The organism is Kribbella sp. NPDC026596, assembly GCF_040638415.1.
Taxonomy (GTDB): Bacteria; Actinomycetota; Actinomycetes; order Propionibacteriales; family Kribbellaceae; genus Kribbella.
Map to the genome: position 1 here is coordinate 113,730 of NZ_JBEZYF010000008.1, position 54,965 is coordinate 168,694.

Annotated in this window: 60 protein-coding genes and 1 pseudogene (2 of these 61 cut by a window edge); 28 read left to right on the forward strand and 33 right to left on the reverse strand. The window is 68.1% G+C overall.

Translation table 11 applies throughout. The annotated features are described in order from the left end of the window. Positions 1 to 247, reverse strand: the beginning of a protein-coding gene (locus AB0E63_RS09175; RefSeq protein ID WP_360363464.1) for a hypothetical protein. Its footprint begins 425 nt before the window's first position; only the first 247 of its 672 coding nucleotides appear in the window; the start codon lies at positions 245 to 247; its stop codon lies beyond the left edge, outside the window. A gap of 29 nt (positions 248 to 276) precedes the next feature. Then, positions 277 to 810 carry a DUF488 domain-containing protein gene (locus tag AB0E63_RS09180; RefSeq protein ID WP_360363614.1) on the reverse strand — a complete coding sequence of 178 codons (534 nt, stop codon included), beginning with the start codon at positions 808 to 810 and terminating at the stop codon, positions 277 to 279. Positions 811 to 936: 126 nt separating this feature from the next. Here AB0E63_RS09180 and AB0E63_RS09185 point away from each other — a divergent pair, with 126 nt between their 5' ends. Beyond that, entirely contained in the window at positions 937 to 1,416 is a 480-nt protein-coding gene (locus tag AB0E63_RS09185) for an SRPBCC domain-containing protein (RefSeq protein WP_360363466.1), read from the forward strand. 86 nt (positions 1,417 to 1,502) lie between these two features. Here the strand turns inward: AB0E63_RS09185 and AB0E63_RS09190 are convergent, their stop codons facing one another. Continuing rightward, a complete protein-coding gene (locus AB0E63_RS09190; RefSeq protein WP_360363468.1) occupies positions 1,503 to 1,874 on the reverse strand; it encodes a hypothetical protein in 372 nt (123 codons plus the stop codon). Positions 1,875 to 2,078: 204 nt separating this feature from the next. Between AB0E63_RS09190 and AB0E63_RS09195 the strand changes: the two genes are divergently transcribed. Then, a complete protein-coding gene (locus AB0E63_RS09195; RefSeq protein WP_360363469.1) occupies positions 2,079 to 2,414 on the forward strand; it encodes a hypothetical protein in 336 nt (111 codons plus the stop codon). A gap of 61 nt (positions 2,415 to 2,475) precedes the next feature. On the opposite strand, the gene AB0E63_RS09200 is transcribed toward AB0E63_RS09195, so the two are convergent. Further along, positions 2,476 to 2,856, reverse strand: coding sequence for a hypothetical protein (locus AB0E63_RS09200; protein WP_360363471.1), 381 nt, complete (start codon positions 2,854 to 2,856; stop codon positions 2,476 to 2,478). Positions 2,857 to 2,960: 104 nt separating this feature from the next. Here AB0E63_RS09200 and AB0E63_RS09205 point away from each other — a divergent pair, with 104 nt between their 5' ends. Together AB0E63_RS09205 and AB0E63_RS09210 are read left to right on the forward strand one after the other, a co-directional pair. Beyond that, positions 2,961 to 3,188 carry a hypothetical protein gene (locus AB0E63_RS09205; RefSeq protein ID WP_360363473.1) on the forward strand — a complete coding sequence of 76 codons (228 nt, stop codon included), beginning with the start codon at positions 2,961 to 2,963 and terminating at the stop codon, positions 3,186 to 3,188. Positions 3,189 to 3,400: 212 nt separating this feature from the next. Beyond that, on the forward strand, positions 3,401 to 3,790 hold the full coding sequence (locus AB0E63_RS09210) for a DUF6188 family protein (RefSeq protein WP_360363475.1): 390 nt from the start codon (positions 3,401 to 3,403) through the stop codon (positions 3,788 to 3,790). 703 nt (positions 3,791 to 4,493) lie between these two features. On the opposite strand, the gene AB0E63_RS09215 is transcribed toward AB0E63_RS09210, so the two are convergent. Together AB0E63_RS09215 and AB0E63_RS09220 are read right to left on the reverse strand one after the other, a co-directional pair. Continuing rightward, entirely contained in the window at positions 4,494 to 5,444 is a 951-nt protein-coding gene (locus AB0E63_RS09215) for a PrsW family glutamic-type intramembrane protease (protein ID WP_360363477.1), read from the reverse strand. 225 nt (positions 5,445 to 5,669) lie between these two features. Beyond that, on the reverse strand, positions 5,670 to 5,825 hold the full coding sequence (locus tag AB0E63_RS09220; RefSeq protein ID WP_360363479.1) for a hypothetical protein: 156 nt from the start codon (positions 5,823 to 5,825) through the stop codon (positions 5,670 to 5,672). A 94-nt stretch (positions 5,826 to 5,919) separates the two neighbouring features. Between AB0E63_RS09220 and AB0E63_RS09225 the strand changes: the two genes are divergently transcribed. Beyond that, positions 5,920 to 6,558, forward strand: a complete 639-nt coding sequence (locus AB0E63_RS09225; RefSeq protein WP_360363481.1) for an AAA family ATPase — start codon at positions 5,920 to 5,922, stop codon at positions 6,556 to 6,558. On the opposite strand, the gene AB0E63_RS09230 is transcribed toward AB0E63_RS09225, so the two are convergent. Then, positions 6,559 to 6,966 carry a VOC family protein gene (locus AB0E63_RS09230; protein ID WP_360363483.1) on the reverse strand — a complete coding sequence of 136 codons (408 nt, stop codon included), beginning with the start codon at positions 6,964 to 6,966 and terminating at the stop codon, positions 6,559 to 6,561. It lies immediately after the preceding gene. An 83-nt stretch (positions 6,967 to 7,049) separates the two neighbouring features. On the opposite strand from AB0E63_RS09230, the gene AB0E63_RS09235 reads away from it, so the two are divergent. Continuing rightward, positions 7,050 to 7,838 (forward strand): LLM class flavin-dependent oxidoreductase, encoded by a 789-nt coding sequence (locus tag AB0E63_RS09235; protein WP_360363485.1) that lies wholly within the window; start codon positions 7,050 to 7,052, stop codon positions 7,836 to 7,838. Positions 7,839 to 8,178: 340 nt separating this feature from the next. Here the strand turns inward: AB0E63_RS09235 and AB0E63_RS09240 are convergent, their stop codons facing one another. After that, positions 8,179 to 9,261, reverse strand: a complete 1,083-nt coding sequence (locus tag AB0E63_RS09240; protein ID WP_360363487.1) for an IS110 family transposase — start codon at positions 9,259 to 9,261, stop codon at positions 8,179 to 8,181. A 312-nt stretch (positions 9,262 to 9,573) separates the two neighbouring features. Between AB0E63_RS09240 and AB0E63_RS09245 the strand changes: the two genes are divergently transcribed. Continuing rightward, on the forward strand, positions 9,574 to 10,212 hold the full coding sequence (locus AB0E63_RS09245) for an SDR family NAD(P)-dependent oxidoreductase (protein ID WP_360363489.1): 639 nt from the start codon (positions 9,574 to 9,576) through the stop codon (positions 10,210 to 10,212). A 93-nt stretch (positions 10,213 to 10,305) separates the two neighbouring features. Then, positions 10,306 to 10,917, forward strand: a complete 612-nt coding sequence (locus AB0E63_RS09250; RefSeq protein WP_360363491.1) for an FMN-binding negative transcriptional regulator — start codon at positions 10,306 to 10,308, stop codon at positions 10,915 to 10,917. An 18-nt stretch (positions 10,918 to 10,935) separates the two neighbouring features. Here AB0E63_RS09250 and AB0E63_RS09255 read toward each other — a convergent pair whose 3' ends face one another. From AB0E63_RS09255 to AB0E63_RS09275, 5 genes and pseudogenes are all read right to left on the reverse strand, one after another. Then, complete coding sequence (locus tag AB0E63_RS09255) at positions 10,936 to 11,556, reverse strand: response regulator transcription factor (protein ID WP_360363493.1); 621 nt, start codon at positions 11,554 to 11,556, stop codon at positions 10,936 to 10,938. Continuing rightward, complete coding sequence (locus AB0E63_RS09260) at positions 11,553 to 11,747, reverse strand: ATP-binding protein (protein ID WP_360363495.1); 195 nt, start codon at positions 11,745 to 11,747, stop codon at positions 11,553 to 11,555. The genes AB0E63_RS09255 and AB0E63_RS09260 overlap by 4 nt, the downstream gene beginning before the upstream one ends. A 287-nt stretch (positions 11,748 to 12,034) precedes the next feature. Beyond that, positions 12,035 to 12,148: pseudogene (locus AB0E63_RS09265) on the reverse strand (histidine kinase); the annotation flags it as partial. Next, a complete protein-coding gene (locus tag AB0E63_RS09270) occupies positions 12,109 to 12,774 on the reverse strand; it encodes a hypothetical protein (RefSeq protein WP_360363497.1) in 666 nt (221 codons plus the stop codon). The pseudogene AB0E63_RS09265 and the gene AB0E63_RS09270, both read right to left, overlap by 40 nt. A 28-nt stretch (positions 12,775 to 12,802) precedes the next feature. After that, positions 12,803 to 13,219, reverse strand: a complete 417-nt coding sequence (locus tag AB0E63_RS09275; protein WP_360363499.1) for a hypothetical protein — start codon at positions 13,217 to 13,219, stop codon at positions 12,803 to 12,805. Between the two features lie 328 nt (positions 13,220 to 13,547). Here AB0E63_RS09275 and AB0E63_RS09280 point away from each other — a divergent pair, with 328 nt between their 5' ends. Next, entirely contained in the window at positions 13,548 to 14,204 is a 657-nt protein-coding gene (locus AB0E63_RS09280) for a VanZ family protein (protein ID WP_360363500.1), read from the forward strand. Between the two features lie 112 nt (positions 14,205 to 14,316). Here AB0E63_RS09280 and AB0E63_RS09285 read toward each other — a convergent pair whose 3' ends face one another. Beyond that, positions 14,317 to 14,922: a pentapeptide repeat-containing protein gene (locus AB0E63_RS09285; RefSeq protein ID WP_360363502.1), complete on the reverse strand. Its 606-nt coding sequence runs from the start codon at positions 14,920 to 14,922 to the stop codon at positions 14,317 to 14,319. Positions 14,923 to 15,062: 140 nt separating this feature from the next. Here AB0E63_RS09285 and AB0E63_RS09290 point away from each other — a divergent pair, with 140 nt between their 5' ends. Then, positions 15,063 to 15,941 carry an NAD-dependent epimerase/dehydratase family protein gene (locus AB0E63_RS09290; RefSeq protein WP_360363504.1) on the forward strand — a complete coding sequence of 293 codons (879 nt, stop codon included), beginning with the start codon at positions 15,063 to 15,065 and terminating at the stop codon, positions 15,939 to 15,941. Between the two features lie 12 nt (positions 15,942 to 15,953). Beyond that, entirely contained in the window at positions 15,954 to 16,712 is a 759-nt protein-coding gene (locus AB0E63_RS09295; protein WP_360363506.1) for a protein phosphatase 2C domain-containing protein, read from the forward strand. Here the strand turns inward: AB0E63_RS09295 and AB0E63_RS09300 are convergent. From AB0E63_RS09300 to AB0E63_RS09310, 3 genes are all read right to left on the reverse strand, one after another. Further along, on the reverse strand, positions 16,709 to 17,683 hold the full coding sequence (locus tag AB0E63_RS09300) for a DUF4328 domain-containing protein (RefSeq protein ID WP_360363508.1): 975 nt from the start codon (positions 17,681 to 17,683) through the stop codon (positions 16,709 to 16,711). The two genes, AB0E63_RS09295 and AB0E63_RS09300, sit on opposite strands and share 4 nt — an antisense overlap. Before the next feature lie 76 nt (positions 17,684 to 17,759). Further along, positions 17,760 to 19,334 (reverse strand): glycerol-3-phosphate dehydrogenase/oxidase, encoded by a 1,575-nt coding sequence (locus AB0E63_RS09305; protein ID WP_360363510.1) that lies wholly within the window; start codon positions 19,332 to 19,334, stop codon positions 17,760 to 17,762. After that, a complete protein-coding gene (locus tag AB0E63_RS09310; RefSeq protein ID WP_360363616.1) occupies positions 19,331 to 19,963 on the reverse strand; it encodes a helix-turn-helix domain-containing protein in 633 nt (210 codons plus the stop codon). Before AB0E63_RS09310 ends, AB0E63_RS09305 begins: the two co-directional genes overlap by 4 nt. A gap of 118 nt (positions 19,964 to 20,081) precedes the next feature. Here AB0E63_RS09310 and AB0E63_RS09315 point away from each other — a divergent pair, with 118 nt between their 5' ends. From AB0E63_RS09315 to AB0E63_RS09325, 3 genes are read left to right on the forward strand one after another with little or no spacing between them, the layout of a single operon-like run. Next, on the forward strand, positions 20,082 to 21,650 hold the full coding sequence (locus AB0E63_RS09315) for an FAD-binding oxidoreductase (protein WP_360363512.1): 1,569 nt from the start codon (positions 20,082 to 20,084) through the stop codon (positions 21,648 to 21,650). 33 nt (positions 21,651 to 21,683) lie between these two features. Then, entirely contained in the window at positions 21,684 to 22,403 is a 720-nt protein-coding gene (locus tag AB0E63_RS09320) for an SDR family oxidoreductase (protein ID WP_360363514.1), read from the forward strand. A gap of 26 nt (positions 22,404 to 22,429) precedes the next feature. Further along, the gene (locus tag AB0E63_RS09325) at positions 22,430 to 23,431 is read left to right on the forward strand and encodes an S-adenosylmethionine:tRNA ribosyltransferase-isomerase (protein ID WP_360363515.1); all 1,002 of its coding nucleotides are present in this window, start codon (positions 22,430 to 22,432) and stop codon (positions 23,429 to 23,431) included. A 197-nt stretch (positions 23,432 to 23,628) separates the two neighbouring features. Here AB0E63_RS09325 and AB0E63_RS09330 read toward each other — a convergent pair whose 3' ends face one another. Continuing rightward, complete coding sequence (locus AB0E63_RS09330; RefSeq protein WP_360363517.1) at positions 23,629 to 24,369, reverse strand: rhomboid family intramembrane serine protease; 741 nt, start codon at positions 24,367 to 24,369, stop codon at positions 23,629 to 23,631. Between the two features lie 55 nt (positions 24,370 to 24,424). Further along, positions 24,425 to 24,955 carry a peptidylprolyl isomerase gene (locus AB0E63_RS09335; RefSeq protein WP_360363618.1) on the reverse strand — a complete coding sequence of 177 codons (531 nt, stop codon included), beginning with the start codon at positions 24,953 to 24,955 and terminating at the stop codon, positions 24,425 to 24,427. A gap of 249 nt (positions 24,956 to 25,204) precedes the next feature. Here AB0E63_RS09335 and AB0E63_RS09340 point away from each other — a divergent pair, with 249 nt between their 5' ends. Further along, a complete protein-coding gene (locus tag AB0E63_RS09340; RefSeq protein WP_360363519.1) occupies positions 25,205 to 26,035 on the forward strand; it encodes a hypothetical protein in 831 nt (276 codons plus the stop codon). Positions 26,036 to 26,135: 100 nt separating this feature from the next. Here the strand turns inward: AB0E63_RS09340 and AB0E63_RS09345 are convergent, their stop codons facing one another. Together AB0E63_RS09345 and AB0E63_RS09350 are read right to left on the reverse strand one after the other, a co-directional pair. Continuing rightward, entirely contained in the window at positions 26,136 to 26,462 is a 327-nt protein-coding gene (locus tag AB0E63_RS09345) for a hypothetical protein (protein ID WP_360363521.1), read from the reverse strand. A 175-nt stretch (positions 26,463 to 26,637) separates the two neighbouring features. Further along, positions 26,638 to 27,111: a methylated-DNA--[protein]-cysteine S-methyltransferase gene (locus tag AB0E63_RS09350; RefSeq protein ID WP_360363523.1), complete on the reverse strand. Its 474-nt coding sequence runs from the start codon at positions 27,109 to 27,111 to the stop codon at positions 26,638 to 26,640. A 111-nt stretch (positions 27,112 to 27,222) separates the two neighbouring features. Here AB0E63_RS09350 and AB0E63_RS09355 point away from each other — a divergent pair, with 111 nt between their 5' ends. From AB0E63_RS09355 to AB0E63_RS09365, 3 genes are all read left to right on the forward strand, one after another. Then, the gene (locus AB0E63_RS09355) at positions 27,223 to 27,948 is read left to right on the forward strand and encodes a DUF4328 domain-containing protein (RefSeq protein WP_360363525.1); all 726 of its coding nucleotides are present in this window, start codon (positions 27,223 to 27,225) and stop codon (positions 27,946 to 27,948) included. Between the two features lie 205 nt (positions 27,949 to 28,153). Then, complete coding sequence (locus tag AB0E63_RS09360; RefSeq protein WP_360363526.1) at positions 28,154 to 30,316, forward strand: DUF4328 domain-containing protein; 2,163 nt, start codon at positions 28,154 to 28,156, stop codon at positions 30,314 to 30,316. Positions 30,317 to 30,328: 12 nt separating this feature from the next. Further along, positions 30,329 to 31,120: a sugar phosphate isomerase/epimerase gene (locus AB0E63_RS09365; protein WP_360363528.1), complete on the forward strand. Its 792-nt coding sequence runs from the start codon at positions 30,329 to 30,331 to the stop codon at positions 31,118 to 31,120. Here AB0E63_RS09365 and AB0E63_RS09370 read toward each other — a convergent pair. Next, entirely contained in the window at positions 31,087 to 31,647 is a 561-nt protein-coding gene (locus AB0E63_RS09370; protein WP_360363530.1) for a TetR family transcriptional regulator, read from the reverse strand. The genes AB0E63_RS09365 and AB0E63_RS09370 overlap by 34 nt on opposite strands. 94 nt (positions 31,648 to 31,741) lie before the next feature. Between AB0E63_RS09370 and AB0E63_RS09375 the strand changes: the two genes are divergently transcribed. Next, complete coding sequence (locus AB0E63_RS09375; RefSeq protein ID WP_360363532.1) at positions 31,742 to 32,887, forward strand: NAD(P)/FAD-dependent oxidoreductase; 1,146 nt, start codon at positions 31,742 to 31,744, stop codon at positions 32,885 to 32,887. A 54-nt stretch (positions 32,888 to 32,941) separates the two neighbouring features. Next, complete coding sequence (locus AB0E63_RS09380) at positions 32,942 to 34,567, forward strand: M14 family zinc carboxypeptidase (RefSeq protein WP_360363534.1); 1,626 nt, start codon at positions 32,942 to 32,944, stop codon at positions 34,565 to 34,567. Here AB0E63_RS09380 and AB0E63_RS09385 read toward each other — a convergent pair. Continuing rightward, on the reverse strand, positions 34,564 to 35,562 hold the full coding sequence (locus AB0E63_RS09385) for a LacI family DNA-binding transcriptional regulator (protein WP_360363536.1): 999 nt from the start codon (positions 35,560 to 35,562) through the stop codon (positions 34,564 to 34,566). The genes AB0E63_RS09380 and AB0E63_RS09385 overlap by 4 nt on opposite strands. A gap of 127 nt (positions 35,563 to 35,689) precedes the next feature. On the opposite strand from AB0E63_RS09385, the gene AB0E63_RS09390 reads away from it, so the two are divergent. The 4 genes from AB0E63_RS09390 to AB0E63_RS09405 all read left to right on the forward strand — a co-directional run bounded on the left by AB0E63_RS09390 (position 35,690) and on the right by AB0E63_RS09405 (position 41,316). After that, positions 35,690 to 37,177: an alpha-N-arabinofuranosidase gene (locus AB0E63_RS09390; RefSeq protein ID WP_360363538.1), complete on the forward strand. Its 1,488-nt coding sequence runs from the start codon at positions 35,690 to 35,692 to the stop codon at positions 37,175 to 37,177. A 19-nt stretch (positions 37,178 to 37,196) separates the two neighbouring features. Next, positions 37,197 to 39,407, forward strand: coding sequence for a family 43 glycosylhydrolase (locus AB0E63_RS09395; protein ID WP_360363540.1), 2,211 nt, complete (start codon positions 37,197 to 37,199; stop codon positions 39,405 to 39,407). Between the two features lie 2 nt (positions 39,408 to 39,409). After that, positions 39,410 to 40,312, forward strand: a complete 903-nt coding sequence (locus tag AB0E63_RS09400; protein ID WP_360363620.1) for a glycoside hydrolase family 43 protein — start codon at positions 39,410 to 39,412, stop codon at positions 40,310 to 40,312. Positions 40,313 to 40,380: 68 nt separating this feature from the next. Further along, on the forward strand, positions 40,381 to 41,316 hold the full coding sequence (locus tag AB0E63_RS09405; RefSeq protein ID WP_360363542.1) for a hypothetical protein: 936 nt from the start codon (positions 40,381 to 40,383) through the stop codon (positions 41,314 to 41,316). 331 nt (positions 41,317 to 41,647) lie between these two features. Here the strand turns inward: AB0E63_RS09405 and AB0E63_RS09410 are convergent, their stop codons facing one another. Then, entirely contained in the window at positions 41,648 to 43,018 is a 1,371-nt protein-coding gene (locus AB0E63_RS09410; RefSeq protein ID WP_360363544.1) for a PLP-dependent aminotransferase family protein, read from the reverse strand. 200 nt (positions 43,019 to 43,218) lie between these two features. On the opposite strand from AB0E63_RS09410, the gene AB0E63_RS09415 reads away from it, so the two are divergent. Then, entirely contained in the window at positions 43,219 to 43,896 is a 678-nt protein-coding gene (locus AB0E63_RS09415) for a pyridoxamine 5'-phosphate oxidase family protein (RefSeq protein WP_360363546.1), read from the forward strand. On the opposite strand, the gene AB0E63_RS09420 is transcribed toward AB0E63_RS09415, so the two are convergent. From AB0E63_RS09420 to AB0E63_RS09440, 5 genes are all read right to left on the reverse strand, one after another. Further along, positions 43,893 to 44,684, reverse strand: a complete 792-nt coding sequence (locus AB0E63_RS09420) for an ABC transporter permease (RefSeq protein ID WP_360363548.1) — start codon at positions 44,682 to 44,684, stop codon at positions 43,893 to 43,895. The genes AB0E63_RS09415 and AB0E63_RS09420 overlap by 4 nt on opposite strands. Further along, a complete protein-coding gene (locus AB0E63_RS09425) occupies positions 44,681 to 45,637 on the reverse strand; it encodes an ATP-binding cassette domain-containing protein (protein WP_360363550.1) in 957 nt (318 codons plus the stop codon). The genes AB0E63_RS09420 and AB0E63_RS09425 overlap by 4 nt, the downstream gene beginning before the upstream one ends. Before the next feature lie 139 nt (positions 45,638 to 45,776). After that, complete coding sequence (locus AB0E63_RS09430; protein ID WP_360363552.1) at positions 45,777 to 46,301, reverse strand: EXLDI protein; 525 nt, start codon at positions 46,299 to 46,301, stop codon at positions 45,777 to 45,779. 121 nt (positions 46,302 to 46,422) lie between these two features. Then, positions 46,423 to 47,031: a hypothetical protein gene (locus AB0E63_RS09435; protein WP_360363554.1), complete on the reverse strand. Its 609-nt coding sequence runs from the start codon at positions 47,029 to 47,031 to the stop codon at positions 46,423 to 46,425. 48 nt (positions 47,032 to 47,079) lie between these two features. Then, positions 47,080 to 47,697 (reverse strand): PQ-loop domain-containing transporter, encoded by a 618-nt coding sequence (locus AB0E63_RS09440; RefSeq protein ID WP_360363556.1) that lies wholly within the window; start codon positions 47,695 to 47,697, stop codon positions 47,080 to 47,082. Positions 47,698 to 47,778: 81 nt separating this feature from the next. On the opposite strand from AB0E63_RS09440, the gene AB0E63_RS09445 reads away from it, so the two are divergent. Then, the gene (locus tag AB0E63_RS09445; RefSeq protein ID WP_360363558.1) at positions 47,779 to 48,225 is read left to right on the forward strand and encodes an Lrp/AsnC family transcriptional regulator; all 447 of its coding nucleotides are present in this window, start codon (positions 47,779 to 47,781) and stop codon (positions 48,223 to 48,225) included. A gap of 145 nt (positions 48,226 to 48,370) precedes the next feature. On the opposite strand, the gene AB0E63_RS09450 is transcribed toward AB0E63_RS09445, so the two are convergent. Further along, a complete protein-coding gene (locus AB0E63_RS09450) occupies positions 48,371 to 48,631 on the reverse strand; it encodes a cell division protein CrgA (protein ID WP_360363560.1) in 261 nt (86 codons plus the stop codon). Positions 48,632 to 48,848: 217 nt separating this feature from the next. Here AB0E63_RS09450 and AB0E63_RS09455 point away from each other — a divergent pair, with 217 nt between their 5' ends. Continuing rightward, positions 48,849 to 49,619, forward strand: a complete 771-nt coding sequence (locus tag AB0E63_RS09455) for a DUF881 domain-containing protein (protein ID WP_360363562.1) — start codon at positions 48,849 to 48,851, stop codon at positions 49,617 to 49,619. 17 nt (positions 49,620 to 49,636) lie between these two features. Next, the gene (locus tag AB0E63_RS09460; RefSeq protein WP_360363563.1) at positions 49,637 to 50,263 is read left to right on the forward strand and encodes an aminodeoxychorismate/anthranilate synthase component II; all 627 of its coding nucleotides are present in this window, start codon (positions 49,637 to 49,639) and stop codon (positions 50,261 to 50,263) included. A gap of 52 nt (positions 50,264 to 50,315) precedes the next feature. On the opposite strand, the gene pknB is transcribed toward AB0E63_RS09460, so the two are convergent. The 3 genes from pknB to AB0E63_RS09475 all read right to left on the reverse strand — a co-directional run. Continuing rightward, positions 50,316 to 52,157 (reverse strand): Stk1 family PASTA domain-containing Ser/Thr kinase, encoded by a 1,842-nt coding sequence (pknB, locus tag AB0E63_RS09465; protein ID WP_360363565.1) that lies wholly within the window; start codon positions 52,155 to 52,157, stop codon positions 50,316 to 50,318. Positions 52,158 to 52,271: 114 nt separating this feature from the next. Next, positions 52,272 to 53,726, reverse strand: coding sequence for a penicillin-binding transpeptidase domain-containing protein (locus tag AB0E63_RS09470; protein WP_360363567.1), 1,455 nt, complete (start codon positions 53,724 to 53,726; stop codon positions 52,272 to 52,274). Then, positions 53,723 to 54,965 carry the 3' portion of an FtsW/RodA/SpoVE family cell cycle protein gene (locus AB0E63_RS09475; RefSeq protein ID WP_360363569.1) on the reverse strand. It continues 155 nt past the right edge of the window, so only the last 1,243 of its 1,398 coding nucleotides appear in the window; its start codon lies beyond the right edge, outside the window; it ends in the stop codon at positions 53,723 to 53,725. The genes AB0E63_RS09470 and AB0E63_RS09475 overlap by 4 nt, the downstream gene beginning before the upstream one ends.

Genomic DNA, 54,965 nt, shown 5'->3' on the forward strand with positions numbered 1-54,965 from the left:
GCGCAAGGCTCAGAAACAGCTCGCCTGCGGCGGAGTCCGCATATCGAGCGCTGAGGTAGGCGAAGCTGCGCCGGTCGCTGGAGATGATCCAATGCTGCTCACCGGCGAACCGCTCCAACGATTCAGTGGGAACGTCGCCTCCGGCGAGCGCACTGGTGAAAGGATGGTTCGCGAGCTTCTGGTCGATCGGTGCCAGCTCGGCCCGAATCTGCTCAACGAGGGCGGCGGCGCTCGTACTCGATGCCATCGGTTCCATCCTCCTCCCGGGGCCTTGGTCTACAGCGGCAACGTATCTTGAACGTCGTACACCGGCCAGCCGTCGTCGCCGCACCGCATCGTCGCCCGCACGCGGTGCGGTTCTGACCGACCGACATCAATGAGGTGTACGACGTCGACGCCCCGGCACGCCAGGGCATCAGCCACCAGGGACCGGTGACACCGCCACCACGGCGTCTCCGCGCACATGACTGCCAGCCGCTCCTGGGCTTCCGTCCGTACGATGAGCGCTCGAAGGGCGCTCCGGAATGCCGGCGTATCCATGTGATCGGCATAGCCGCCGAATGCCGCATCAACGAGTGCCACATGCCGTGACGACGTACGCCGGGATCGTCGGCCACCCAGGTCCTCGCCCTGCCACTCGTACCGGATGCCATCTGCAGGCAGACTCACGGCAAGCGCCTCACGCGCGAACTGTGGATGACGGCGCGAGCCGGGGAACCGCCGGATGTCGATCAGCGCGGCCACACCCGCCTGCTTGAGGATCGTGAGGAGCGCCTCGGCAGACCGAGCACCGTGCCCGACGGTCAGCATGACGACCACCGCTTCTCCTATCCCCGCTAAGCAATCGGCCAACGAAGACGAGCTGCCGGCAGGTCGTGGGATCCCCTGGTCACAAAGTTAGACCAGCTCTGACATCCCCAGCTAACCCTGTGTAGCATGCAAGGACCATGGGAGAGTGGAACTGTGGAAGGTGCACCGGACCGATTGGCCCTAGAGCTGACGTGCAGTCTGGGCGCCCCGCGCGACCGGATCTTCCGTGCCATGACCGAGCCATCCGCATTGTCGAAGTGGTGGGGACCATCGGGATTCACGACACCCGAGATTGAGCTCGACCTCCACGTCGGCGGCGGTTATCGGTTTGGCATGCAACCATCCGACGGCGAGCTGTTTCACCTCGCGGGTGAGTTCATTGACATCGACCCGCCGAGCGTGCTCGCCTACACCTTCCGCTGGGAAGAACCCGACCCTGATGACCAAGAGACACTCGTGAGGCTTTCTCTCCACGCCATCGAAGGCGCCACGCATATGGCGCTCTCACAAGGCGAGTTCGCGACCCAGGCACGGCTGACGCTCCACACGAACGGCTGGATGGACAGCTTCGTGAAGCTGCGCCAACTCATCGAAGCCGACGCATAGCGTCACGCAGTCCCTCTCTTCGCGTCCAAGTCTCGCCTTCGCAGAACGCCCGCATCTGCCGCGTTCCGCGTTGCGCGCGGAGAGCCTCAGCGGCGTGGCACATTCTCCCAGATCACTTTGCGCGGCTCAGGCAACGGCAAGGGCTCGTCGTATGAGTAGACCTCCAGCGAGGACAGCAGGCCGTCTTTGAGGAACAGCAGGAGGCCACCGATGTCTTCACCGTCCGCACCCATCACACGGCCCTCAACTTCGGCAGGGCTACTCGATGTTGAGCGGGGAGCGTGCTGATCTTGTGGCGTGAGGTTGATGGTCCCGCAGCCGCATTCGCACCCTCTGCTGGTAAAGACGTTCCGAGCCTGCTCGCGTAGGGGCTCCACTCCGGCGAAGCTGTGGGCGAGCAGATCATCGAGGAGCCCGCGCTCGACTTGCGATAGACGCCGCTGATCGGTGGAGCCCATGGAGTGAACTTACTGCGCCACAGCATCCGAGACGCACTGATCTGCCGCTGATCGTGAAGCTCGGAACTGCCGAGTTGAGGATGTTGCTGACGCGTCCCAACACGGCTCACTCCCCTGCCATCATTGGGCTCTATGAGGACGCACGGCTGGCCGTATCCCTTTCGGCAACGACCATGGGATGAGATCGACGCCTTCCTTGGGCACATGGCAGATCGCCATGTGGAGTTCCGGCACATGTCAGACATAGTCAAGAGCGTCCTCGCCTCGGATCAGACCGGGGCCTTGGCGGCGTGCACGTCGATGCACGACCTGATCGTGGTGCCGACGCCAATACCTGAGCCGCCTTACGGCGTGGTTGCGGTGCGCGCTCCGGGCTCGATCCACGAGCCAGCCATGGGCTTCGTGCGCATCGAGCACCTCTCTACGACGGGCCACGACGATGTCATCGACAGGCTGGTGGTTGATGCGGTTCCGCTGTTCTGGCGAATCATGATCGAGAAGTTCGGTGTTGATCCTGGTGCTCGCGAACCAACGCACTGACATGCCGCGAAGAGTGAAACGCGACCATGCCGGTGTCAGATCACTTGAGTTGGCCGACCAGTCAGCACGATCGGATCACCCGGATTAACTCGTGTCCGGTAGCGACCAATTCCACGGCCTCATTGAGGCCCTCTGGCAAGTGGATGCGCTGAGCTTCGTCGGTGAGGCAGGTCGGACAGCCGACGGGCATGATCACCCAGCGAGCCGCCCGCGCTCCTTCAACGAGGAGTTCCCACGGCTTCTGCCCGGTGATGTGGTTGGCCATCATGCCGTCGCCGTCGAGGTAGACGACTGCCGAGCCATCGCCATACTCCACGAGCAGCAAGGAATGCTCGGGCTCCTCGCGCACGACGAAAGGATCGAGCACCTGCCGCATTAGTTCACCGCCGCCGGGCTCCGCGTCACCGTGTGCGAACCGCTGGAAGAAGACATCGAAGGACACAGGCAAACACTGCCACGGTGGATGTCAAGAGCGCACGGGTCTGCCGCAGGCAGGGCGGCGCAGCGTGGCCGCTCGTGCCGCCTGAGGTTAGTAGCCTTGCCTTCATGTCGACCAAGTCGGAGCGAGGGGCCGCAGGCGAGGTGGTTGCTGCGTATCACGAGGCGCGTTTGGGTGAGGTTGTCGGGCGTGTAGGGGAAGCGCTGGATCGCTTTCGCGCCGGCGATCTGGACGCGTTCGCCACCGATCAGGTCATCTTCCAGTACAGCCGTGCCGCGAACGAACTGTGGAAGTTCTGCAACCACTCCGACGTCGTGTTCACCGCGCGCAGCTAGTTGCCGAGCGGGCACCGACGGACTGGTGGGAACGGGGAGCGCCGCAGCGAAGATAAGTCGGTGCCGCCGATAGCGATGTGGCCGGCTCGATCTGCCGCGATCAGCCCGGTCACGCCGATGAGCGAGCGTCGCAACGTCCGATGTCGAGTGGGCTTGATCTGACACACTCCGCTCATGGGAAGTGAGGTCGAGCGGGAGCTTGACGACCGCTGGTGGCTCGGTCTGCGTCACGCTGTGGTGGAAGCCGTCCAGGTCACCGACTTCAACGTCGTCATCTTTTTGGGCGCGCGGTCGCGGTCACGATCGACTCCCCGGCGAGTCTTGGTGTCTCGTCATCGCAGCGCCAGACTGACGCCATCAGCAGGAATCGGGATGGCAGTATCTCCGCATCCAAGGCTTTGATGTCACTCCAAGGCCAGCGTGTGGTCTCTGGGGTTGGATTCAAGACGGGCACGTTGCGCATCGTGTTCGACTCCGGCACATTCTTGACGGCTCCCTACAACGAGGCATTCGAGGCTTGGCATCTGAATGGTCCCTCAGGTCGCGTGTGGGTTTCGCTGCCGGGCGGTGGTCTCGCTACCCACCCTCAGGCACGAGCCTGACGTCCGGACATGCCGCTGTCACGTCGGTGGTTCCAGGCCCCACCATGGTTCAGTGACGACGATCTGGTAGCCCGATCCAAGCGCCTCCCGCGTGCGCCGCAGTAGGTCGGTGCCGTCGCGCAACCACGCTGCGTCGCCGGGTCCATCGATCGGGATCTTCTCTTCGCTGTACCGGCGGTTCAAGGCGAGCAGTCGTTCCGCAAGTTCGGCTGGCAGACCGATCTCATCAAGAGCGACGGCTGCGCCGCGCTCGGTCCAGAGTGGTCCCTGGGCCATAGTCGGGCCAGAACTCGAATTGCGTCATTAGTTGACCGTCTCACGACAAGGCGGTGCCCGCACGGATCTGCCGCGGACAGCGTGGTGCCGGCCAGCGACGTTCGATCGTCGGCTCTGCGAGACTGCCTCTGTGGCAGTGACCCCGGTAGCCAATCAGCACGAGCCGGCCCGCGCTGAGGTGCACGCGTGGTGGGAGGACGTCATTGCGGGGCGTCGTACCCGAACCGAGGCGTCGGATTGGGCCGACACATGGGTGCAGGCCAACTTCATGGGCGAAGAGCTTGTGCTTCAAGTCCCCTCGTCTCCACAAAGTTCTTTCCCGCGCGGCTCCTTCGTCGCCGTGCTACGCGCCGCTCCCACCCACCCAAGAACGGTGCGTGCTTCGCGCGCTCCTACGCTGCGCTTTCAGGAACAGCCTGCTGGGACACTACGGGGTGTTGGTGGGTGGGGGTGTGCTGGTGGGGCCGGCTCTGTGGCGCCAGGAGTGGACGACCCAGAGGACTCCGATGAGGGCGATGACGGCCAGGGCGCCGTCGTACATTGCCTGGAAGACCCACATCTGCTGTTTGGTCGGGACGCCCTCCCAGTAGCTGTCGTCGGGCCAGTCCGCGACCCAGCCGCTCCCGGTGAGTCCTTGGGTGATCCAGATGGCCCAGCCGTACGACGCATCCCATGCTCCGTGGAGTGCGGCGACCCCGAGGAGTGTCCATCCCACCCGTGGGGTGAGGCGGAACCCGCCGTTGGGTGGCGCGGCAACGGCGAACAGAGCGCCACCGAGCAGTGCAGTCCAGGTCAGGTGGCCGAACGGAGCGAGCATGGCTCGCGACACCTCGGTTTGCAGGATGCTCAACTCGGGGTGGTCGTTGGTGTGCTGGACGTACGCGTAGAAGGCGTAGCCCGTGCTTTCGAAAGCGGAGAAGCCCGCGCCGACCGTGGCCCCCAGGACTATTCCCCCGTGCACTGTGCGCTCGCGAACCCGCCAGGCGACCGCCACCAGCACAGCACCCTTGGAGACTTCCTCGATCAAGCCGACGCCGAAGAACCCGAGCGCATTACCTATCGGGCCGGACCCGGTCGGCAGCAGGTAGATCTCCGTCACGGCAGAGACGACGACACCGATCGTGCCGGCTGCAAGGAACCCCACGAGGACCACGCTGCTGGTCAGGTGGCAGTCGTCCAGGCGAGCCATCGCGAACGTCACGACCGTGACCGGCACCAGGAAGCTCCCGATCAGGAACAGGGTCGGAACCAGGATCGCGTCCCCGGTGATCGCCGTGACGCCGGCCGCCAGCAGCCAGACCAGTACGCCGGCCAGCAGAATCGCAAGCCACGCGCGCTTCCCCGCGCCAACAGAGAACCCCACCAATTGATCGGCCACGCACCGGACAATGACAGGCGAACGGCGACACAACCTCCTCCTCCGAGGGTGAGATCCAGACCGCCACACTGAAAGCAGCGAGGAGGACGTGGGTAGGGGGTGCATATCCCCACGTCTCGGCTCGGAGCCGGGTCAGCTTGCTCACGGAGAGCACTCCTCGGGGCGGGCGGCGAGGTCGGTCATGAGTTGGTGGCTGGGGTGGGGCGTCCCCCGTGCGGAGGTTGTTCAGGGCACGCGGTAGTGGTTGGCGGCCTCTTGGACTTTGGTTCGTCTGGCGCGCCAGAAGGCTCCGTCAGTGTCGACGGTCGCTTCGTCGGTGCCGATTCGGCCGTCGAGTTGTTCGCGGATGATGCCGGCGTGTTGGGCGGTCTTGGCGACCATTCTGATCAGCGATCGGCGGAGGACGTGGGGTGCGCGGCTGGCCGGGGCGGCGGTTGGGCGACTTCTGGGTCCCGCGGTGGCGGAGGATGGGGTCATGAGTGAGGTCGAAGGGCTGGGGTCGGCGCGTGGGGTCTTTCTGCTGCAGATGGCTGGGCGGCCTGGGGCCGGCAAGAGTACGGTCGCGGCGCGGATCGGGCGTCGGACCGGAGCGGTCGTACTCGACCTGGACGTGCTCAAGTCCACCGCGCTCGACGTCGGGATGGAGTGGGATCTCGTCGGGAAGGTGGGCTACCGCGGAGGGTGGGCGATGGCGGAGGCGCTGCTCGAGCAGGGGTTCAGCGTCATCCTCGACAGCCCGTGCCGGTTCGAATGGATCGTGAACGAGACGACGGCGACCGCCGCGCGGCAGTCCGCGACGTACTGCTTCATCGAGTGTGTCCGCCCGATCTCGAAGAGCTCGGGCGCCGGCTTCGGTCGCGACCACGGATGCGGAGCCAGATGGTGGACGTCCAAGTCGCTTCCCCTGAAGCTCCGGCCACGAACAGCGCTGTCCAAGCGTTGCAGTCCGGCGATGCTTCGATCTCGCAGTCCAAGTACCCGGCGAGTCCCTGGCTGCAGCTCGACACCCGCGAGAACGCCGAACAATCCCTCGCTCGGGCACTCGCTTACCTGGCCGAGCGCCGATCCGTTGCTGGCGGCAACCTCTAGCAGACGGATGTGTCGAGGCAGGTAGTCAGGACAAGCACAGGCAGAAGGGGTGGCCTTCGGGGTCGATCATTACTTGGTGTTCTGAGGGGCGGGGCTGGAGTCCGGCGATGGTCGCGCCGCAGGTGGTGGCCCAGGTGACGGCGGTGTCGAGGTCGTCGACGCCTAGGTCCAGGTGGATGGTCGGGGTTTGTTCGCCGGGGGTGGTTGGCCAGACCGGGCGGCGGAAGTTGGGGTCGTAGTCGAAGTTCAGAGCGAGAGCGGTGACGCCGTCCGGCGGGCAGACGAGTGCCCAGCCGGCGTTCGGGGGTTCTCCGGGTCTGGCCTGCTCGTCGCGGATGTACGGCCAGTTGAGCAGCTTGGCGTAGAAGCGGGCCAGTTCACGCGGTCGCTCCGCCGTGATCGTCAACGCACCGAGGCTGATCGGAGGATTCATCGCACCACCGTCCCGTGAAGGCATGGTGGTTGTCGAGGATGGTCGGTGGAATGTGCGTGCCGAGGTGTGGGTTGTCGATCGGTATGGGACTTGAGATCGGGGTGATTCTGCCGACGTCGTCGCCCGAGGCGGGGCGGGCGATTCTGGGGGATGTGCGGGAGAGTGCCCGGTACGCCGAGGAGGTGGGGCTGGACTCGGTGTGGTCCACGGATCATCTGATTGCCAGTGCGCCGATGTTGGACAGCTCGGTGGTGCTGGCTACCGCGGCGGCGGTGACCGAGCGGATCACGGTGGGGTACAACGTGATGTTGCTGGCGCTGCGGCCGGTGGCTTGGGCGGCCAAGCAGGTGAATAGCTTGCAGCTGCTGTCGAACAACCGGCTCGTCCTGGGCGTGGGCACCGGCAACCCGGCGCACGGTGATATCGGCTGGCGAGCGGCCGGCGTCGAGTTCACGGAGCGCGGCCGGTTGACGGACGCGGCGCTCGCGGTGCTGCCTGACCTGATTGCCGGGAAGCCGGCAGTACTCACGGATGGGCTCGAGGTGACCCTCTCCCCCGGATCGCCGGTTCCGCCGATTGTTGTCGCGGGCAACGGTGTACGTGCGCACCGGCGGGCGGCGCGGTACGGCGACGGGTGGGCGACGCTCGCGATGACGCCGGAGGAGGTTCGGGCGAACCTGGACCGGATCAACCAGTTCGCCGCAGAGTACAACCGGCCGGCGCTCAAGGCGACAGTTGTCGCACCCCAGTTGGACGGTGACCCTGCTGAGCAACTCGTCGCCTACGAGGAGGCGGGCGTCGAGCGGGTGATTCTGCCGCCGACCGGCGACTGGCGCCGCGACACCGAGAACGCCGCCAAGCTCAAGGCGTAGGCCGAACGGCACCCCTGGCCGCGTGGATCAAGCACCGCGGCACGAACAGCTGATATGTAGTGACTTCCTGTCAAGTGGCAGGGTGAGGCGCCCGTCCCGGTGTGCGGGCGGGCGCCTCGTGGCTTCATCGGTTGGTGTGGTGGTGAGCGTGTCGTTGGCGACGCGCGGTCAGACTGATATGCGCGGGTTGGTTACCGCAGGACGGGGTGTTCGGCAGGAGCGGGTCCGCGTGTCTAGAGTCGAGCGTCGCCCGGCCGGGCCGGGTTGCTCATAGCTGTTTCGCGGGTCGCTCCACGCGCTGCTGCCACCACATGGGTCGACGAGGCCAACTCGAGGGGTGTTAGTCGTCCAGCACGGCTAGGGACCAGCACCAGCCGGCGAGTTCGCGGGCGATGGCGACGTTGGCGATCACGGGTCGTTTGCGGCGGTCGATGAACCGGGTCCAGCGCTGGTGCAGCCGGCGGTTGCCGGCGTCGCCGCGGGCGCGGGCTGCCGGTGGGGCGAGTTCCCATCGGTCGCGCAGGGTCTTGCCGGCCCGGTAGCGGGCGCGGTGGTGCCAGGCTGCCTCGACCAGGAGCCTGCGGACGTGGGTGTTGCCGGTCTTGGTGATCGAGCCCTGGACCCGGGATGCGCCGGAGGAGTACTCCGAGGGGACGAGCCCGACGAACGCTGCGATGGTGTTGCCGGTGAACCGGTGCCAGTCGCCGATCTCGACCGCGAGCGCGAACCCGGTCAAAGTGGCGATACCGCGCAGACAGCCCAGCCTGCGCACCAGGGGTGTGAACTGGCTGTCGGTGGCCATCGCCGTGATCGCGGTATCGAGGCGGTCCCGGCGGGCTTGGACGGCCAGCAAGGCGTCGTAGTCGGACTCGAACGTCAACCGCAGCGGCGCGGAGTCGAACGACTGCCGACGCAGCCAGGCATCGTGCGCGCCGGTCCAGGCCTGCCCGCCGGAGTAGACGATGCCCTGGCGCAGCAGCAGTTTCGACAGCCGATGCCGAGCGCGCATCAAGTCACCGCGACAGTCTTCGCGGGCCCGGACCAGATCCCGCGCGGTCTCCTGCTCGACCGTGGGCACCACCACCGGCGTGACCTCGTCCAGGCGCAGCAGCCGGGCCAGGTGGATCGCGTCCCTGGCGTCGGTCTTGACCCGATCGCCCGCCGGGCGCTGCAACTTGCTCGGCGCCGCGACCACACACCGAACCCCCGCCGCGTTCAACGCCCGCGACAACCCGAACCCGGTCGGACCCGCCTCATACGTCACCGCCACCGGACCCGCAAGGCCCCGGATCCACGACCCGATCTCATCGTGCGACGGGCTCAGCCTGGCCTGGACCAGCTCGCCGGTCACACCGTCGATCGCCGCCGCAGCGACCGACCGTGCGTGCACATCCAGCCCAACACTCGTACGCTCGGAAAACACCGGGGCCTCCCACACATGTCGGATAGGCCGAGCAGGCAGCCCCTACTCGGCAACCCACGAATCTGTGTGAGTGAGGCCCCGGCCCGCAACCACTCAGCAACCCCAAGCGGTCACTCCATACCGTCTAGGCGTTGAGCTCGAGGGCTGCGTCCAGGAGGGTCTGGGTGTACTCGTGCTGGGGTGAGCCGAGGACCTCGGTAGCTGAGCCTTCCTCGACCAGTACGCCGCGGCGCATGACGGCGATGCGGTCGCACCGTGCTCCCCCGCCGCTGACTTGACCTTGACACTGGTGTCAGGGTTTACGGTCGTGGCATGTCTGGAGTCATAGTCATCGGGGTCGGACCCGGGATCGGCCTGGCGGTGGCCAAGCGGTTCGTCCGGGAAGGAATGAGCGCCGGGTTGATCGCGCGCTCGGAGCAGAAAGTGAAGGCTGCGGCCGACGCGCTCACGGGCGCCAAGGTCCTCGCGCTTACCGCGGACAGCACCGACGAGGCGGGGCTGCGGGCCGCGCTCGACCGGGTGATCGGAGAGCACGGCGTACCCGAGGTGGTCGTCTACAACGCGGGGCTCATCCAGGCCGACGCGGTCGGCGACCTGACCGCTCAGCAGCAACTGGACGCGTGGGCGGTCAATGTGGTCGGTGCGATCACCGCCGCGGCGCACGTCGTGCCGGCGATGGTCGAGCGCGGCACCGGCACCTTCATCATCACGGGCGGGATGCCCGAGCCGAAGCCGGCGTACGTCAGCCTGTCGCTCGGGAAGGCCGGCGTCCGAGCGCTCGTGACGCTCCTCGACCAGCAGTACGGCGCCGCCGGCATCCACGCGGCGACCGTCACCGTGGTCGACGCCGTTGCTCCTGGCACCCGCTGGGACCCGGACGACATCGCCGACCAGTACTGGCGCCTGCACACCCAGTCGCGCGCTGAGTGGGAGCACGAAGTCGTGTACTGAGTGGACTGCCGAAGGCGGCACGGAATGGCCCTGCCGAGCGGCGGTGGTGGCGGGGAGACTGTCTACTGTTCGCCACAGCTGAGGATGTGACCGATGTACGTGCCCGCGCATTTCGCCGCCGATGACGAAGCGGTTCAGGACCTGCTTGCCCATCACGGTGCCGCCGACCTGGTGACCATGACGACGGACGGGCTGGTGGCGACCATGCTGCCGTTCGTCTACGACCGGTCGAGGAACGTGCTGCTCGGGCACTTCGCGCGGAACAACGATCACTGGCGCCGGAGCGTGGTCGGTGACGCGCTGGTGATCATGCGCGGGCCGGACGCCTACGTCTCGCCGACCTGGTACGCGTCCAAGCGGGAACACGGCCGGGTCGTGCCGACCTGGAACTACGTGACCGCGCACGTGTACGGAACCATGACCGTGCACGACGATCCGGCCTGGGTCGCGGACGTCGTCCGGCGGTTGTCGGATCACCACGAGGCGAGCCGGGCGGACCCGTGGTCGGTGGACGATGCGCCGGAGAAGTTCGTCAGCGGGCAACTGCGGGCCATCGTTGGCGTCGAGATCGCGATCAGCCGGATCGAAGCGAAGGTCAAGCTCAGCCAGAACAGGCCCGAAGCCGACATTGACGGGGTGATCGAGGGGCTGCGCGCGGACGGCGACGACCGGACCGCGGCCGCAGTCGCCCAGCACCGACGGTGAATCAGAGCAGGCGCTGGATCAGAGGAGGCCGCGTCTGAACGACTCTGCGACGGCGGAGGCGCGGTCGGGGACCTCGAGCTTGGCGTAGATGTTCAGCAGATGGGTCTTGACCGTCGCCTCGCTGATGAACAGGTGGACGGCGGTCTCGCGGTTGGTGTTTCCGGCGGCGACCAGGCGGAGGACTTCGAGTTCGCGTGGGCTGAGCAGCTCGGGTGCGGGCGGCGTACGGACGCGGTTCATCAGGGCACTCACCACGGACGGCGCGAGGACCGACTGACCGTCCGCCGCGGCCCGGACCGCTCGGAGCAACTCGTCGCGCGGTGCGTCCTTCAACAGGTAGCCGGTCGCGCCGGCCTCGATCGCGGGTACGACGTAGCCGTCGGTGTCGTAGGTGGTCAGCACGAGCACGCGAGCGGTGACACCGCGCTTCGCGAGTTCGGCGATCGCGGCCAGGCCGTCGACGCCCGGCATCTGCAGGTCCATCAGGATCACGTCCGGGCGGAGTGCCTCCGCGAGCCGGATCGCCTCGGCACCGTCGCCCGCTTCGCCGACCACCTCGAGCCCGGGCTCGGCCGCGAACATCCCGCTCAACCCGTCCCGGACCACCGGATGGTCGTCAGCGATCAGCAGTCTGATCACGCCGGCACCCCCGCTCCGGGCGTCGGGACGGCCGCGGAGATCGCCGTACCCGAGCCCGGCTCGGACTCGATCTCCAGCGTCCCGTTCAGGCCCTCGATCCGCTGCCGCATCGCGACCAGGCCGAAGCCGCCACCCTCGGAGCCGTTGTGGCGGGACGGGTCGAAGCCGACGCCGTCGTCGCGGACATCCAAGGCGACCCCTTCTCCATGTACGACAGCGTCACACCGACACGGGTCGCCTCCGCGTACTTCGCCACGTTTGTCAGCGCCTCCTGGGTCGCACGGAGCAGAGCGGCTTCGGCCTCGGGCGTCATCACCCGCGGGGTCCCGGTCGTCGTCAGTTGTACGGCGATCCCGTGCAGAGCGGACCAGCGCCGTACGACGTCGGCGATCGCCTCACTCAAGGTCGCCGTCTGCAAGGGCTGTGGACGGAGAGCGTGGACCGAACGTCGCGCTTCGGTCAGACTCTCGCGGGCCAGACCGACCGCGGCCGTCACGTGCCGGCGCCAGTCGGTGGAGTGCTCGGCCGCCCGCAGTTGGGTGACGATCCCGGTCAGGCCTTGGGCGAGGGTGTCGTGGATCTCGTGGGCCATCCGCTGCCGCTCGTCGTGGACGCCGGCCTCGCGCGCTTGGGTGACGAGCTGGTCGTGCAGGTCGCGTTCTCGGCCAGGGTCGCCTCGAGACGGCGGTTCGTCTCGGTGAGCTCGTCGACGGCCTCCTGGCGTTCGCGGCTGAGCACCTCACTTCTCCAGCCGAGCCACGCCGCCATGCACATCCCGATCACGTTCACTCCGACGACTGCGGCGTACGCGAGCAGGCCGACGGCGTCGTGCTTCGGGATGGCGTACGCCTGCGCCGTACCGGCCACGACCGCGACGGCGCCGACACCGGCCAGGCGGGTGGGCCAGGGCAGCAGGAGGAAGGTGTAGAAGTACCCGGCCGGGGTGAGGAAGCCGAACCACGGATCGCGGATCACCAGCACCGCCATGAGCAGCACGAAGCCGGTGATGAAGACCGCCATCGGGCCGAACCGCTCGCGTTCGGCCGGGCGCAGCGTGAACATCGCGAGTATCCAGAGCGCGGTCGCGGCACAGAGCACGAGGTCGACGACGAGCGACCCGGGCTCGGAGCGTTTGATCAGGACGGTGATCGCGGTCAGGAAGGCGAGCAAGACGTACGGCGCCACGGTCAACCGCACCGGCCAGACCCGCTCGCTCATCCGCCCTCCTCGTCCGTCGCCGTCCTGCTCACCGCCCAGTGAACACCGAGCGCAAGTGCCGCCCGTTCACCAACAACGCGACACCGAGCAGCAGGAGTCCGCAGATGGCTTGCTCGCACTTCATCCAGAGCGGGAAAGTGCCCGGCAACGCGATGATCACCACGATCGCGACCAGCATGATCGCCGACACCAGCCGCAGCCGGAGGAACCCCTTCCGGGATCCCCGCGCGGCCCGGCGGGCGAACGCGAACGTGAGCAGCGCGCTGGCCACCACGATCGTCCCGCGGGTCCAGACCGCGTCGTTGACCGCCGCCGCATCGTTGCGCAGGGCAATGATGGCGAGCAGCGTCAGCACGCTGACGGCGAGGTAGGCGCCGACGAGTAGTTGCACGCTGCGCAACGCTCCGACGCTCCGGGGGTGCTGCACGTCGACCATGGATGACATCTCAGAACTCCTCTGTTGTGATCTCGGCACCTCTTCACTGTCGCGATCCCGACCCCACCCGCACATCGCCCGCCCGGCTCTACCCGGCCCTCGTCCGGTGGATCACCCACTCCACCGATCGGTGGAGGCATGCAAAAGATCGTTGCCCTGAGCACCTTCCTTCCGTGACAGTTTGTGCACGGATTGTCACGGGCTGTTTGCGGGTCCGTGCAGATGTCCGGACAAGCCTGGCGGCGGTGGGAGCCGACGGCAGATCGTCTTGTGAGGAAGCGAAATCGACGAGGAACGAGATCGAGTCAGCCGGTCGACCACGGGAGGGTCCGGACGCGTGCTCGAGACTTATCGCGGCATCCCACACCTACTGGACACCTGGCTCGTGCTCACCGGCATGTCCCTGCCGATCGCCATCTCGTCGCTGCGCCGCCCGGGCGACCTGGTCCCGCGGCTGGCGGCGTTCTGCCTGCCGGCGGCCTTCGCGCTGGTACTCGCGGCCACCCTCAGCCCGACCGCTCACCGGCTGGGTCAGATCGGCCAGTGCGGCACCCACCTGACCACCACCGGCGGACTGACCTCGCTTCAGGGCCTGCTCAACGTTCTGCTGTTCGTCCCGGCCGCGGGCATGCTCACGCTGGCCAGCGGCCGCCCGGCCGACGGGATCGCCGCCGGGATCGGGATGTCGGCCGCAGTCGAGGCGGTCCAGGCGCTGATCCCGCAGCTCGGCAGGTCGTGCCAGTTGCACGACCTGATCGCGAACTCGATCGGCGCGTTCTGCGGGGTGGGTGTGGCCGCCGGCCTGCAGAACATCACCCGCAGCCGTCGGCTGGTCGCCGGTCCGTACGTCGTCGAGCACTCCGCGATGCTCGTCGTACGATCTCGGCGGGTCGCTCGGCATCGGCGCGGCGGGCTCGTCCAGCGGCCCGTGCCGGTCCTGAAACCAGCCCCGACGCCGGCGAACGGTTTACGTCCGGTCGCGCGGGCGCGATGAGCTGTGAGATGTCACAGAACGAACACAGAGTTATCCGGATAGTTATCCACAGCCTGTGGATAAAACGGGGGATGACGGCCCGGCTACACGGAGATATCCACAGGCTGGTCTCTCACGGGCGGACGTCGAGGCCCAGCGTGGCCGCGACGACCATCGCCTGGGTGACGTCGATCCGCGCATCCCTGAGGACGACAGTCAGCGGATCGAGCGTCGAGAGGTCGGATCCGCGCAGGTCGGCACCGGTGAAGTCGGCCCGCTGCAGCGACGCACCGGACAGATCGAGGTCGCGCAGCACCGCCTTCGCCGCCCGGATACCGGTCAGCTCCGCCTCGCGCAGCTTCACCCCGGTGAACTCGGTCCCCTTCAGATCCGCGCCCGGGAGACCGGTGAACGACCAGTCGCCGCCGGACACCTTGAGCAGGTTGTAGGTGCAGTCGTCGAAGTAGCTGCCGACCAGCTTGCACCGGGTGAACGTGGTGTCGAACAGCGAGCAGCGCACGAAGGTGCAGTTCACGAACGCGGCGTCGGTGTGGGTCGAGGCGTTGAACCGGACCCCGCGGAACGTGCACTCCTCGAAGATCCCGCCGCGGTTGTCCACCTCGGTCAGGTCGGAGTCGATGAACAGCACCCGGCGGTACGTCTGCCCGGACGGGTCGGCGTCGTCCCAGTCGCGGATCGTCGACTCGGTCGGCGCTCCCGGTCGCGCACGGTCGGCCATGACTGCTCCCTCGATCGGTGCCAGGAGTCCCTACCCTGCCATCCCACACCGACAGCGCCATTAACGGCCGTACACGAGTTGTGATGGGTACGACGGAGAACGGTAGGCGGACCGACAACTAGGGGCCGCACGATGGAGGGGTGACCGGAACTGAGCGGGTGATGGTGTTCGGCGCGGGAGGTTTCCTCGGAGCCAGGATCTGCGCGCTGCTCGCCGACCGCGGGGTCGAGTACCGCGGGATGAGCCGGAGCCGGGGCGAGCCGTACCGGCTGTGCGACCTGGCCTCGATGCACTCCTACGCCCTGGACACCCAGATCGGCCTGTACAAACCGACCGTGATCGTCAACGCCGCGGGCGCCACGCTGGGCGCGCCGGCCGACCTGGTCCGGGCGAACGTGATCGCCGTCGAGGCTCTGCTCGCCTCGGCCCGCGACAACGCCGGCCACGCCCGCTTCGTCCAGCTCGGTTCGGCGGCCGAGTACGGCGGTGGGCCGCATGGCACCAGCCAGGACGAGCAGACCGAACCTCACCCGGCCGGCCCGTACGGAACCACCAAGCTGGCCGGATCCGAGCTCGTCCTGCGGGCCCAGCGGAACGGCGCGGATGCCGTCGTACTCCGGATCTTCGACGTGATCGGACCCGGCGCGCCCGAGAGCACGCTGACCGGCCGCGTGATCCGGGATCTCCGCTCCCGGCAGTTGATCGAGGTCGGCTCGCTCGACGTGTGGCGGGACTTCGTCGACGTTCGCGATGTCGCCGAGGCCGTGCTCGCGGTGGCCCTCGCGGACGCGAAGCCGCCGCCGGTCCTGAACGTCGGCACCGGTCGGGCGACCCTCGCCCGGGATGTCGCCGGTCAGCTGTTCGAGCTGAGCGGCCAGCCGGCGAAGATCGTGGAGGAGGGTGATCCGGGCGTGAGCTGGCAGCAGGCGGACGTGAATCTGATCGGTGCACAGCTCGGGTGGTCGCCGAAGATCACCCTCGAGCAATCACTGGCCGACAGCTGGTCAGGCTCCACATAGGACACTGGGTGCGTGGAGATCCGCTCGCTCAGCCTGCCCGCGCCGGACCGGCGACCGCCCGCGGTGAACGAGGATCTGGTCTTCACCGGACCCGACTTCGTCGTCGTTCTTGACGGCGCCACCGCCCCGAATGGTGTGGACTCCGGCTGCCGCCACTCAGTCGCCTGGCTGGTCGCCCAACTCGCGACCCAGCTCGCGCCGCCGCTCCTCTCCCGCTCGTCAGCGCCACTCGCCGACCTGCTGGCCGACGCGATCACCGCGGTCCGGACGGCACACGCCGGTACCTGTGACGTCACCAACCCGGACAGCCCGTCATCCACCGTCGCGATGCTCCGACTCCAACCAGACCACGTCGAGCACCTGGTCCTGGCCGACTCGCCCATCGTCACGCGATCAAGCGGTGGATCCGTGGTCGTGCACAGCGACGATCGGATCGACCTTGTGCCCGAATACACCGTCGAATCCGTCCGTCGGCTCCGCAACCAACCGGGCGGCTTCTGGGTCGCGAGCACCGAGCCCAAGGCCGCCTACGAAGCAGTGATCGGTACGACGGATCGCGCTGACATCGACGTGATCGCCGTACTGACAGACGGTGCGTCCCGCTATGTCGAGCGCTACGGGCACACCTGGGACGACCTTCTCGACGTCCTCACCACGGACGGTCTGCCCGAGTTGGTCGCCCGGGTCTGGGCACACGACGGGGCCGCGCGCCCGGACACCTTCCGCGGGAAGCGGTACGACGACGCGAGCGTCGTACTCTGCCGCCCTTAGGACCGTGGGCCGTAGGACGGGAAGGTCGGGCCGGGGTTGTTGTAGCGGGGTGCGTACTGCGGTGGCTCCGGCGGCGGCACGTCGTCGGTGACGCGCGGAATGGTCACCCGGTCCTGCTGCCACTCCGAGACCTGGAGCAGCAGGAGCGACGCGGCGACCGCGGCGGCGATGAGCAGCACGGTCGCCACGGTGAAGCCGATGTTGACCGCGAGCGCGACCCGCACCATGAAGTCCTGCAGGTCGTAGATGTCGACGTAGTCCCCGGTCGCGTCGGCGGCGTCGGCCGCGTCGACCAGGCGGACGATCCACACGATGAAGCCGATGAACGCGATGCCACCACCGCCGATCAGGATCACCCAGAACCCGGTCCACGTCGCCCACCACCCGTACAGCAGCGTGCGCATCCGGCCGGTCCGGGCCACACCTGGCTGCTCGGGCGGCTCGCTAGCCGTGGCGACGTCCTCGACGACCTGCAACGGGTACCAGAACTGCACGATCGGGCAGAACCACGAGCCGACCACCCAGCCCTGCACGCGCCGATGCAGAACACGGCCCGGCTCGGGCGGCGGAACCGGTCGTGGCGCCAGCGACGAGTGCAGGAACTCGGTGTTCTCGCGCGCTTGCCACAGCCAGATCAGGAAGGCGACCGCCGTGCCCATCAACAGGTAGCTGACCAGGTTGAGTAGCGGCCCGGTGCCGGCGACCGACTCGATGCCGCGGTCGATCTCCTCCTCGGACAGCAGCCCGTACACGAATCGCTTGACGTCGTCGTAGGAGCTCCAGAGCAGCGCGGACTGGACCACTGCGGTCACCGCGGTCAGCCCCATCAGCACGATGCTGACCAGCGCGAGCTTCCGCAGCGGTCGATACCGCGGCGGAATCGGCGCCGGCTGGTACGGCATCGGCCGGTACGGCCCAGGCCCCTGGTACGGCGCTGGTCCCGGATACGGCCCCTGATACGGCTGCGTCACCTGTCCACCTCCCCGCAGCCAAGTTAGCCCACGCTGCGGAGCGGTCGACCCGTTACCCACAGGTCAAAACCTGCAATCACACCGCGGCGAACGCCTCCCGGACCGCAGGCAGCGCCAGCTCGCGATCCACGGCCGACAATCCGATGCGGGTCCGCCGGTCCAGAACGTCGTCCTCCGTCAGCGCCCCCTCGTGCCGGACGGCGAACAACAGCTCGGCGTACGTCGTCCGCAGACCCGGCGCAACCGGTTGGGTCAGTGACGGCGGTCCCGCGATCACCTCGGGCGCCTCCACGCCGTACCGCTGCACGAACCGTGCCGGCGCCCGCACCGCCGCGAGCCGGACCCGATCGGCCGCGCCGACCAACGGAATGCGGTGCGTCAGGCAGGGACGTCGTACGTCGAGCGACGACTGGGCGAGCGCGGTGTCGAGCGCGTCCTGCGCCATCCGGCGGTAGGTGGTGAGCTTCCCGCCCACGATCGTCACCAGTCCGTCGGCCGTGGTGATCACCGCGTGCCGCCGGGAGATGTCAGCGGTCTTGTCCTCACCCTTGTGGTGGCCTGTGTCGAGCAGGGGCCGGAGTCCGGCGTATGTACCGAGCAGGTCGTCCCGGGTCAGCGGCTCCTGGACGGCCGAGCTGATGATGTTGAGGAGGTAGTCGATCTCGGCCTCGGTTGCCTGCGGTACGTCGCTCACCGGTCCGGGCGCGTCCTCGTCGGTGAGACCGACGTACACCCGGTCGTCGGGGGCGGGGATCGCCATCACCACGCGGCGCAGCTGACCCGGCACCGGCACGGTGAGAACGGCGGACAGCCCGCCGAACACGGACTGCGGCAGCACCAGGTGCGTGCCCCGGCTGGGCCGGAGTTTGATGCCTGCGGCAACTTGGCCGGCCCAGATCCCGGCCGCGTTGATGACCATTTTCGCGTCCACCTGCAGACGGTGGCCGGTCAGCTGGTCGACCAGGACCGCGCCGCGTCCCGTGACCTCCGTGGCGGCAACCCTGGTGAGAATGCGGGCGCCGTACTGCGCGGCGGTCCGGGCGATCGCGATCACCAGCCGGGCGTCGTCGTACAACTGGCCGTCCCAGGTCAGGAACCCGCCGCGCAGACCCTCGGGCCGCAGCGTCGGCGCGTAGCGGAGGATCTCGGCCGAGCCGATCCGGCGCGAGTGCGGCAGGTAGTCGTCGCTGGTCCGCGCGAACGTGCGCAGGATGTCGCCGCCGAGGAACGCCGACCGGAGCATGGCGGCCTGCGCGAACTTTGCCTGCGGCAACCATGGCGCGACCTGCGGGATCGGATGGACCAGGTGCGGCGCGGTCGTCTTCATCAGGATGCCGCGCTCGACGGCGCTCTCGTACGCGATTCCGACGTGACCGGACGCCAGGTAGCGCAGGCCGCCGTGCACGAGCTTGGAGCTCCAGCGGCTGGTGCCGAACGCGAGGTCGTGCTTCTCGACCAGGGCAACGGTCAGGCCGCGAGCGGCCGCGTCCAGCGCGACGCCGGCGCCGGTGACCCCGCCGCCGATGACCAGCACGTCGACCGCGCCGGTCGTGTCGAGCCAGTCCAGCTCGCGGGTCCGGCGGGCCGCGTTGAGGCTGGCGTTGCCCAGGCTCCTCAAGACCTTCCCCGCCCCACCGCCCCGGTCGGTCATGGCGTCAGGTACCTGGTGAGCATGTCGCGCAGCTCCTCGTCGAGCTTGGGGAACTCATCGGGAGACGCCATCACAGGCCCGGACACCGCCGAGGCGAGCGAGACGAGGATGATCTGCCGGGCCAGCCAGACCGGGTCGCCGGTCCGGATCGAGCCGTCGGTCTGACCGGCCTTGATGCCCTCCTCGACCAGCGCCAGGTGCGCGACCGTGCTGCTGCCGCGGCGCTCGAGCAGGTACGGCGTGAGGAACTCGGGGTCGAGCTCGATGATCTTGCGCATCAGCGGGTGGACGCGGGTCTTCGCCACCACCTCGACGACGCCCTCGACCAGCCGGGACCGACCGTCCGCGGCGTCAGGCTGGAACGCCGACACCAGCGCCGTGGTCCACTCCCGGGTCATCAGCGCGGCGACCACGGCCTGCACGTTCGGCCAGCGCCGGTACAGCGTCGCGCGGGAGACCTCCGCGTGCCGGGCGATGTCGGCCATCGTCATCCGGCGCATCCCGATCGCGAGCAGCAGCTCGTAGGCCGCGTCGAGGATGCGCTCCTCGCCGATCGCGTTCGCCGGGGCCGGCCGTGCGGTGGTCTCGGACCCTGTTTCCTGCGCCGAGTCGCTGCTACGCTGAGACATCACACGTCAGAGTGTATCAGCGACTGTGGCGTCCCGGAACTGTCCGTGGGAGGTGGAAGCCAGGGGGTTCCACCTCCCACGGACGCTACCTCCCCGCCGCACCGAAAGGCAGCCCACGATGACCGAGTCGGACCTTCCGGTGGTGCAACTCACGCCCGGCCGCTGGGGCGACCCCGCCCACCCGGTCGACCTCCCCGCCGCGGCCATCGACGCGCTCAAGCACCTAGGCGTACGACGTCCTGCACCAGCTCCGGTCGTGCCGGGTGCGGTCGGGCCTGGGGCGACCCCGGACCAGCTCGCCTTCCTGACCGGGGTGGTTGGTGCGGAGTTTGTCGCCTCCGACCTGGGGGCCCGTTGGGCGCACACCCGCGGCTACTCGACGACCGACCTGCTCCGTGATCGCGCCGGTGACACCTCGGACATGCCCGACGCCGTCGTCTACCCGGCGACACATGACGAGGTGCTCGCTCTCCTCGCAGGCTGCGCCGAGCACGACCTGGCCGTCGTCCCCTACTCCGGTGGCACGTCGGTGGTCGGTGGACTCGCTCCGAACCGGCGCTTCGTCACCGTCGACCTCCGCCGGCTGGATCAGCTGCTCGAGCTCGACGAGGTGTCGCGGACGGCGACGCTGCAGGCCGGCGTGCGGGGTCCGGCGGCCGAAGCACTGCTCGCCGACCGCGGATACACGCTCGGCCATTTCCCACAGTCCTACGAAGGTGCTTCGATCGGCGGGTACGCCGCCGCGCGGTCGAGCGGGCAGTCCTCGGCCGGGTACGGGCGCTTCGACCAGATGGTGGTCGGCCTGACGCTGGCCACGCCGCGCGGCACCATCGAGCTCGGCCGGGCGCCGATGTCCGCGGCCGGGCCGGATCTGCGGCAGCTCGTGCTCGGGTCGGAGGGTGCGTTCGGGATCATCACGTCCGTCGTCGTACGGATCCGGCCGCGACCGGTCGAGCGGCACTTCGAGGGCTGGCGGTTCGAGAACTTCGCGGCCGGTCTGACCGCGATCCGGCGACTGGCCCAGGACGGGCCGTTGCCGACCGTACTGCGGCTGTCCGACGAGGCCGAGACGGCGGTGAACCTGGCCGATCCGGATGTGCTCGGCGGCGGGGCGAGCGGCGTACTGGCGATCGTCGGCTTCGACGGGCCGTACAACTCCGGGACCGCGGAGGTCCTGACCGCGGCCGGTGGGCAGAACCTCGGCGAGGGTCCGGGTGAGACCTGGCGAGTCGGCCGCTACCGGGCGCCGTACCTCCGCGATCCCTTGCTGGACGAGGGCGCTCTGGTCGAGACATTGGAGACCGCCGCCTTCTGGTCTCGCATCCCGGCGTTGAAGGCCGCCGTGACCGACGCACTGGTGAAGTCGCTGACCGAGCAAGGCACGCCGCCGCTGGTTCTCTGCCACGTCTCGCATGTCTACGAAACCGGCGCCTCTCTGTACTTCACCGTCATCTCCGCGCAGACCGACGAGCCCTTGCAGCAGTGGCGTACGGCGAAAGCCGCCGCCAGTCAGGCGATCGCGGCCGTGGGCGCGACGATCTCTCATCACCACGGCGTCGGCACCGATCATCGCGCGGCCTACGCGGACGAGATCGGTCCGCTTGCCGTGGAAGCTCTCAACGCGGTCAAGCACGTCCTCGACCCGCACGCCGTCCTCAACCCGGGGATCTTGCTGGAAGGCTCTTGACCTCAAGTCGGCTTGAGGTATGAGAGTGCGGACATGACTCCTGAACCCTCTGACCGACCTGTCGCTCTGATCACCGGTGCGTCCGCCGGCCTCGGGCTCGCGCTGGCCCACGGACTCGCCGACCGCGGCTGGGCGCTGGTGATCGATGCCCGCGGCGCCGAAGCCTTGAAGGACGCGGCCGACGCACTGGCCAGCCGTACCGACGTGGTCCCACTCGCGGGTGACATCACCGACCCCGACCACCGGGCCGACCTGGCCGACGCCGTGAGCGAACTCGGCCGGCTCGACCTGCTGATCAACAACGCGAGCTATCTCGGGCCGAGTCCACTGCAGCCCTTGGGTGCGGCCGACCTCGACGAACTACGGCGCGTCTACGAGGTCGACGTACTCGCACCGATCGCTCTGACCCAAGCACTGTTGCCGGCTCTCACCACCGCGTCCGGTGTGCTGCTCAACATCAGTTCCGACGCCGCGGTCGAGGCCTACGAGACCTGGGGTGGCTATGGCTCCGCCAAGGCTGCTCTGGATCACGCGACCCGCGTCTTCGCCGCTGAGCACCCCACACTGGCTGTGTACGCCGTCGATCCGGGTGATCTGCGCACGGCGATGCACCAGGCTGCGTTCCCTGGTGAGGACATCTCGGACCGGCCTGAGCCGGCGACCGTCGTACCCGCGTTCCTGCAGTTGCTGGACAGTCGGCCGGATAGTGGTCGTTACCGGGCAGCGGAGTTCGCGCCGGCGGTGACGTCGTGAGGGTGCACCCCAATACCAGATTCGTCTTGCCCGATTCACTGAACGCCACCGAACCACCGGAGGCCCGAGGGCTGTCGCGGGATCAGGTGAAGCTGCTGGTCGCGGAGGGGTCGACCGTCACGCACACCCGCTTCGACCGGATCGGCGCGCACCTCCGACCGGGGGATCTGCTGCTGGTGAACACATCCGGCACACTGCCCGCGGCGATCGACGGCTCGTGGATCACCGGGGCCGGAGTGGCGCCGGTGGTCGTGCACTTCTCTACCGCGCTCGATGACGGCACCTGGGTGATCGAGTTGCGCAACGGCGGCTCCCCGATGTTCGGCGGTACGGCGGGCGACCAGGCGGAACTGCCGGAAGGCGTGCTGACACTGCTGTCGCCGTACCAGCCGGGCTCCAACCGGCTGTGGCGTGCCAAGCCCCCAGTGAGCGATGTGCTCGGCTATCTCGAGCGGTACGGGCGTCCGATCAGCTACAAGTACGTCGGTCAGCGGTGGCCGCTGGCGTCGTACCAGACCGTCTTCGCGCGTGAGCCTGGCAGTGCCGAGATGCCCAGTGCGGCCCGGCCGTTCAGTTTCGAGCTGGTGAGCCACCTGGCGTCGCAGGGCGTACTGATCGCGCCGATCCTCTTGCACTGCGGGGTGTCATCGCTGGAGAGCCACGAACCACCTCTCCCCGAGCGGTACGACGTACCCGCGCACACGGCCCGGTTGGTGAACTGGGTGAAGTCCAACGGCGGCCGCGTGATCGCAGTCGGCACCACCGCGGTCCGGGCCATCGAGTCAGCCGTCACACCAGATGGCTCGGTCACCGCCGCGCACGGCTGGACCGACCTCGTTCTCGGGCCGGACCACCCTGTGCGCCTCGTCGATGGCCTCGTGACCGGCATGCATGCACCCGAGGCCTCGCATCTACTTCTTCTGGAGTCGGTCGTCGGAGGCAGCACGGTCCAGCGCGCCTACGACGCCGCTCTGGACGAGCACTACCTCTGGCACGAGTTCGGCGACAGCTGCCTGCTGCTTCGCTGACGGCGCCGGTCGATGTCCTTCGTTGCCGGGCCGCGCTCTCTTCTCCACCGCACGTGGACTCATCAAGCTGTCCTAACCACTGGGGTCCCCCGTCGGGACGTCACCTGATTAGACGAGGACCCAGGCCCCGCTGTCATCCGCATTCATCGAACCGACGGCAAATTGTGGTATAGGCCTATTGGTTGCAGATTGAACCGTCAGGTGCGGGTCTTGTTGCGGCGGCGGTTGTTGATCTGGAGGTAGATCCAGGCCACAGCGGCGCCGGTGACGAAGCCGCCGAGGTGGCCCTGCCAGGAGATGCTGGGGACGACGAAGGACAGGACGGCGGTGATGGCGACGTAGCCGAGGATCCAGGTGATGTCGAGGCCGCGGGCGCGATGGAGAACCAGCAGGGCGCCGATCAGCCCGAGCACGGCGCCGGACGCGCCGAGCGTGGCCGAGCCGGGGGCGGACAGCAGCCACACCGCGACGCCGCCGCCGAGAGCGGACAGCAGGTAGAGGACCAGGAACCTCAGCCGGCCGAGCATCTGCTCCAGCGGCGGGCCGAGCTGGTAGAGCATGAACAGGTTCGCGAAGATGTGGAAGATCTGCAGGTGGGTGAAGGCCGAGGTGAGCAACCGCCACGGCTCGCTGTCCACCAGCACCGGGACCAGGACCAGATCGTTGACGATCCGGCTGCTGCCGGCCCGGACGGCGATGAAGACCAGCACATTGATCGCCATCAGGCTGAGGGTGACGACCTGCGGGTTGCCGCGCTGGATGCCGCCGAGCGACGTCCGGGTCCGCGGGACCGACTTCACGCCCTCGTGGAAGCAGTTCGGGCACTGGAAGCCAACGGAGGCGCTGTTCATGCAGGACGGGCAGATCGGCCGGTCACAGCGCTGGCAGCGCACCCCGGCGGGCCGATCCGGGTGCCGGTAGCAGACGGTGTCGGTCACGCGGGTGCGTCCTCCTGGAAATGCGGGGCCGAGCCTCCTCGGCCCCGCGACAAGATCAGCTGTTCTTGCGCTCGATGACGACGTGGTTGACCAGGATCGGCTCGATCGGCCGGTCGCCGGGCGCGGTCTTCGCGGTCGCAATCGCGTCCACGACCTTCTTCGACTCGTTGTCGGCGACCTCGCCGAAGATCGTGTGCTTGCGGTTCAGGTGCGGCGTTGGCACGACGGTCACGAAGAACTGCGAGCCGTTGGTGCCGCGGCCGAACTGGATGCCCGCGTTCGCCATCGCCAGCAGGTACGGGCGGTCGAACTGCAGCTCCGGGTGGATCTCGTCGTCGAACGAGTAGCCCGGCGAGCCGGTGCCGGTGCCGAGCGGGCAGCCGCCCTGGATCATGAACCCGTCGATCACCCGGTGGAAGGTCAGGCCGTCGTAGAACGGCTTGGTGACGGTCTGCCCGGTCTGCGGGTCGGTCCACTCCTTGGTGCCCTCGGCCAGGCCGACGAAGTTGCTCACCGTCTTCGGTGCGTGGTTGGGGAACAGCCTGATGACGACATCGCCCTTCGTCGTCTGCAGGGTCGCGTACAGCTCTTCGGCCACGGGAGTACTCCTCATCGGTTACGGCTTACGCCCTCGATCCTGTCATGGGCGTCCAAGAAGACGTGCACAGGTGGGGGATGTGTGGGTTGGAAGAGGTGGGGCACAGGGTTATCGGCTCGTGACGTCGTACGATGCAGATGAAGCCGGATTTGTCCAGAGTCGTATCAGGAGCCCATGTCGCCGATGGGCGGGAATGCTGTCCGTCCTTCGGGGGCGGTCGGCACCGAGGAGGGAACCGTGGGTTTGAGGAAGTCCAAGGGCCGGGTCGAGACCCCGAAGGGTCGGGTCCGGCCACTCGCCGCGTCGGCGTCGGAGAAGATCGGGCCGGCTGTCGGCCAGGTCCGCGATCACCTCGTTCCCGCTGTGGGCACGGCACGGGAGAAGGTGTCGCCGTACGCCGAGAAGGCCGTCGAGCGTGGCGCGCACTATGCGGGTGTGGCGGTCGAGAAGGCCAGCCCGGTGATCGACGACGCGCTGGCCAAGGTCGGACCGGCCACCGAGCAGGCGGCCGAGAAGGCGCGGGAGCGGTTCAACGAGGACGTGCTGCCGAAGGTGACCGCCGCGCTGGCGTCGCTGGCGGCCGCCGCCGAGCCGGTCGTCGAGGAGACCTCACGCCGGGGCAAGGCCACCAAGGCCGCGCTCAAGGGTGAGCTCGAGGTACCGCAGAAGAAGAGCCACCGGCTCCGCAAGGTCGTGCTGTTCCTGGGCTTCGGTGCCCTGGCCGCGGCAGCGGTGAAGAAGCTGCTGACCCCGCCGGAGCCGGCCTGGCAGTCGACCCCGACCAGCGGTCGCGACTACAGCTCCGCTCCGGCCGGTGCGACCGCACGCCCGGAGACCCCGTCGGCCAACGGCAAGACGGAGTCCAACGGCAAGACCGAGTCCGCGAAGACGGACAGCCCGAAGACCGACACCGCCAAGGCGGAGGCGCCGAAGGCCGAGACGCCCGCGGCCGCCGCCAAGGACGGCGAAGTGAAGGCCGGTACGAGCGCGAACGGCCCGGCCGCGAAGAAGACCACCACACCCCGCAAGTCGACCGGCTCGAGCGAGTCAAAGCCGACCGACTCCTGACCGCAGCACCCGGTAACAGCACCGCAACGGCGAAGGCCGCGAACCCCGTGCGGGATTCGCGGCCTTCGTTCTTCGGCGGCGTCGCCTTGCGCGTACGACGTCAGTTCGGTTGCGGCTCGGGGTCGGCGGCGGAGTGATCGGGCTTGGCGATCGTGTACCGGCCGGCCGACAGCAGTTGCGTGGCGTACCGGTGGGTGATGCACGGGTAGGTGCCGCCGCAGTTCAGGCAGACCGCGTCGTTGCGGTGCAGCCACGGGACGAACTTGAACCGCTTGATCCAGGTCAGCGGCTCGCGGTCGGGCGCGTGCAGCCGGAGCGCCGAACGGGCGGCGTCCTGGATCTCGGGGGCGGACCAGTCCTCGGCGCTCTTGTCCATCAGAGCGCTCAGGTCGGGATGGAGGTGGTCGGTGGACTGTGCTTTGTTCATTTATGCGTCTTCCAGGGGCAGGTAGGAGGGCCGCTGAATCGTTCGCTTCAAACGTGACGATCCGATCGCTGTTAGCAACCGTAGTCCCCTGGTGACCCTCGACGCGCGCTGATATGCGCTATCCCGGTGTCAGATCTTCGTCAGGTTTCGCAGCGTGCCCCGGCAGTTACACCCGTCAGGACCACAGCGTCTCGATCGAGACCCTGGCCTCGAGCTCGAGCAGATGCCGCTTGGTCGGGATGCCGCCACCGAAGCCGACCATCTTGCCGCCGGCGCCGACGACCCGGTGGCAGGGCACCACGATGGCGATCGGATTGCGGTTGCAGGCGACGCCGACAGCCCGGGCCGCGCCCGCGTCCCCGACGACCTTCGCGACGTCGCCGTACGTCTGCATCTCGCCGTACGGGATCCGCTGCAGTTGGGCCCAGACGGCGCGCTCGAAGTCGGAGCCGCCGCGGACCGACAGTGGCACGGTGAACTCCTGGAGCTCGCCGGCGAAGTACGCCTTCAGCTGCTCGGCCGTCTCGGTCAGCAGCGGGTCGGCGTCGAGCGGCCGGTCGGCCGCGCCGAAGTGCAGCCGGCACAAGCCGGTCTCGTCGACCGCGAGCGTCAGGTCGCCGATGGGTGAATCGATCACTGACCAGCGCATGACCCCATCCTCGCGCCGGCCACCGACAGTTTTCTCGCGGAAATCCGCCACGAACCGATGGCGACGTGATGTCCTCGCCCGGTCACGCGGTGTTGTGCTATTCCTGATCCCATGCCGAGCCGGGCACCGCAACCGCCGCTGGATCGCTGGTTCAGTTCCGAGCGGGCGATGGGTCTGGCCGCGTCGATCCTGATCGGGCTCGTCACGGTCACCACCTGGGCGACGGCCTGGTCGGACTGGTACTCCTACCAGACCCTCAAGAGGTACGGCGACGATCCGGACCGGCTGGGTGAGGCCGACCTGATCTCGGGCTCGCTCGGCATCGTCGCGGCGCTCGCGCTGCTGGCGGCCGCGGTGGTGTTCATTGTGTGGCTGTGGCGGGTCCGGTGGAACGCGGAGATGTTCTGCCGCGGCGAGCACCGGTTCACCCGCGGCTGGGTGCTCGGCAGCTGGATCTGCCCGGTCGTGAACCTCTGGTACCCCAAGCAGGTCGTCGACGACATCGTCGCGGCCAGCGACCCGCGGACGGACCCGTACACCGAGAACCTGCGGGAGATCCCCGGCACCCGGCTGGTCTGGGCCTGGTGGCTCACCTGGGTGGCCGGCCTCGTCTCCGGCAACATCGTCCAGCGCGGTGTGCTGGCCGGCTCGACGCAGCTCGGTGACCTGCGGACGAACGTCGTACTGTCCAGCATCTCGGCGCTGGCCACCACAGCGGCCGCGGTGCTGGCGGTGATCCTGATCGAGCGGCTCGACGAGCTCCAGACGCAGCGTCCGTGGGTGCCGTGGTGGGCACTCGATCAAACGCAGAGCAGACACCAACCTCCTGCGCGGTAAACCAACCCGTCACGCACCGTCCAATGGCTCGTTACCAGTGGTGATGGGCGTACGAAAAGAACACGTTAAGTCGACACCCTCCGTGCTGGGGCCGACTGCCGTGGCGTACCTACTTCGTGGTATCAATGTGGCTCGGTCATGCGGGGGCAGGATTTGGCCGAAACGCCGAACAGACGGAGTTCCAGCAACGCGAGGGACGCGAGACGTGAGCCACCCGCAGCCATCAGTTCTGTCTGCAGTTGAAGACCATGAAGAAGAGTGGCAGCCGCACGCAGCCGAGGAGTTCCAGCAGGTCGGGACGGTCGGAAAGATCGCCATCGGTTTGCTGGGTGCGTCGACGGTCACTCACCTGCTCTCCACCTGGTCCGACTGGAACACGTATTCCGTCGTCCACCGCTACCTCGGCGGGATGCCGAACGTCGATGACGCGGACCTGAACCGCGCCGACGCGATCGCCAAGGTCACCGCGGTCCCGAACGTCGTCATCTCGGTCGCCGCCGCGGTCGTCTTCGTGATCTGGCTCTGGCGGGCCCGGGTCAACTCCGAGGTCTTCTGCCAGGCTGATCACCGCCGCAGCCACGGCTGGGTGCTGGCCAGCTGGTTCTGCCCCGGCCCGAACCTCTGGTACCCGAAACAGATCGTCGACGACGTCTGGCTCGCCAGTGATCCGAAGACCCCTGTGTACGCCGATGACCTGCGCCGATTCAGGACCCCGGCCCTCACGTCCGCGTGGTGGGTCGCCTGGGTCGGCGCTCTCGCGTTCGACGTGGTGGTCCGCCGGTTCCTGATGTGGATGGAGGCGACCGTCGGGTCGCTGCGCGGGATCGCCCTGGCCGGGACGGCCTCGCTCGTCCTGACGGTGGTGTCCGCGGTCGCGGCCACGATGGTGATCCGCAAGATCAACCACATGCAGACCACCCGCGCCTGGGTGCCGTGGTGGGACCAGAGCGAGCCGAAGCTCACCGCGGTCCCGACGTACGCGAACGACGACACCGACGAGCAGCCGGCGATCTCCGAGCCGATCGCCGCGCCGACGCGGCGGCTGGAGCGCCAGCCCGAGTTCCAGATGGCCGGCGTGGGTCAGCCGCCGGCTCCGGCGTCGAGCCCCTTCGCTCCGGCTCCGATGACGGCGCCGATGCAGGCCCCGATGCCGGCACCGCAGGGTTTCCCGGGCGACGGTGCGGCCGCGGGTGGTTTCCCCGGCGCTCCCGCGGCACCCGCCGCGTTCGCCGGCGACCGCCACGTCGAGGAGCCGCCGAAGTGGAGCCCGTTCGCTCCCGTCGTGGAGAGCTGGCAGGACGGCGGCAACAACGACGACTATGGTCCGGCGACCGAGCAGTTCAGCCCGGTCCAGTCCTGGCAGGACGAGAAGCCGGCCTCGGAGACGACGTACGAGGCTCCCAAGACGTCCTGGAACGACTACCTCGGCTCCGGGTCCGACGACGGCGCTCTGCCGACCAGCACGCCGAGCCGGTGGCTGGACGAGACGCCGCCGCTGACCGTCGTCGAGCCGGACCCGTACTCGTACCAGCCGCAGCCTCAGCAGCCCGCCGAGCCGTCCTGGGCCGCGAGCTACTCGGAGCCGTACTCGTACGAGACGCCGGACTACCTGACGTCGACCTCGACGCCGGAGGTCGAGACCGCACCCGAGCCTGAGCCCGCGCCCGTTGCGCGCGCAGGCCGCCGGGCCGCTCGGGTCGCGGTGGACAGCCCGTCGGCGATCCAGCCGACCGTCGCCCCGCACGACGAGTACTCCCAGTCGCAGTACGGCGCCCCCGCGGACCACACCGTGTACTCGCCGTCGGAGCACTCGATGCCGTCGTCGCACGTGTCGGCGTCCTCCGGTTACTACGAGCCGGCGCCGGCCGTCGGGCAGGACGACGACTACCTGACCCCGTCCAAGCCGCTGCCGCCGGTCCCGTCGTACGGCCCGGAGCCGTCGTACCAGCCGGAGAGCTACAGCACCTACAACTCGGACTATGGCAGCTCGTCGTACGGCGACTCCAGCTACCAGACGTCGTACGAGTCCCCCTCGGACTACCAGACGTCGTACAGCTCGGAGTACTCCGCGGGCAGCAGCTACGAGCCGACCGACTACAGCAACGGCTACACCTCGGACTACTCGGGCGCGAGCAACAACAGCTACGACTCGTCGTCGTACGACTCCTACAGCGGCTCGCAGTACAACAGCACCGAGTCCTACGAGACCTACAGCCCGAACTACACGTCGGAGTCCTACGGTTCGCAGTACGAGGAGCCGCAGCAGACCGAGTACCAGCAAGAGTCGCCGTACTCCTACGAGCAGCAGCAACCCGCACCCGAGCAGCCCAACACGCCGCGGACCCACCCGCGTCGGCGCTGGGTCTGATCGGGTAGCTGTATGCAGCTAGCTTTCGCGACGCTCGGTTGCCCCGGAGCGCCCCTGGACCAGGTCCTGGAGCTTGCCAAAGGCAACGATATTTCCGGACTCGAACTGCGGGCCGCGCCGGACGAGTTCACCCACACCGGCCTGACCGCGGCGGAGCGGCGTGAACTGCGGTCCCGGATCGAGGACGCCGGCCTGGAGATCCTCACGGTGAGCAGTTACGTCAAGCTCTGCGCGGTCGAGGACCAGCCGCTCGAGGCCCACCTCGAGCTCGCCGCCGACCTGGGTGCGCGCGGCGTCCGCGTCTTCGCCGGCGACGACCCCAGCACGATCGACGACGGTACGGCGTACGGCCCGAGCGCCGGCGAGATCCGCGCCCTCGACCGGGTCACCTCCGCCTCCAGGGACGTCTCCATCCTGCTGGAGACCCACGACTCGCACTCGGCCGGCCGCCAGGTCGCCGCGCTCTGCGGGCTGCTCGACACCGACGTCCCCGGCCATAACGTGAAGGTCATCTGGGACAGCTCACATACCTGGTCGCACGGCGAGACCCTGGCCGAGTCCTTCAATCTGCTGCAGCCGTGGATCGAGCTGGTCCAGGTCAAGGACGCCGACTCCGGACAGGACTACCGCCCGGTCGCCATCGGGGCAGGTGACTTCCCGATCCAGGAGCTCCTGCAGACCCTCGACGGCACCGACTACCCGGTCTCGCTCGAATGGGAGCTCAAGTGGCATCCCCACCTTCCACCGCTGGAAGAAGCTCTCCCCGCCCTTCACTCCTGGCTGGGTAACGGCGCCGTCAGGTAGCGCGTGAGCGTCGGGCCGAGCCACGCGATCGCGTCCTCGGCCGGCAGCTTCACGATCGGCGCGAGCTCGAGGATGTAGCGGCACAGCGCGAAGCCGAGCGCCTGTGTGGCGACGAGTCCGGCCCGGACAGCCGGCTCATCGATCGCGAGCTTCCGCAGCGTCGGCGCGAGCTGCCCGGCGAACACCTCGCGCATCCGTTCAGCCGCGACCTCGTTGGTCACCGCCGTCCGCAGCAGCACCCGGAGCGTGTCGTCGGCCTCCCACCGGTTGATCAGATGCCGGGCCATCGCCTCGCCCAGCCGCTCCGTCGGGACGTCGCCGAAGTCGGGCAGGCGGACGTCGAACTCGGCCGCCGCCGCGAACAGCTTCTCCTTGCTGCCGTAGTACCGCATCACCATCGCCGGATCGATCGCCGCGTCGGCCGCGATCGCCCGGATCGTGGCCCGCTCGTATCCGTCCGTGCCGAACCGCTCCCGCGCCGCCGCGAGGATCGCCGCCCGGGTCCGGTCCGACTTCTTCTCCGCCATGGCCCCAGCATATGCCAACACTTGTTGACTTCTGCGAATCGTGCTCCTACAGTAAAAGTCAACAAGCGTTGATAAACCTGAGGAAGGAGCGACGATGACTCCGCAGAAGGCAGACGTCGTGGTGGTGGGTGCGGGTCCGGTCGGGCTGGCGGTGGCGGCCGGTCTCCGGCTGCACGGCCACTCGGTGGTGGTGGTCGACCGGCAGGCCGAGGGGTCGAACACCTCGCGGGCCTGCGTGATCCACCCGCGGACCCTGGAGATGCTGGACCAGATCGGCGTCACCAAGCGGCTGGTCGAGCTCGGCCTGGAGCTTGAGGACTTCGCTGTGCGCGACGGTGACAGCCGGCTGGTCCCGGTCGGGTTCGCCGACCTGCCGACCGACTACCCGTTCATCACGATGATTCCGCAGTCGGTCACCGAGCAGGTCCTGCTCGAGCGGCTGGAGGAGCTCGGCGGCACGGTGCTGCGTCCGTACGCCGCGACCGGCCTGACCCAGACCGCGGACGGCGCCGAGGTCACCCTGGACAGCGGCGACGTGATCAAGGCCCGGTACGTCGTGGCCGCCGACGGGATGAACAGCACGATCCGCGAGCTCGCCGGACTGCGGATGCCAGGCAACACCCTGCAGCTGTCCTGCAGTCTGGTCGACGTCCGCGTCGACGGCGGACTGCCGGTCGACGAGGTCGCGCTGTACTTCGCCGCCGCCGGGCTGCTCGTGGTCGCGCCACTGCCGGACGGCACCTTCCGGCTGGTCGCCGAGGTGCACGACGCTCCCGAGCACCCGGACCTCGCCTACGCGCAGCAGTTGCTGGCCACCCGTGGTCCGCGCCGCACCTCGCCGAAGGTGACCGAGGTCGTCTGGGGATCGCGGTTCCGGATCCACGAGCGGGTGGCCGACGAGTACCGGGCCGGTCGGGTGCTGCTGGCCGGCGACGCGGCCCACACCCACAGCCCGGCCGGTGGCCAGGGCATGAACCTCGGGCTGCGGGACGCGATGACCCTGGCCGATGCGCTGTCGGTGGCGCTGACCACCGGCAACGAGTCGGACCTCGACGCGTACGCCGCGAACAGTCGCGCGGAGGCGGTCCGGGTGATCGCACTTGCGCACCGCCTGACCCGGCTGGCCAACCTCCCCCGGCCGCTCCGCCCGGTCCGCAACGCCGTCCTCGGCCTGGCGGGCAAGCTGCAGAAGACCCAGACCGGGTTCGCCAAGCAGTTGGCGGGGTTCCCAGAGCGCTGACGGACCTCTACCCTCCAGTTACTGCAGGCAACAACTCGACTACTGGAGGTCATCGTGTTCCGCCCCACTCGATGGACCCGCTTCATTCCGCTCGCGCTGGCGGCAGTGCTCGCCGCCGGCGCCGCGAGCCAAGTGCAGGCCGCGCCGCCGCCGGACCGGAAGGCCGCCGCCGAGCAGGCCGGTGAGCTGATCCAGTTGCTCCGGGTGAAGACCCCGGCGGAGGCCGACCGCAAGCGCCTGGCCGCCCTCGATCTCGACCTGGCCGAGTCGGCCGGTCCCGGATACACCGACGTCGTTGCCTATGGCAATAGCGATCGCCGGCTGCTCCAGCTCGCCGGCTTCACCTGGTCGACCCTCGAGGACGACCTGGTCGGAGCCGACCGGGATCGGGAGAAGGCCGACGCCGCCTATGCCCAGGCCGTCCGCAACAAGACCGTCGCAGTCGCGTTGCCGAGTGGGCGTACGGCGTACCGGCAGCTGGCCGACTACGACAACGACCTGGGCAGTCTCTCGCAGCAGTATCCGACCAAGGCGAAGCTGTTCACGCTGAAGGAGAAGTCGCTGGAGGGCCGGACGATCCGCGGCCTGGAGATCACCCACAACGTCGGCACCAGCGACGGCAAGCCGGTGTTCCTGATGGTCGGCCTGCACCACGCGCGCGAGTGGCCGTCGGGTGAGCTGACCATCGAGTTCGCCTACGACCTGCTGAAGAACGACGGCACCGACACTCGGATCACCAACATCCTCGAGAAGTCGCGGGTGATCGTCGTACCGGTGGTGAACCCGGACGGCTTCAGCCTGAGCCGCTCGCTCGGGTACGAGCTGAAGCGGAAGAACTGCCGGGTCACGAACGGGCAGATCCCGACCGCTGGTCAGTGCGCGCAGTCGTCGTACCGGTCCCGTGGTGTCGACCTGAACCGCAACTACTCCGGCTTCTGGGGTGGTCCCGGTGCGTCGAGCAGCCTGACCTCGGAGACGTACCGCGGTGCGAGCGCGTTCAGTGAGCCCGAGTCACGCAACATCCAGGCGCTGGTGTCGCAGTATCAAGTGACCACACTGATCACGAACCACACGTACTCGAACCTCGTCCTCCGCGAGCCTGGGTACGCCGGTGCGCCGATCACGCCGGACGAGTCCATCCATAAGGCGCTCGGTGATCAGATGGCTGCACAGAACGGGTACACCAGCCAGTTCAGCTACCAGCTCTACGACACCACCGGCGTCACCGAGGACTGGTCGTACTACGCGACCGGCGGACTCGGCTTCACCTTCGAGCACGGCACGAACAGCTTCCACCCGGCCTTCTCGACGGTTGTGAACATGTACCCCGGCAACCGAGCGGCGTACTTGCTCGCGGCCGAGTCGACGATCAATCCGGCCCGGCACTCGATCATCACCGGTGCGGCTCCGGCCGGCGCCGTACTGCGGTTGAAGAAGTCCTTCACCACCAAGACGTGGAACGGGACGCAGTTGCCCGACACGCTCGACACCACGATGACTGTCCCGGCCGGCGGGACCTATACGTGGCACACCAACCCGTCCACCCGCCCGGCTGTCGTCCAGCAGGGCGGCACCGAGTCGTGGACGCTGACCTGTGAGCGACCCGCCGGTCAGGTGCAGGAAACCCGGCCGATCACCGTCGCCCGCGGTGCGACCGCGACCGCCAACCTGACCTGCTAACCGGCGGTCGACTCCCGGATCTGCAGCGTGTAGGGGACGGCGAGGTCGCGATGCGCGGCCTCGCCGGTCCCGGAGATCCGCTCCAGCAGCAGGCCGACCGCGTTGTCGGCCAGCCACTCCTTGTCCGGCGAGATCGTCGTCAGCGACGGCGAGTGGTAGCGGCCGTCCTCGATGTCGTCGAAGCCCACCACCGCGACGTCGTCCGGTACTTTGAGGCCGGCGTCGGCCAGGGTCCGCAGCGCGCCCAGCGCCAGCAGATCGTTGAAGCAGAACACCGCGTCCGGCGGCTCCGGCAACGCGAGCAGCTCGCGCATCGACGCCGCACCGTCGGGGCGGTGGTAGCCGGTCCCGGCCAGCTCGAGTGCGGGGTCGTGCGGCAGTCCGGCCGCCTTGAGTGCCTTGCGGTACCCCTTCCGCCGGACCGCGCCGGTGCTCGTTCCGCCGACGCCGATGGCCGCGATCCGGCGCCGTCCGATCGAGATCAGGTGCGTGGTGGCGTCGTACGACGCCTTGACCGAGTCGACCGCGACCCGGTCGAACTGATGCCCGGCCGGACGCTCGCCGAGCAGAACCAGCGGCTTCCCCGTGTCGGCGGCGGTCAGCTTGGCCGGCACGGTGGTGATCGGAGAGAAGATGATGCCGTCGATCAACTGCCCGCGCATTCCGTCCAGGACCAGCTTCTCGGCGGCCGCCTCGCCCTCGGTCTGATCGATCAGCACGGTGATGCCGCGGCGCTTCGCGGCCCGGCTGATCGCGGCGCCGAGCTCCGCGAAGTACGGCGAGGCCATCTCCGGGATGGCCAGCGCGATGAAGTCGGACCGGCCCTTGCGCAGCGACCGGGCGCTCACGTTGGGCCGGTAATCCAGCGCGGCGATCGCGGCCTCGACCTTTTCCCGGGTCCGCGCGGTGATGTGCGGGTAGTCGTTGATGACGTTGGAGACGGTCTTCACCGACACCCCGGCCCGCGCCGCCACATCGCTCAGCCTGGTCGTCATCCAGAACCTCCTGTCACCGGCTTGAGCCTGAGTGTGCCACGACCATGCGGGCTCAGCCCTTTACAGGTCTTGTCAATCGTTGTAGACATCCACGTTAAACGTTGTAAAGGGTTCTTGGGGAGGCTCTGTGGCTCGGTTGGTGGTGGATCCGGCGTTCGTGGTCGGTGCGCTCGATCGGCGGTTGTTCGGCTCGTTCGTCGAGCACATGGGCCGCTGCGTCTACACCGGCATCTACGAGCCCGGGCACCCGACCGCCGATCCGGACGGCTTCCGCCAGGACGTGCTCGAGTTGGTCCGCGAGCTCGGTGTCACCGCGATCCGCTACCCCGGCGGCAACTTCGTCTCCAACTACGACTGGGAGGACGGCGTCGGGCCGAAGGACCAGCGGCCGCGGCGGCTCGACCTGGCCTGGCGGGCGATCGAGGCGAACCAGTTCGGCACCGACGAGTTCGTCGCCTGGTCCCGCAAGGCCGAGGTCGAGCCGATCTGGGCGGTCAACCTCGGCACCCGCGGCATCAAGGAGGCCGTCGAGCTGCTCGAGTACTGCAACCTTCCGAGCGGCACCGAGCTGCCCGACCGTCGGGTCGCCAATGGCAACACCGAGCCGCACGGCATCAAGGTGTGGTGCCTGGGCAACGAGATGGACGGCCCCTGGCAGATCGGTCACAAGACCGCCGAGGAGTACGCGCGGCTCGCCGAAGAGACCGCGAACGCGATGCGCCGGGTCGAGCCCGAGCTCGAACTCGTCGCCTGCGGTTCGAGCAACGCGACCATGCCGACCTTCGGCGAATGGGAGCGCGTCGTGCTGGAACGCACGTACGAGCTCGTGGATCACATCAGCCTGCACGCGTACTACGAACCTCACGACGGTGACCAGGCGAGCTTCCTGGTCGCGTCCGAGGAGATGGACCGGATGATCACCGAGGTGGTCGCGACCGCCGACCACGTGAAGGCGCTGAAGCGTAGCGACAAGGAGATCACCTTGTCGTTCGACGAGTGGAACGTCTGGTACCAGCAACACTTCCCCGGCGAGCTCGGTCTCGGCATCCGTGAGGTCAGCCCGCTGATCGAGGACACCTACACCGTCGATGACGCCGTCGTGGTCGGCAGTCTGCTGATCACGCTGCTCCGGCATGCCGACCGCGTGAAGATCGCTTGCCTAGCGCAACTGGTCAACGTAATCTCCCCGATCCGCACCGAGCCCGGTGGTCGCGCCTGGCGGCAGACCATCTTCCACCCGTTCGCTCTCACCGCCCGGTACGCCGGTCCGACCGTCCTGCAGACCGCGATCACCGGCGGCCCGGAGATCGACACCGCCGCGTTCGGCCGGATCCCGGCGCTGTGGAGCACAGCGACGTACGACGAGAACACCGGAGCGACCACGATCTTCGTGGTGAACCGGAGCGAGACCGACAAGGTCGACCTGGAGATCCCGCTCGGCCTGCAACTGATTGAGCACCTCGCCCTGTACGACGACGACCGCGCCGCCGTGAACACCGCCGACGACCCGGACCGAGTGGTCCCGCGCGCGGTCGACAGCACCGAGGTCGTCAACGGCATCTGCACCGCCACGCTGCCGCCGGCGTCGTGGCACATGATCCGCCTGCAAGGTTGATTCGAGAGGGGACCCGCCCGTGCCTTCCCAGAAATTCCTCGCCGCAGCCCTCGCTGTGGTTGCCGTAGCGGCCGGTACGTCGGCCGCCACGGCAGCACCCGTTGTGACCACGACGAACGCCATCTCGTCGAGCTTCGCCGACACGTTCGCCGATCCATCGATCATCCAGGGCCGCGATGGCTACTGGTACGCGTACGCCACCTCGGATCCCTTGGTGGCGAACGGCCCCTTCGGCCTGATGCACATGGCCCGGACCAAGGACTTCAGCTCCTGGGAGTACCTCGGCACAGTCTTCAACGACCAGACCAAGCCGTCCTGGGCAGCGTCCGGGTCGTTCTTCTGGGCTCCGGACATCCGGTACTTCGGCGGCCGGTACGTCATGTACTTCACCGTCACCGACACCGCGGCCAACCCCGGTGGCGATCCTGCGATCGGTGTGGCCACCGCCCCGACCCCAGCGGGACCGTGGACCGCCACCGGCGGCCCGGTCGTCGCCCCGAAGCCGGACGGCAACGGCGGGTACTACGGCACCATCGACCCGGCCATGCTCACGGCCACCGACGGCAAGCGGTACCTGTACTACGGCGGCTTCTACGGCGGAATCTCGGTCACCGAACTGAGCGCGGACGGCCTGCAGTCGGTCGGTACGCCGACCCAGGTGACGATCGGCGACCGCTACGAGGGCTCGTACGTCGTCTACCGCGACGGCTGGTACTACCTGATGGGCTCGTCGATGAACTGCTGCGCCGGCCCGACCACCGGCTACTCGGTCTTCGCCGGCCGGTCGCGGTCGCCGCGTGGTCCGTTCGTGGATGCCGACGGCGCCGCACTGACCGACTCGCGGGTCGGCGGTACGACGGTCATCACGCAGAACGGCAACAAGTGGATCGGGCCCGGCCACCACGCGTTCATCACCGACGCGGCCGGCCAGGACCACATCGTCTACCACGCGATCGACCGCGGTACGCCATGGTTGACCGACCCGTTCGGGATCAACCGGCGGCCCATGCTGATCGACCGGATCGACTGGATCGACGGCTGGCCGCGGACCCGGGCCGGACTCGGCCCGTCCGAGGGACCGGTTCCCGCGCCCACGACTGGATCCGGGCTCGGCATCGACTCCACCGATCCGGCCGGCGGACTGCAATCCGCAACCCGTCAGCCCGGCGACGCGGTCGGCGGTCCGACCGCCGCGATCAATGGAGCTGCCCAGACCCGTCAGGCCGCGCCCGGTGGCTCGCTGCGGGTGGAGGCCGATGTCCGGCTCGGATCGTCGTTCACCACGGTCCTTGGCAACCAGGTCGCAGCAACAGTTGCGAACGGCAAGCTCACTCTTGCGGCCGGCCGCCGAACCACCTCGGTGGCGGTGCCGGCGGACTTCGACCGTACGCAGTGGAACAAGCTGTCCGTCCAGGTGTCGGGCTCGACGGTGACCGCGCGGCTCAACGACGCCGGTCTGGGTGATGTGTACGCCGAGGCGCAACTCGTCGTACCCGGTCTGAAGCTCGGGTCCGCGCCGGTGCGGTGGCTCGGGTCGGCGGAGGTCGACAACCTGACCGTGCGGCCGGTGGCGAAGCCGGTGACGCGGATGGCCGACGTACCGCAGACTGGGAAGCTGCTCGTGGGAGACGACTTCTCCTCGGCGCTGGGGGCGGACTGGTCGTGGGTGCGGCAGGACTCCAACGCAGTTGTTGCTGACGGCAAGCTGTCGTGGCCGTTGGAGAACGCGGACCTGACCGGCGGCGCGAACAACGCGGCCTTGCTGTTCCACACGACGCCTGCCGGCGACAGTTGGATCGCGGAGACCAAACTGCACCTCGACACCGGCGAGGGGGATGTCCGCAACTACCAGCAGGCCGGGATGGTCGCCTACCTGAACGACAGCGACTTCGCGCGGCTGGGCAACGTGTCGATCTGGAAGACCCGGCAGACCGAGTACGGGCGTGAGCTGGTGGCACGGCCGTCGGACGGCGCAACGTCGTACGGTGCGGCTGCTATCGGGCGATCGGCGCCGACTCTGTGGATGCGGCTCGCCTATCACCAGAACGCCACGGGTGAGCACGTCTACCGCGCGGGAACGTCGGTGGACGGGAGGAACTGGACGTGGGGTGCGTCGTGGGTGCTACCGGCCGCGGCGAGGATCGGGCTGTACGCGCACGGTGAGTTCACCGGGGCAAACCCGCCGCCGGTGGCGACGTTCGACTACCTGAAGTTCTACGAGAGCAAGTGACAATGGGCTTTAGCAATCCGGTCTACGGCAACAACTTCGCCGACCCGTTCGTTGTTGCCGTAGACAACATGTACTACGCGTTCGCCACCAACGGAGCGCTCGGCAACGTCCAGACGCTGAGGTCGCCGGACCTCGTCTCGTGGGACGAGGTCGGCGACGCACTCCCGGTGCTGCCGTCCTGGACCTCTCCGGGTCGGGTGTGGGCGCCCGAGGTCGCCGTCCATGCCGCCGACCGGTATGTCATGTACTACACGAGTCGCGACGACGCGTCCGACCGGCAGGCCGTCGGCGTCGCGGTCGCGTCCGGGCCGGAAGGTCCATATGTCGATAAATCGGCACAGCCCCTGATCTCCCAGGTGGACGAAGGCGGCTCGATCGACGCGTCGCCGTTCCAGGACTCGACCGGCCGCCGCTGGCTGTACTGGAAGAACGACGGGAACGCGATCGGTGTCGACACCTGGATCTACGTGTCGGAGTTGTCGGCCGACGGTCTCACGCTGACCGGCCCGGTGCATCGCCTGATCAAGCAGGACCTCGAGTGGGAGGGCAACCTGGTCGAGGCGCCGTACATGGTCGAACGCAACGGCAAGTTCCATCTCTTCTACTCAGGCAACGCCTTCGACAAAGCGACGTACGCCGTCGGCCACGCCCTCTGCGAATCCCCCACCGGCCCCTGCACCAAATCCGGCGCCCCCATCCTCTACACCTCCCCCGACGCCGCCGGCCCCGGCCACAACATGGTCCTCCACGCAGCCGACCACGACTGGTTCATCTACCACGCCTGGAACCCCACCCAAGTAGGCACCGACCCTCACGGCCGCACGATGTGGCTCTCCGAACTCACCTGGTCAGGCGACGTCCCCGTCGTCCAACCACCCCTCCGCAACAATCCGACCCAGCCCTGACGCCCTTCGGCATAACCTTTCCTGCCCTCACTCCTATCGTGCTTTATGGGGAGAGAGGGGGAGGACACATGTCCCGACCAAGCAGCATCCGGGTCGGCCTGGTGGCCGGCACGGCGATTCTTCTCACGACGGCCTTGGTGCCGCCTGCAGGTGCTCGAGTGGCGACTGCGGAGGGAACGGCCGCCGCCTGCACGATGGATGTCGGATCTGTGACCGCGGCCGGGGATCACACGTACCGCCGCATCACGGCCGGCGCACCACCGACGATCGCCACGGTCGCCAACCGCGTCGGCACGGGGATCTACCCGCCGGGCCAGGTGGGACTCAGCACGTCGTTCGACAATGAGACCTACGAGTCGGGTGAAACGCGTGTCGCAGGATGGGTAATTCAGGGTGGGGCCTTGTACCGCAGCGTCTACTTGCTGGATTCCGCCGGACACCTGTCGGGTTCGCCAGAGCTGCGTCGGGTCGGTGGCGGCTGGACAAACTTCAAGCTGGTCGAGGAAGCCGAGTGGGCACTGGTCCAAGGCGGGGGACTACTCCGGATCTCGGAATACGGGCTCACGAACGACGGGCTGCTTGTCCGGTGGCGGAACATCGGCGAGGTGTGGCGACGGAACGGCGCCGGAGCCGGGTTCGAAGCCGTCAAGACGATGGCGTTGATCAGCAAGACCGAGAAGTACGACACGTTCCTGGCGAACACCCGCGGCGGAGCGCTGTACACGATCCGCATCAGCACCGCGGTGCCGCCGACCTTCGAGGTGAAGAAGGTGCGCACCTCGACCTGGCAGGCCTTCGAGACGCTGCTGGCAGTGAAGTGCGGCCTGTCCGGCACGATGCTGCTCGGCATCGACAAGGACACGAGCAGTGGCTACGTGTACGCCGTCGGCCACGCGAACGGCCTGTCAACGGTGATCAGGGGCCTCGGCAAGGTCCAAGGCACCTTCCCCGACCCGGTCGACTTCCGCTGGGGTTTGGAGTTCGATCCGCTCAACGGGGAGTGACACAACCTTTCCCGCTCACTTCGCATCAAGGTCTACGAGAGGCACGGGTGACTGTGGCGACCGTGGAGGGATCGGCCGCCGCTTGCAGCCTGACCGTCGGATCGGTGACGAGACATTCGAGGAGCGCGCTTCGAGAAGCTGATCGCGAACCAGTGCGGTCAGTTCGGCACCATCCTGCTCGGCATCGACAAGGACACCGGCACCGGCTATCAGTACGCCGTCGGCCATACCAACGGCACCGCCACGGTGATCAACAGCCTCGGCCTGTCCGGCAACAACTTCACCGCCCCGGTCCACTTCCGCTGGGGCGCCCGAGCCTCCATCGACCCCCTCAACGGCGACTGACGTCGAGGACTTCGGTCAGGATGTCGAGGGCTTTGTGCAGGTCGGCGGTTGACGGGGTCGCGTAGCCGATGACGAGGCCAGGTGGGCCGGGAGTGGTACGGCGGTACTCGGACAAGGGGGCCACGACGACGCCGGCCGCCCGGGCCGCCGCCGCGACTTGAAGATCGTCGATTTGGTCGGGGAGCAGGAGTGTGATGTGCAGGCCGGCGTCCTGGCCGATGATCTGGCCGTACGGCGATAGCACGGTGCACGTGTGGGTGCGGCGGTCGGCGTACAGCCGCCGGCCCTTGCGCACGGCCTGATCGAGGTAGCCGTCGCGGAGCATCGCGAGCAGCGCGGCCTGCATCGGCCAGCCGGGCCAGTCGCCGGACATCGCGCGGAAGGTGGCCAGGCGGTCGACCATCTGCTCGGACGCGACCAGCCAGCCGAGGCGCAGCGCGGGGCTGAGCGTCTTCGAGAGTGTGCCGAGGTGGACGACCAGGTCCGGGTCGAGCTGGGCCAGCGCGGGCAGCGGCGCGACGTCGTACCGGAACTCGCTGTCGTAGTCGTCCTCGATCAGCATCGCCCCGGTCCGCCGCGCCCATCGGACCAGTTCGTTGCGTCGGGCAACGGATAGCCGGCCGCCGAGCGGGTACTGGTGCGACGGCGTGACGTAGACCGCCGGTACGTCGGTCAGCGCGGACACTCGCAGGCCGTCCTCGTCCACCGGGACGTCGACGATCTCGAGCTGATGGTCGCGGGCGGCGACCACCGCGTTCAGGTAGCCGGGGTCCTCGATCGCGATCCGGTCCCGCGGTCGCCGGGTGACCGTGAGCAGCAGCCGGAGGCCGTGCACGGTGCCGTTGGTGACGAGTACGTTCTCGGGTCCGCACGCAATCCCGCGAACCCGGCCGACGTGCTCGGCCAGTGCAGCCCGGAGTGCGGGCAGTCCGGCGGCTTCGTCGTACCCGCGGGGCGGCGACTGGGTCGACACCTCACGCCAGGCGCGGCGCCAACCGGGGTCGGGCGTCGGTGCGATGTACGGGATGCCAGGTCGCAGGGTGAGCAGGTTGGTGCCGGGATCCGGCCGATGAGTCGGGTGCCGCCGTACGGCGGGCTGCAGCGGTACGACGTCCGTCACGAACGTACCGGCGCCGGTCCGGCCCTCGATCCAGCCTTCGGCATGCAACTGGTCGTACGCCGCCTGCGTCACGGACCGGGAGACGGAGAGCTCCCGCGCGAGGTCGCGGGTGGATGTGAGCCGATGGCCGGCCTGGAGCCGCCCGTCCAGGACCGCGGCCCGGAACTGCTCGGCCAGCTGCAGGTGCAGCGGCACACCGGCGGCGCGATCGATCGTCAGTGGGAGTGAGCTCTCCACGAATGGACTACCTGATTCGTGCGGGAATGGACCGTGCCAGCATGCCACTCCCGACCCCAGCCTGATTACATGACAGTGCTTTTGGCCGGGCCTCCGGCGCCGGCAGGGTCATGGGGCTTTTACTCCCGGCCTTCCCTCGTCGCTCCGGTCGCTCCGGTCGCTTCGCTCCCTCCACTCCTCAGTCCAGGCCGGGAGGCCCCATGACCACACCGCTCCAGCCGACTGCCCGGACTTCTCTGCGTCGTTCGAAGGAGCGGGCCGCCTCCGATCGCCAGGTTCTCGCCGACGTTCTTCTCGACGGGATGTTCTGTCACCTGGGCGTGGTGGTCGACGGCGATCCGCTGGTGCTGCCGACGGCGTACGGGGTGGATCTGGATCGCGGACCCGACGGGACGTTGTACCTGCACGGCTCGGTCGCGGCGCGCAGCGTGGTCGCGGCGCCGGACCAGACGATCTGCGTCACCGTCACCCACGCGGACGGGCTCGTGCTGGCGCGGTCGGCGTTTCACCACTCGGTCAACTACCGCTCGGCGGTCATCTTCGGCGTACCGCGGCTGATCACCGATCCGGACGAGAAGCTCCACGGCCTCAACCGCATCGTCGACCACCTGGTCCCCGGCCGCTCCTCCGCCACCCGTCCGCCCAACCGCAAGGAACTGGCGAAGACGTCGGTACTCGCGCTCTCCCTCACCGAAGCGTCCGTCAAGACTCGCTCCGGACCCGCAAACGACGAGGAGCAGGACCTCGACCTGCCCTACTGGACAGGCGTGATCCCGCTCCACGTCGTCGCCGGCGAACCGGAGAACAACCCTGACTGCGACCTCTTGGTCCCCGCGCACATCCGCGCCCGAGCGAACCGACTAGGCGCACCGTCTTAGGCGACCGTCCCCTTGTTGTAGGTCTTCTGGGCCCAGAAGTATCCGACCAGCGCGATCGCCACGCACCAGGCGATGGAGAGCCAGCCGGTGCCAGGGTCCATCGGCGCCCCCAGCAGCAGGTGGCGCAGAGTGTCGATGATCGCCGTGAACGGCTGGTACTCGGCGAACCAGCGGATGCCGCTCGGCATCGACTCCAGCGGGATGAAGGTGTTGCTCAGGAAGGGCAGCAGCAAGCTGATCGGCAGGACGATGTTGCTCGCCCCCTCCGGGGTCTTGCTGGTCAGGCCCAGGGCGATCGCGAACCAGGTCAGGGCGACGGTCAGCGCGATCAGCAACGCGCCCGCCAGCAGCCAGTCGGTGAACGACGCGTTCGGGCGGAACCCGATCAGGACGGCGAAGCCGATCACCAGGGCCAGGCTGACGATCGTCACCAGCACATTGCCCAGCACGCGCCCGGTCAGCACGGCCGGCCGGAAGATCGCCATCGTCCGGAACCTGGCGACGATGCCCTCGGTCATGTCCATCGCGGCGCCGACCGCGGGAGACATCGTCCCGGAAGCGATCGACATCAGCAGGATGCCCGGGGTGAGGAAGTCGATGTAGTCGAAGCCCTTCCCACCGCCGAGACCGGCGGAGAAGGTGTCGCCGAAGATGAGGCCGAACAGCAGCATCATGATCACCGGCATCCCGACGGCGCCGAGCGACAGGGCGGGGTAGCGCTGCGCGTGCCGCAGGTTGCGGCGCAGCATCGTGGCGGTGTCTGCCATCGGGTAGGACACGGTGCTCATTTGCTCGTCACTTTCTCGTCGGCGTTCTCGTGGGTGGGCTGACCGGTGACGGCGAAGAACACGTCATCCAGGTCGGGGGTGTGGACAGTCAGTTCGTCGACCTCGAGGGAGGCGTCGTCGATCCGGGCCAGCAGAGCGCGCAGGCTGTGCACGCTGCCGTCGTTCGGCACCTGCAGGACCAGGGACTCGTGGTTCGGCACCGCGGTCGGCAGCACCTGACCGGCCAGCGAGAACTCCTCCGGCGAGGTGAACCGCAACCGGATGTGCCCGCCGGGTGCGAGCCGCTTCAGTTCCTCCGCGGTGCCCTGGGCAACCAGCCGGCCATGGTCGAGTACGGCGATCCGGTCGGCGAGCTGATCGGCTTCGTCGAGGTACTGCGTGGTGAGCAGGACCGTGACGCCACCGGCGACCAGTTCCCGGATCAGCTGCCACATGCTGTGCCGGCTGCGCGGGTCGAGACCGGTGGTGGGCTCGTCCAGGAAGATGATCCGCGGGTTGCCGACCAGCGTCATCGCCAGGTCGAGCCGCCGCTTCATGCCGCCGGAGTACGTCATCGCCATCTTCGGACCGGCCTCGACCAGGTCGAACCGCTCCAGCAGTTCGTCCGCCCGGCGGCGGCCCTCGCGGCGGCCGAGGTGGTACAGGTCGGCCATCATGATCAGGTTCTCCCGGCCGGTGAGCAGGCCGTCGACCGCGGAGAACTGGCCGGTGACGCCGATCGCGGCCCGGACGTCCTCGGGGTTCTGGTGCAGGTCGTACCCGGCCACCCGGATCTCGCCGGCGTCGGCGGTGATCAGGGTGGACAGGATCTGGACCGCGGTGGTCTTGCCGGCGCCGTTCGGGCCGAGCAGGGCAAAGATGGTGCCTTCGGCAACGTTCAGGTCGATGCCGTCGAGCACGAGTTTGTCGCCGTACGACTTGTGCAGTCCACGGACGTCGATCGCTGCTGACATGGGTCTTCCTCGAGTGAATTGTGGGCAGGGTGAACCTGACCCAGTGGCTGAAGGGTCTGTGGGAGGCGATTCAGGGCGTGCTGATCCAGCCGGCCGGCCCGCTGGCAGGCGCCGGATCAGAGTTGTTCAGTTGGCCGGACTAGATGTCGAGGTCTTCCACCACGGGATGGTTGCCGGCTTCCTCGACCAGTTCGTAGAGGTCCTCGGGGATCAACTCGCGGAGCTCCTCGATGGTGTCGACGACATCGAGGGTGGCCTCGCCCTGGGCCATGCTCCAGGACTGGTCGGAGCTCCAGTTGCCGATCCAGGAGCGCCAGCCGCTCAGGTACTGCTCGTCGTCGGCGCCCATGCTGTAGAGGTTGCTGCGGTCCGCGTGCAGCACGAACTTGCCGGTCCGGCTCCGGTAGACCTTGAAGGCCTCGTAGCCGTTCTTGCTGGACCGGCCGCCCTCGGCGAGCAGCACGCCGGAGAACCGCTGCTTGCGGCCGGCTCCCCGGCCCACCCGCACGGTGATCTCGTCGTACCCCTCGAGTCGGCCTTCCTCCAGTTCGACGTACTTGCGCAGTGCGATCGAGATCGCCGAGGACAAGTTCCCAGCGAGCTCCTGCGCCTTCTTGTACAGCGGCAGGTCGTCGTCCGACACGTAGATCGTCTTGTTAGGCATTCGCCCTCCTCCTACGTAGAACTATACGCAGAAGGCTACGCAGATGTCTACATATATCTCTACGTAGACGCGGAGCCGGCCGCGACGAGGTCGTCGCGGCCGGGCTCGGGTGATCGGTGGCTCAGCTGGGTGAGTAGAGCCAGGGCTGCTTGAGGTCGTAGAACTCCGGCGGACCGCCGGCGAGAGCGTTCATCTCGTCCATGTCCGCCTGCAGTTCCGGCGGGACCTCCTTCTGCTCTCCTTCGCGGGCCTCGGCCTCGGTGGTGAAGTACATCGCCATCGTGTAGTCGCCTTCGTCGTACATGGCGACCTCGCTGCCGAGGATCTCGGGCCGGAATGCGGCCCATTCGTCCCGGTGCTGCCCCATCACTTCACGCGCGCGCTCCGGGTTGCTGCCGGCGCCCTGCATGACCTGCACGAAGCCGGCCGAGTCCGGGTTCCCCTGCAGATCCAGGACCACGTCCTCGGTGTCGTGGAAGGTGGCACCACTGCTGAGCAACGACGAGAACTCGTGCCACCACTTGTCCTGCGCCGGCGAGTCGCTGTTGCGCCGGGCGGCGTCGGCGGAGTCGAAGCGAGCCAGCGCGATGAACCGTCCGTCCGCGGTGACACCAGCCGTGGTCCCCAGCCAGCCGGACGCCTCGGGCGCCAGTTCTTCCATCCACCGATCCATCGCGGCGTGTGCCTGCTCGGTGTCGGTGACCTGCCCCTGAATGACCTGAACGAACATGGTGAGACCCTCCCCGTCTCCTCGGGCCGTAGGTCGGCGTTCTCGACGTTACGCCCGGCTCTCCGCCTCGTCGACGGCCGTTATCGTGACGGTCCGCTGACGCTTCGCACGCTGGGTGCGGGCGAGCATCAACAGGCTCGCAACGACACCGGTGACCCCGAGAGTGATCAGTCGGGCGTCGGTTTTCCACAGGCCGAAGACGAACCAGCAGGACAGCTCGCCGAAGACCAGCGCCCAGGTCCCCTGCGAGATCCCGGTCGGCCGGGACGTCCGGTACGCCGTCCAGAGCGAGGGCGTGACCTGGATGATCGAAGCCGCGGCGAGCAGGGTTCCCAAACCGATCCGGCCACCCACGACGGTGGCGATCACGAGCAGACCGGCCCAGCCACAGATCCAGCCGATCGCCCGCCGGTTCACCGCACCACGCCGTACCAGCATCACCGAGACGGTGCCGGCCAGCATGGTGGCGGCTGTGGACGGAAGGCTCGCGGTCCAGTAGCCCGAAGCCATGAAGTAGCCGAACCAGGCCGCGTTGTCGATGCTCGTCAGCGTCGCCCACGACCAGGAGATCCCGGCCGTGTCGCCGGTCCGGCGGAGCTTGAGGATCTGCGGGAGGTACTGCGGAATCCCGAAAACGGCGGCGGCGATGGGCAGAAGGTCGAGCATGGCGCAAGATTACGGCCGAATCGGCGACGATATCGTGCGAATTCATGCTCGCCAGAAGGCAGCAAGGGTAGGATCTTTGCCGTGGATGCGATCGATCGCAACATCCTTGCGGTACTGCAGGCAGAGGGCCGGCTGACGGTGACCGAGTTGGCCCAGCGGATCGGGCTGAGTGCGGCGCCTTGTCATAGGCGGTTGCGGGAGTTGGAGCGGTCCGGGGTGATCTGTGGATATCGCGCGGTCATCGATGGGGCCGCGGTCGGTCACGGGTTCGAGGTGCTGCTCGCGGTGACGATGGACCGGGAGGAGTCGGTGGTCGCGTTCGAGGCCGGGCTGGCGGAGATCCCGGAGGTAGTGCACGCCGAGCGGCTGTTCGGGGAGCCGGACTACTTCGTCCGGGTGGCGACCGCGGACATCGCCGCCTTCCAGCGACTGCGCGACGAACGGCTGGCGAGATTGCCCGGAGTGCAGCGGCTCACCTCGACGATCGTGATGAAGAAGGTCGTGGACAACCGCCCGCTGCCAACGTGAACGGTGTGGAAACTGACCTGCTCAAACCCGATTTATCCACAGATTTGGCCGAGTTTCGGCCGGATTCGGTGGAGAAGTCGGGGATGAGCTGGGGATAACTTCCCGAAATCGGTGTGCACAGCTGGGGACACAGATGTGGATAAGCTCAGACCCACTGGGTCGAGACCACGAAGCCGACGGCGATCAGGCCCATGCCGATCAGCAGGTTCCAGTTGCCCAGGTCGTCCATCACCGGGATGTCCTGACCGGCCACGTAGAAGACGACCAGCCAGGCGAGTCCGAGCAGCCAGCACGCCAGCATCAGCGGCGCCACCCAGACGCGGCTGGAGGTACGCGGCTTCTTCGGCGTCTTCTGCGCCTTGACCTTCTCGGTCTTCTTCTTGTTGCGACTGCTCGACTCGGGCACGACTGAACTCCTTGTAAGGACGCATAAGCTAACCGCCGTGGACCTGTGCGGGTCCGGTCCGGGGTAGGGCCTGCCTCATGGTCCCACGCCTACTGCGCGGCACTCGGCACGGCACCGCGCCAGCACGCCGATGCACCGCACCGAGCACCTGCTCGCTACGGCGTGGGACCATGAGGCAGGCCCTAGCGTAGTGCAGAGAGCAGCATGGAGATCACGGGTGCGTAGGTTCAAGCGGATTTCGTTGTGGCGTGCGGTCGCGCCGCTGGCGCTGCTGTGCGCCGGTCTGCTGTTCGCGACCAGCGCCACCAACGCCCGTGGCACCGACCTGCGGCCCAGTCGCAACACTACGCTCGCCGGGCTCGTCGAGGAACAGAGCCGGCGCAGCGCGACCCTGGTTCGCCAGCACGCGGCGCTGACCCATGACATCGAGGCCCTGCAGGCACAGCAAGGATCGATCGATCCGAAGCTGGCCAAGCAGCTCGACGACCTGTCCGAGCAGGTCGGGACCAGGCCCGTCACCGGGCCCGGCCTCACCGTCACGCTGCGAGACGCGCCGCCCGAGGTGGTCAAGGACAACCCCGACGTGGACGAGAACTGGCTCGTCATCCACCAGCAGGACATCCAGGCCGTGGTGAACGCACTCTGGGCCGGCGGCGCCGAGGCGATGTCGATCCAGAACCAGCGGGTCATCTCCACCACCGGGGTCAAATGTGTTGGGAACTCGGTCGTCCTGCACGGTGTGCCCTACCTGCCGCCGTACGCGATCACCGCGATCGGCGACCGGCGGAAGCTGCAGAAGGCGCTGGACGACTCGCAGTACATCGAGAACCTGCAGGACTACGTGGTGAAGTTCCAGCTCGGGTACGACGTGAAGAGCCAGTCCTCGATCCAGATGCCGGCCTACGAAGGCACTCTGGACCTCCAGAGCGCCACAGTCCCCGGTTTCGAGCACACCCCTTCGGTCAGCCCCACAGCCAGCGGACGGTAGCTGTCACAATGGTTCGCATGCCGCGGATCCTTGTCGTCGACAACTACGACTCCTTCGTCTACAACCTGGTGCAGTACCTGCAGCAGTTGCAGGCCGATACGACCGTCCTGCGCAACGACGAGGTCACCCCTGACCAGGTCGGCGAGTACGACGGAGTCCTGCTGTCGCCCGGTCCCGGTACGCCGGAAGAGGCCGGCGCGTGCGTGGACATCGTCAAGGAGAAGGGCAGCGAGGTCCCGATCTTCGGCGTCTGCCTCGGCCTGCAGGCGATCGGTGTCGCGTACGGCGGTGTCGTCGGGCGCGCGGACGAGTTGCTGCACGGGAAGACCAGCCAGGTGTTCCACGAAGGCGCGGGCGTGCTCGCCGGACTCCCGTCGCCGTTCACCGCGACCCGGTACCACTCGCTGGCGATCGCCCAGGACACCGTGCCCGACGAGCTGCAGGTGACGGCCCGGACCGAGGCCGGCGTGATCATGGCGGCCCGGCACCGCGACCTCCCGGTCGAGGGAGTGCAGTTCCATCCAGAGTCCGTGCTGACCGAGGGCGGCCACCGGATGCTGGCCAACTGGCTGGCAATCTGCGGTGACCCCGACGCTGTCGCCCGCTCGGCGGGCCTGGCCCCGATCGTCAGCTCAGCCGGCTGACCCACAGCACGAGAAAGCCCCCCGCGGATTCTCCGCGGGGGGCTTCTTCGTGTCAGCCGCCGATCGTGATCGGTGGCGTGTTCGGATCCTGGGGAGTGTCCGTCGGCGTCGGCGTGTTCGACGGTGTGTTCTCCGGCAACTGGTTGATCGTCAGGGTGATCGTGCTCCCCTTCGGGGCCTTGGTGCCGGCCTTCACGCTCTGCTTGAGCACGGTGCCGTCGACCGCGTTCGGGTCCTGCCCGGTCGCATAGCCGACCTGGAAGCCGAGCTTCTTCAACTGGTCGGCCGCGTCGTCAGCCGGGACGGTGACGACATCCGGGACGTCGACCAGCTCCTTGCCGCTCGACACCGTCAGCGTGAACACCTGACCGCTCGGGTACTGCCCGCTCGGGTCCGGGCTGACCGCGAGCACGGTCCCCTCCTTCTCCGCGCTGTCCTGTTTGACCGTCTCTTCCTTGACCTTGAAGTTTCCGGCCGTGCCTTCCAGAGCCTTGCGGGCAGCCGACTCGGACTTGCCGATCACGTCCGGCACCGGGAACGCGCTCCGGCCGGACGAGAACACCACGGTGACGGTCGAGCCCTGCTCGGCCTCGGTCCCCGCTTCCGGCGTCTGCCGAATGGCGGAGCCGCGGCCGACCGTGTCGCTGGTCTCCGCCGGTCCCACTGCGAGCTTCAGGCCCTTGTCGCTGAGCAACTGGGTCGCGTCGGCCACGGACTTCCCGCTCACATCCGGTACGGCGACCTTGGCCGACGGCGTGTTGGTCGCCGTACCACTGCCCTTGTTGTCGTTGCCGAGGTTGGTGAACAGCGCGTAGGCGCCGACCGCGACCGCGACGATGGCCAGGCCGAGCAGGAAGTACGCGAGGCCCCGGTTGCGCCGGGACCGGCTGTCCAGCTCCAGGTCGTCGTCGCCCGGAGGGAGCAGGTCGTCGTCGCCGGCCTGCCGGTACGCCTGGGTCGCGGCGGTCGCCGCCACAGCGGTCGGGGCCATCGCCCGGGTTTCCGACATCGCCCCCACCGGCGCCATCGGCGCGGTGACCTGCTGACCGGCCAGCACTCGGTGGATATCCTGCCGCATTTCCGACGCGCTCTGGTACCGCTCCTCGCGGCTCTTCGCCAGCGCCTTCAGGACGACGGCGTCGACCTCCGGCGGGATGTCCGGGTCGAACGAGGACGGCGGTAGCGGCTGCTCGCGGACGTGCTGGTAGGCCACCGACACCGGGGATTCGCCGACGAACGGCGGGCGGCCGGTGAGCAGTTCGTAGAGCAGGCAGCCGGTCGAGTACAGGTCGGAGCGGGCGTCCACGGTCTCGCCTCGGGCCTGCTCCGGTGACAGGTACTGCGCCGTACCGATGACGGCCGCGGTCTGGGTCATCGTGGACGACGTGTCGGCGACCGCGCGAGCGATCCCGAAGTCCATCACCTTGACCTGGCCCTGCGGGGTCAGCATCACGTTTCCGGGCTTGATGTCGCGGTGCACGATGCCGGCCCGGTGGCTGTAGTCGAGCGCCTCGAGCACGCCGGAGGTGATCTCCAGCGCCCGCTCCGGCATGATCTTGCGACCCTCGCGGATCAGGTCGCGCAGCGTCTTGCCGGTGACCAGTTCCATCACGATGTACGGGATGGTGACGCCGGAGCCGTTCGGGTCCGGCTCCTCGCCGGTGTCGTAGACCGACACGATGGTGGGGTGGTTCAGGGAGGCGGCCGACTGGGCTTCCCGGCGGAATCTGGCCTGGAAGGTGGCGTCACTGGCCAGGTCGACCCGCAGACGTTTGATCGCGACGGCCCGGCCGAGCCGGTTGTCCACGCCCCGTCGGACGTCGGCCATGCCGCCGCGGCCGAGCGGTTCGCCTTCTTCGTATCGGCCGCCGACGAGACGTGCCTGCGATGTCATGACCTCAGCCTTCCAACCTGTCCGGAAACACACTCAATTTGCCCACGGTAACGGCAGCCACACGTGGAACCCCGTTGGAAAGACGCGCTGTCACGGCATCATTCCGTATCGTCGTCATTGGCCTAGCACCGCCTCCATCACCTTCTTGGCGATCGGTGCCGCCAAGGTGCCGCCGGCGATGTCGTTGCGCGGGATGTTCGCGTCCTCGATCAGCACGGCCACCGCGACCTTGGGGTCGTCGGCCGGCGCGAAAGCGGTGAACCAGGCGAACGGCGGGCGCTCCTTCGTCGTCTGCGCCGTACCGGTCTTGCCGGCCACCTGGACACCGTCGATCCGGCCCGGCTTGCCGGTGCCGTTGTTCACGACGTCGACCATCATCGCGGTCAGCTGGCTCGCGACCTCCGGAGTGATCGCCTGGTGCAGCGACTCCGGCTTCGTCTCCGACACTGTCTTCAAATCCGCGGTCTTCACGTTCTGGACCAGATAGGGCTTCATCACCTCGCCCTTGTTCGCGATGCCGGCGGCAACCATCGCCATCTGCAGCGGCGTGGCCCGGACGTCGAACTGGCCGATCGCGGACTGCGCGGTCTGCGGCGCGTTCGGGTCGCCGGGGAACTGGCTCGCGGCCACACCGGACAGCTCGCTCAACGGGCGCTCGCCGAAGCCGAACTTGGCGGCCTGGTCGCGCAGCGCGTCCGGACCGAGGTCCATGCCGACCGAGCCGAACGCGGTGTTGCAGGAGTACCGCAGCGCGATCGTCAGGGTCGCGTTGTTGCTGCCGCCGCAGTTCTTGCCGTCCTCGTTGACCAGCGGAGTGGTGGTCTGCGGCAGCGGCAACTCGGCCGGCGAGTTCACCTTGGACTCCGGCGTGTACTTGCCGCTGGACAGCGCGGCCGCCGCGGTGACCAGCTTGAAGGTCGAACCCGGCGGATACGTCTCCTGGGTCGCCCGGTTGGTCAGCGGCTTGTCCTTGTCGGCGTTCAGTGTCTTCCAGGCGTTGCCGACCGCGTCCAGGTCGTGTGAGGCCAGCTTGTTCGGGTCGTACGACGGCCGGCTCGCCATCGCGAGAATCCGCCCGGTCTTGGGCTCGATCGCCACCACCGCGCCGGTCTTGCCGGCCAGGCCGTCGTACGCCGCCGCCTGAGCCGCCGCGTTCAGGGTCAGCGTGACGCTGCCACCCTGCTGCGGCCGGTTGCTGATCACGTCGATGATTCGGCGGAACGCCATCGACGGATCGGAGCCGTTCAGCTCGGAGTTCATCGTCAACTCGATGCCGCTGCGGCCGAACAGGTACGAGTAGAACCCGGTGACCGGGGCGTACGTCGGTCCGGACGGGTAGGTGCGCTGGTACTTGAACCGGTCGGTGGACGGCTTGCTCTGCGCGATCGGCGTACTCCCGATCAGGATCGGGCCCCGGTTGACCGAGAACTGCGAGTCGCGCACCCGGCGGTTGTCGTTGCGGCCGTTGAGCTCGTTCGCCCGGAAGGCCTGCAGGTACGTCGAATTCGCCATCAGCGCGAGCATCAGGATGATCGCGGCCACGGCCAGTCGTCGGATCGCTGAGTTCACTGCTTCTGCACCGCCATCGCGATCGTTTCGTCGGACACTGGAGCGGCCGGGGTCTGTGGCCGGCGAGCCTGGTCGCTGATCCGCAGCAGCAGCGCGATGATCGCCCAGTTCGCGACCAGCGACGTACCGCCGAGCGCCATGAACGGCGTGGCCAGACCGGTCAGCGGGATCAGCCCGGTGACACCGCCGACGATCACGAACACCTGCAGCGCGAACGACATCGCCAGACCGGTCGCGATCAGCTTGCCGAAGATGTCCCGGCAGCCGAGGGCGGTCCGTAGACCACGCTCGATGATGAGCGTGTAGATCAGGATGATCGCGATCAGCCCGGTCAGGCCCAGCTCCTCGGCGAACGAGGAGATGATCATGTCGCTGTTCGCGTAGAGGGTGATCTCCGGGCGGCCCTGGCCGAGCCCGCGGCCGAGAATGCCGCCCCAGGCCTGGCCCATCAAGCCGTTCGCGACCTGGCCGCCGTCGATCGAGAACGGGTCCAGCCAGTCCTGGATCCGTTTGTGGACGTGGCCGAAGGTCTGGTACGCGAAGTACGCGCCGCCGACGAACAGCAGGCCACCGATGATCAGCCAGCCGGCCCGTTCGGTGGCGACGTACAGAAGGAAGAGGAACAGGCCGAAGAACAGCAGCGACGAACCGAGGTCGCTCTCGAACACCAGCACACCCAGGCTGACGAACCAGGCGATCAGGATCGGACCGAGGTCGCGGGCCCGCGGCAGGTCGAGGCCGAGGAACCGGTGCCCGGCAAGCGTCAGCACGTCGCGCTTCACCACCAGGTAGCCGGCGAAGAAGACGACCAGGCACACCTTGGCGAATTCACCGGGCTGGAAGGACATCCCGGCCAGCCGGATCCAGATCCGGGCGCCGTTCAGGTTGACGCCGAGGCCGGGGATCAGCGGCAGCACGAGCAGCACCAGACCGGCCAGTCCGGCGGTGTAGGTGAGGGCCTGCAGGCGGCGGTGATCTCTGATCACGAGGATCACCACCAGGAACAGGATGATGCCGACCGCGGTCCAGGTGATCTGCTGCGGTGCGGCGGCCGCCTTCGGGGTCCGGCCGTTCGCCTCCGCGACCGCGGCCAGGCCGAGGTCGATCCGGTGGATCATCGCGACGCCGAGCCCGTTTAGCAGCACGGCACACGGCAGCAGGACGGGATCGGCGTACGGCGCTCTGTAGCGCAGGGCGAAGTGTGCGATCAGGGCGAGCAGGCCGATGCCGGCCGCGTAG

Bases quoted from the DNA above. Each gene is read 5' to 3' on its own strand.
- AB0E63_RS09180 (WP_360363614.1), bottom strand. From the start codon at position 810: ATGCTGACCGTCGGGCACGGTGCTCGGTCTGCCGAGGCGCTCCTCACG.
- AB0E63_RS09185 (WP_360363466.1), top strand. From the start codon at position 937: ATGCAAGGACCATGGGAGAGTGGAACTGTGGAAGGTGCACCGGACCGA.
- AB0E63_RS09190 (WP_360363468.1), bottom strand. From the start codon at position 1,874: ATGGGCTCCACCGATCAGCGGCGTCTATCGCAAGTCGAGCGCGGGCTC.
- AB0E63_RS09195 (WP_360363469.1), top strand. From the start codon at position 2,079: ATGGCAGATCGCCATGTGGAGTTCCGGCACATGTCAGACATAGTCAAG.
- AB0E63_RS09205 (WP_360363473.1), top strand. From the start codon at position 2,961: ATGTCGACCAAGTCGGAGCGAGGGGCCGCAGGCGAGGTGGTTGCTGCG.
- AB0E63_RS09220 (WP_360363479.1), bottom strand. From the start codon at position 5,825: ATGGTCGCCAAGACCGCCCAACACGCCGGCATCATCCGCGAACAACTC.
- AB0E63_RS09225 (WP_360363481.1), top strand. From the start codon at position 5,920: ATGAGTGAGGTCGAAGGGCTGGGGTCGGCGCGTGGGGTCTTTCTGCTG.
- AB0E63_RS09230 (WP_360363483.1), bottom strand. From the start codon at position 6,966: ATGAATCCTCCGATCAGCCTCGGTGCGTTGACGATCACGGCGGAGCGA.
- AB0E63_RS09235 (WP_360363485.1), top strand. From the start codon at position 7,050: ATGGGACTTGAGATCGGGGTGATTCTGCCGACGTCGTCGCCCGAGGCG.
- AB0E63_RS09245 (WP_360363489.1), top strand. From the start codon at position 9,574: ATGTCTGGAGTCATAGTCATCGGGGTCGGACCCGGGATCGGCCTGGCG.
- AB0E63_RS09250 (WP_360363491.1), top strand. From the start codon at position 10,306: ATGTACGTGCCCGCGCATTTCGCCGCCGATGACGAAGCGGTTCAGGAC.
- AB0E63_RS09270 (WP_360363497.1), bottom strand. From the start codon at position 12,774: ATGAGCGAGCGGGTCTGGCCGGTGCGGTTGACCGTGGCGCCGTACGTC.
- AB0E63_RS09275 (WP_360363499.1), bottom strand. From the start codon at position 13,219: ATGTCATCCATGGTCGACGTGCAGCACCCCCGGAGCGTCGGAGCGTTG.
- AB0E63_RS09285 (WP_360363502.1), bottom strand. From the start codon at position 14,922: ATGGCCGACCGTGCGCGACCGGGAGCGCCGACCGAGTCGACGATCCGC.
- AB0E63_RS09305 (WP_360363510.1), bottom strand. From the start codon at position 19,334: ATGACCGACCGGGGCGGTGGGGCGGGGAAGGTCTTGAGGAGCCTGGGC.
- AB0E63_RS09310 (WP_360363616.1), bottom strand. From the start codon at position 19,963: ATGTCTCAGCGTAGCAGCGACTCGGCGCAGGAAACAGGGTCCGAGACC.
- AB0E63_RS09315 (WP_360363512.1), top strand. From the start codon at position 20,082: ATGACCGAGTCGGACCTTCCGGTGGTGCAACTCACGCCCGGCCGCTGG.
- AB0E63_RS09320 (WP_360363514.1), top strand. From the start codon at position 21,684: ATGACTCCTGAACCCTCTGACCGACCTGTCGCTCTGATCACCGGTGCG.
- AB0E63_RS09345 (WP_360363521.1), bottom strand. From the start codon at position 26,462: ATGAACAAAGCACAGTCCACCGACCACCTCCATCCCGACCTGAGCGCT.
- AB0E63_RS09350 (WP_360363523.1), bottom strand. From the start codon at position 27,111: ATGCGCTGGTCAGTGATCGATTCACCCATCGGCGACCTGACGCTCGCG.
- AB0E63_RS09355 (WP_360363525.1), top strand. From the start codon at position 27,223: ATGCCGAGCCGGGCACCGCAACCGCCGCTGGATCGCTGGTTCAGTTCC.
- AB0E63_RS09365 (WP_360363528.1), top strand. From the start codon at position 30,329: ATGCAGCTAGCTTTCGCGACGCTCGGTTGCCCCGGAGCGCCCCTGGAC.
- AB0E63_RS09370 (WP_360363530.1), bottom strand. From the start codon at position 31,647: ATGGCGGAGAAGAAGTCGGACCGGACCCGGGCGGCGATCCTCGCGGCG.
- AB0E63_RS09375 (WP_360363532.1), top strand. From the start codon at position 31,742: ATGACTCCGCAGAAGGCAGACGTCGTGGTGGTGGGTGCGGGTCCGGTC.
- AB0E63_RS09385 (WP_360363536.1), bottom strand. From the start codon at position 35,562: ATGACGACCAGGCTGAGCGATGTGGCGGCGCGGGCCGGGGTGTCGGTG.
- AB0E63_RS09400 (WP_360363620.1), top strand. From the start codon at position 39,410: ATGGGCTTTAGCAATCCGGTCTACGGCAACAACTTCGCCGACCCGTTC.
- AB0E63_RS09405 (WP_360363542.1), top strand. From the start codon at position 40,381: ATGTCCCGACCAAGCAGCATCCGGGTCGGCCTGGTGGCCGGCACGGCG.
- AB0E63_RS09415 (WP_360363546.1), top strand. From the start codon at position 43,219: ATGACCACACCGCTCCAGCCGACTGCCCGGACTTCTCTGCGTCGTTCG.
- AB0E63_RS09420 (WP_360363548.1), bottom strand. From the start codon at position 44,684: ATGAGCACCGTGTCCTACCCGATGGCAGACACCGCCACGATGCTGCGC.
- AB0E63_RS09425 (WP_360363550.1), bottom strand. From the start codon at position 45,637: ATGTCAGCAGCGATCGACGTCCGTGGACTGCACAAGTCGTACGGCGAC.
- AB0E63_RS09430 (WP_360363552.1), bottom strand. From the start codon at position 46,301: ATGCCTAACAAGACGATCTACGTGTCGGACGACGACCTGCCGCTGTAC.
- AB0E63_RS09435 (WP_360363554.1), bottom strand. From the start codon at position 47,031: ATGTTCGTTCAGGTCATTCAGGGGCAGGTCACCGACACCGAGCAGGCA.
- AB0E63_RS09440 (WP_360363556.1), bottom strand. From the start codon at position 47,697: ATGCTCGACCTTCTGCCCATCGCCGCCGCCGTTTTCGGGATTCCGCAG.
- AB0E63_RS09460 (WP_360363563.1), top strand. From the start codon at position 49,637: ATGCCGCGGATCCTTGTCGTCGACAACTACGACTCCTTCGTCTACAAC.
- pknB (WP_360363565.1), bottom strand. From the start codon at position 52,157: ATGACATCGCAGGCACGTCTCGTCGGCGGCCGATACGAAGAAGGCGAA.